This is a genomic window from Neobacillus sp. NRS-1170, assembly GCF_050468025.1.
This window is the reverse complement of record NZ_JBITPF010000027.1, coordinates 1-57671: the sequence shown is the minus strand read 5'-3', so window position 1 is coordinate 57671 and position 57671 is coordinate 1. Positions and strand designations below refer to the sequence as shown.

The window sequence follows — 57671 nt, the reverse complement described above, 5'->3', positions numbered from 1 at the left end:
ACAATCGGAGTGTCTAACTCGAGCTCCTGATAATACATTTCACTGGAACGATACGGTCTGCCTGTAGCGATCATCACAATATGACCATTTGCTCTAGCTTTTTTTAGGGTTTCCTTTGTTTTTTCAGAAATTGTTTTATCATCCTTTAATAATGTCCCATCCAAATCTAATGCGATTAAATGTTTTTCTGCCATATGGACTCCTTTTATTTAGGAAATATATTATTTACATGATACACTACGGCTATGGAAATTTTTATTTCTATAGTTTCTATGTTAACAATTTTATATGTAAAGTGTAAAAAAATTCACATTAAAAGGATTAAAAAAAGCTTATACTTTCTAAGAGAAATGAAAAGCAAAGGTAATGTGGTTTAAAATTAGCTTTTGTTATAATAAAAACAAAAATAAATAGGAGTGAGGAAAAAATGAATGAAGATTTAAAAGAAAATATAATGGGTGCTTTAGAATTAGTTATAGACCCTGAGTTAGGTGTAGATATTGTTAATTTAGGATTAGTTTATAATACTGAAATGGATGAAGAAGGGAATTTAACTGTTACAATGACTCTTACGACTATGGGCTGCCCGCTTGCGGGCACCATTGTTGACCAAGTGAAACGAGCATTAGCGGATATCCCTGAAATTAAAGATGTTGACGTAAATATTGTCTGGAATCCACCATGGAACAAAGAGATGATGTCACGTTATGCAAAAATTGCGCTTGGAATTAGATAAGTTACCTTAAAAAACAGCAGAGATTTCTGCTGTTTTTTTTGTACTTTCACAAAACAGACATATAAAATGGCCAGGTTGTGAGATAGTTCACTTTTTTACCCTATAAACACCTTTATAATACAAAGTAATAAAGGCTATTTGATTTTGAATTAGCTGTTATTAGGAGGCGTTTCATATGGCTTTTAGCCGAGATTTTAATAAAGACCCTTTTATTGTTATTTGGGAGCTTACACGTGCTTGTCAATTAAAATGCCTGCATTGCCGTGCAGAAGCACAATACAGACGTGACCCGCGTGAATTATCGTTCGAAGAAGGCAAAAACCTTATTGATCAAATATATGAAATGAATAATCCAATGCTTGTATTTACAGGCGGGGACCCTTTGATGCGGGAAGATGTCTTTGATATTGCTAAATATGCTGTAGAAAAAGGAGTTCGTGTTTCGATGACTCCAAGTGCTACACCGAATGTGACAAAAGAAGCAATTGAAAAGGCAAAAGAAGTTGGTCTATCGCGCTGGGCCTTCAGTATTGATGGACCGACTGCTGAAGTCCATGACCATTTTCGCGGCACTGCGGGGTCGTTTGATTTAACAATGGAAAGAATTAAATACTTACACGAGCTTGAAATCCCGATTCAGATTAATACGGTAATTTCTAGGTACAATATTAACTACCTTGATGATATGGCCAAAATGGTAGAAGATTTAGGCTGCGTATTGTGGAGTGTCTTTTTCCTAGTTCCGACGGGAAGAGGACAGGAATCCGATATGATTTCTCCTGTAGAACATGAAAAAGTATTTAGATGGCTCTATGAACTAAGCAAACGAGTTACTTTTGATATTAAAACCACTGCTGCACAGCATTACCGCCGCGTTGTTATTCAGCAAAAAATGCGTGACGCAAAGGAACAGACTACTGAAATCAATTATTTAAGTGCTTTAACAGAACAGGGATTAACAGGTTCGATTGATGGGCTCGGCCGAGCTCCAAAAGGAGTAAATGACGGTAACGGTTTTGTGTTCATTTCCCATATTGGAGATGTATATCCTAGTGGTCTCCTTCCGGTAAAAGCAGGAAATGTTCGCGAGCAGCCATTAGCGGAAATTTACCGAGAATCACCTATTTTCAAATCTTTAAGAAATCCCGATGAATTTAAGGGGAAATGTGGAGTCTGCGAATTTCGGCATGTTTGCGGTGGCTCAAGGTCAAGAGCCTATGCTATGACGGGCGATTACCTTGAAAGTGAACCATTCTGTGTTTACATTCCAAAAGCATTACGGTAAAAACAGGCGCACTAAAGTCCAATAAAAAAGGATGGGAAAAATCTCCCATCCTACTCAATATTGCAATAAACAGTTGAACAATTTTCGCAGCCAATTTCATCCTTTAAATATTGTAAATCTAAGATTGTTATTTTTCCTTTTTTTACAGAGATGATATTTTCTTTCTTTAATTCACTAAGAATTCGGTTTGTGCTTTCACGGGAAGTGCCGCAGAAATTAGCAAGTTCTTGATTGGTTAATGGCAAGTCAATTAAAATTTCATTGCCTTTTTCAACTCCATAGCTATTTGTCATTCGAATTAAGGTTGAAAAAAGTGCTCCGCGTTTTCCATTAAGGACGAGGTCGCGAAATTTTGTCTGTGTTTTTCGAAAATGATCACTCATCCATTTCATAAATTCATAGGCGAGCTTACTGTTTAGGAAAATTTCACTTTCGATTACATCTTTTTTAATTGCGACAATTTCGCCTTCTTCAAGAACCTTGGCACTCAATAAATACTTTGGACTATCGGTAAAAAGAGTCAATTCACCACAAATATCATTTTCTCCACAAATTCTTAAGGAAAGCTCACGCCCGTCAGAAGTTATTTTACTGATTTGAATCTTGCCGGAAACAATCACATAAAGTTCTTCCGCTATCATACCCTCCTGAAATATATAACTATCCCGTTCACTCTTGAATCTCCGTTCGCCAAATTTAAGTAATTCCTTTATTTCAATAGAATGTGTTGGTTTCATTTGTGCTAACATAGGATATCACCTTTTATCATATTTTTAGTATAAATGTCAATTTTGGATTCGTTAGTAACATTTTATCTCAAGTTCAGTCAATAAAATGGAGTAAACAATGACAATATAGTGAAAACTTATACGAAATTTTTTACATATACAATTATTTCAACCATGTTTAACATCTGTTAAGATTAAAATAATATTAAAATGTATATTAATAGTGAATAAAGTAACAGTCATTTAAGTAAAACACTGATACACTTATGATAATTCTTGCTTTTTTTAAATAATGGAGTTGATACAAATGGAAAAAACCATTATTAAAGATAAATTGAATCGACCACTACGAGACCTACGTATCTCTGTGATTGACCGCTGTAATTTTCGCTGCCAATACTGTATGCCTGCTGATCAGTTCGGGCCGGATTTTGAATTTCTTCCTAGGTCAGCCTTATTGACTTATGAAGAAATTGAACGTCTAGGAAAAATATTTGTTAATTTAGGTGTCGAAAAAATCCGTTTAACTGGCGGAGAGCCGCTGCTTCGCAAGGATTTACCGATACTTGTAAAAAAGCTTTCTGCTATTGAAGGTTTAAGTGACATCGGCTTAACAACAAATGGAGTCCTGCTGCCAAAATTGGCAGGAGAGTTAAAATCAGCCGGTCTTAAACGAGTAAATGTAAGCCTTGATACTTTAAATGATGAATTGTTCGGACAAATCAATGGACGCGGGGTAGGCACTGGACCAGTTTTAGAGGGGATTGAAGCAGCAAAACAAGCCGGTCTTCGAGTTAAAATCAACATGGTTGTAAAAAAAGGTCTTAATGATGCAGATATTATTCCAATGGCACAGTACTGTAAAAATCATGGACTGGAGCTTCGTTATATCGAGTTTATGGATGTTGGCTCAACAAACGGGTGGAAGATGGACGATGTCGTGACCAAAAAACAGATTTATCTTCTGTTGAAAGAGCATTTTGAGTTAGAGCCAGTAGACCCGGCCTATTTTGGGGAAGTGGCCAAGCTTTATCATTATAAAGACTCTGATGTGAAGGTTGGATTTATTACTTCTGTTTCAGAGTCATTCTGTTCTAGCTGTACACGTTCACGTTTATCTGCAAATGGGCAGATTTTTACTTGTTTGTTTAATGGAAATGGCCATGATATCCGGAATTTCATGAGAAATGGTGCTAGCGATGAGGAAATAGCAAAGCGGATTACAGCGATTTGGAATGGCCGTGACGATCGATATTCTGATGAAAGAACAGCAGAAACAAACAAAAGCCGTAAAAAAATTGAAATGTCTTATATCGGAGGTTAAAAAACAGCCCGCTTATGTTAAGCGGGCTGTTTTTTACTATGCAATATATCGAGGGAATAAAATGTTGTTTTCAAGATGTACATGCATGAAGGTTAGACTTTCCAGCGCTTCCAAACGAGCATATACTAAGCGGTATGTTCCACAAGCATCAAGTGGTAGAGTGAAATCAGATGTTACCGCACGGATTTGTCTTAAAATCTCTCCTGCATGATCATGTTCCTTTTCAAGTTCAGTAATTAAATTAATAGCATCCTCTTTATTTTCAATTGTTCCGTCGGCTAATTCCCTGATTAATGGGAATACAATCGCTTCTTCCTTCTCCATGTGTTCAACCAATTCTTTTTTAAATTCATAAAATAATTCATACACTTTTAATAGCTCTGGATGGTTATCGCCATGTACCCGAGAAACCTTTGTTACATATGGGCTGAGCATTGTTAATTCTTCTTCTGAAGTACGATGGTAATTAGAGATAATATGATCAATAATCGTATTAGAGTCAGAATCTGTCCAAACTTCTACATCTTTTTCTTTTTCCTCGGCTTCATATTTTTCAAAAACGATTTTTAACTCTTCTAACAAATTGTCCATATTAAGTCCGTTTTGTACGACAGCTTCTGAAAGTGGAATGTTGCCGCCACAGCAAAAATCGATTCTGTTCTTTTTGAAAACATCACTTGTTTTAGGTAATTCATTTACAATATCTTTAACTAATGAAGTAGATGTAAATGGAAAAGTCATTTATAGTTCCTCCTTAAAATTAAGGTAATTGGTTTCTGATATAAGCATACAAGAATTAAGAATAAAACTTGGTGATACGAATCACACTCTGCAAATGATTTTTTATATTACTTAAGTTTCTATCAATTTTGTGACATTTGATATGTCTGTAAGTTTTTTGTAGGCTTATAATGATAAGGAATGATTTATATTACATACCGTTTTTTTGAGATAGGAGCCGATTCATTTGTTTGAAAGAAGAACACCGCTTGCGATAGAGGAAGCAGTCAAAAAAATTATGAACTTTCAATTACAGGGGTCAACTGAGTATGTATTGATCGAGGAAAGCTTTGGTCGTTTTTTATCGGAGGATTTAGTTGCAACAAGTGATGTGCCTCATTTTGACAGGGCACCCTATGATGGCTTTGCTGTTAGATCGATAGATACTACTGATGCCTCTCAGTCAAATCCCGTCGAACTGGAAGTAATTGATCATATTGGTGCAGGAATGGTCTCCACTAAGGTTGTCAAACAAAACCAAGCTATACGAATTATGACCGGAGCTATGATGCCAGAAGGCACCGATTGTGTTGTAATGTTTGAGGTTGCAAAATCATTTGAAAAGAATGGAATTCCACATATATCGATTAAACGAAGCTTTAAAAATGGCGACAATGTTTCCTTCAGAGGTGAAGACGCAAAGGAAGGCGAAATTTTAGTTAAAAAGGGAACGCTAATTAATCCTGGAATACAGGCAATGCTGGCAACATTTGGGTACAAGAACGTCCCCGTTGCGAAAAAACCCATTGTTGGTCTATTCGCTACAGGGACAGAGCTTTTAGAAGTCGACGATGAATTAGTTCCTGGTAAGATTCGCAACAGCAATTCTCATATGATCGCCGCTCAAATCGAACGGGCAGGAGGAACGGTTCATTATTTCGGGAAACTGCCAGATGAATTCGATACATGCTTTGACGCAGTAAAAAATGGTCTGGATAAAGTCGATTTGTTAGTTACCACAGGTGGAGTTTCAGTTGGAGACTTTGATTACCTGCCTGAAATTTATGAAAAATTAGGAGCAGAGGTTTTCTTTAATAAAGTAGCGATGCGCCCTGGCAGTGTTACGACAGTCGCACATCTCAATGGAAAGCTCTTATTCGGGCTTTCTGGTAACCCTTCCGCTTGCTATGTTGGTTTTGAATTATTTGCACGACCAATCCTTCGAAAATGTCTATTTTCGGAAAAACCGCATTTACGAAAAGAAAAAGCGATACTAGAGGCTGATTTTCCTAAAGCAAATCCATTTACACGATTTGTCCGCAGTTCCGCATTTATTCAAGAAGGCAGACTTAAAGCGACACCTAGCGGATTAGACAAGTCGAATATTATTATGAGCCTTGCAGGAGCGAATTCCTTAATGATATTACCAGGAGGTACCCGAGGTTTTACTGCAGGAACAGAGATTGAGGTTCTTCTCCTTGAGGATCAGACGGGTAGTGTGTGGCCTTGGTAGAACCGGTCATTTTTCAGGTTGTAGGTTACCAAAATAGTGGTAAAACCACATTTATGGAAAGGCTCATTAAAAGCTTAAACGGTCAAGATCTGAAATCAGCAGTAATTAAACACCACGGACACGGCGGCAAGCCTGATTTAGTGGATAATAAGGATTCTACAAAATACCTCACAGCAGGAGCAGCAGCCTCAATAATTGAAGGTGACGGAAGGCTTCTTCTTCAGGTAGAAAAATGGGAGAACAGCCTTGAGGACCAGATAGAATTAATGAGTTTTTTTCATCCAGATGTGATATTAATTGAAGGATATAAACAAAAAAAATACCCGAAGCTTTTATTACTAAGGGATCTTGAAGACCTTCCATTGTTAAAAAGTGTGACAAATATAATGGCTGTTGTTTATTGGAAGGAATGCATAAGAAATCGCCTTGAAGAACTAATGAACATACCATGTTTTTTTATTAATGATGAAGCATCGATTAGCTGGACTGTAACCTTATTAAAAAACTCGGTCAAATAAGACCGATTTAGGCTGTCGAAAACTTTTGACAGCCTTTTATTTTATTCACATTCTTTAATAAATTAGCGCGTTAATTTGTAATAAAATATTTCCCGTTCAACTGGCCAGATTGCAGTAACAATCAGTTAATTAATCAACTTTGCAAATTTCCGTTGGGCAATCCTCACAATCAATTTCAATCTTTAAGTACTCTAAATCATGAATGGTGATTGTTCCTTTATCAATTGAAATAATTTTTTCTTTTCTAAGGTCGCTTAATAATCGATTAACTACTTCCCTTGATGTACCGCAGAAATTAGCTAATTCTTGGTTTGTTAATGGAACTTCAAGCAATATTCCTTTATTGGTTTTAATTCCATAGCTATTGCTTAATCGAATCAATGTAGAGTATAAAGCTCCTTTTTTTCCATGTAAAACGAGATCACGAAATTTTGTTTGGGTTTTACGATATTGCTGACTCATCCATTTAATGAACTCAAAGGAAACGGAAAGATTTTGCGATAGTTTTTCCTCAAGAACATCCTTCAAAATTACAGCCACCTCGCCACTTTCAACGACCCGTGCACTTAATAAATACCTCGAAGAAGGAGAAAATAAATTTAATTCACCGATAAAATCACCATTAGAGCACATTCTTAAGGTAAGTTCTCTCCCGTCTGGAATAATTTTACTGATTTGCAAAATCCCGCTTTGTACGATATACATTTCATCCGCTGGAGAGCCTTCTTGAAATAAAAATGATCCCTTTTCAATTTTTTTAGTATGGTGCACGTTCTCAAGGAGATGTAACAACGATACTGGCATTTCTTTTGCTGCCTGCATACATAAAACCACCTTTAATGGTACGACATAAATCGATTACTTAACTTTTTATAACTGACAGTCAAGGTTGGTTATTACATGATTTTACTATAATTATATTGTTTACAAAGAATATTTAGCAATAAATGTGGAATAAATTCATACAATCGTCAAAAAGTCAAACATGATTCGATTATTTCTTAGGAAATACTGTCGAACAATGTGAAAAAATGAAAGAACTTCCTTTAATGGACACTCTAGAAAAGGAAATAATAATGATGTAGACGATAAGGAGGGAAAAGAATGGGACAAAATCATCAGTTCAAATCAGGGAAAAAGGCACCAAATAACGGTGTGTATATTGAAATAGGTGAAACTGGAGACAATGTGATCAATCCAAAAAAAATAAAACTAAAAGCTGGAGACCCGTTTCCGGAGACATCCAATGATAAACGTGTTTGGACTTATCAACAAAAACCATAATAGTTAAAAAAGGTAAAGTCATCCAAGCAGGATGACTTTTTTCTTAGTCAAATTTTACTTAAAATCTGTGATTGCTTTATAATAAAAGTAATAGGTCAAAAATGGTCAATGAGGAAGTGAGTAAAGTGGACTTAAACCGAATGACAGAACGGTTACAAAAAGGACTAATGGATGCGCAATCTTTAGCGGTAAAAAATAATCATCAAGAGATTGATGAATCCCATTTATTTTTGGCATTAATGAATCAAAGCGACAGTCTGATTGAATCTATATTTAAGCGATTGACATTGCCATCTGAAACCATAAAGAAAAAACTGAAAGAATCCCTTGAAAAAAAACCTCAGGTTACTGGAACTGGAGCAGAGCACGGAAAACTATATGTTACAGACCGGCTGCAAAGACTTTTAGCAGCTTCCGAAGAATTCGCTATAAAGTTTTCCGATGAATATATCTCGGTGGAGCATATTCTCTTAGCTGCAGTCTATTCAAATCAATCCGAAATGAAAAAAATCATTCAATCTTTTGACCATACACCTGAAGATATTTTAAAAGCAATAAAAGAAATAAGGGGGAATCAAAGAGTGACATCGCAGAATCCTGAAGCAGGATATGATGCTTTAAAAAAATATGGAAGGGATCTGGTTGCTGAAGTAAAGGCGGGAAAGGTAGATCCGGTTATTGGACGTGATACGGAGATTCGCAATGTAATTCGTATCTTGTCAAGGAAGACCAAGAATAATCCTGTATTAATCGGAGAACCAGGTGTAGGGAAAACCGCCATTGTGGAGGGACTGGCCCAACGGATTGTTAGAAAGGACGTTCCAGAAGGACTAAAGGATAAAACCATCTTTTCCTTAGATATGAGTTCGTTAATTGCTGGTGCAAAATTTAGAGGTGAATTTGAAGAACGATTAAAAGCGGTTTTGAATGAAATCAAAAAAAGTGATGGACAAATCTTACTGTTTATTGATGAAATTCATACCATTGTTGGTGCTGGAAAAACAGAAGGAGCGATGGATGCTGGCAATATGTTAAAGCCGATGCTTGCCCGCGGTGAACTTCATTGTATTGGCGCAACTACACTTGATGAGCATAGGAAGTATATTGAAAAGGACCCTGCTTTAGAACGGAGGTTCCAGCAGGTGCTTGTACAAGAACCAAATGTAGAAGATACCATTTCTATTTTACGAGGATTAAAGGAGCGATACGAGGTTCACCATGGGGTAAAAATTCACGATCATGCTTTAGTAGCTGCAGCTACTTTATCTGACCGGTATATTACTGATCGTTTCCTCCCGGACAAAGCAATAGATCTGGTTGATGAAGCGTGTGCTTTAATTCGCACCGAAATTGATTCAATGCCAACAGAACTAGATGAAGTAACACGCAGAGTCATGCAGTTAGAAATTGAAGAGGCTGCTTTAAGAAAAGAAAACGATGAAGCAAGCAAACTACGGTTAGAATCCCTTCTAAAGGAACTGGCAGATTTAAAAGACCAGGCTAATACTATGAAAGCAAAATGGCTAGAAGAGAAAGAAAGCATTCAGACTTTGCAAGAAAAAAGGGAACAACTTGAGAAGCTTCGCCGTGAGCTACAGCAAGCCGAGGACAAATACGATTTAAATCGTGCAGCTGAACTAAGACATGGTCAAATTCCGTTAGCTGAAAAAGAACTTAAAAGTTTAGAAATGGAAACGGAAAAGGAAAATCGGTTACTTCGCGAAGAGGTAACAGGTGAGGAAATTTCCAATATTGTATCTAGGTGGACAGGAATTCCTCTCTCAAAATTAGTTGAGGGGGAGAGAGAAAAGTTATTGAAACTCGAAGCAATTCTTCATGAGAGAGTAATTGGACAAAATGAAGCCGTCAATTTGGTAGCAGACGCAGTACTGCGGGCTAGGGCCGGAATTAAAGATCCTAATCGCCCAATTGGATCCTTTCTTTTTTTAGGGCCAACTGGCGTAGGGAAAACAGAGTTAGCAAAAGCTTTGGCAGAGTCTTTATTTGATAGTGAAGAACATATTATTCGTATCGATATGTCGGAATATATGGAAAAGCATGCGGTATCACGCTTAATTGGTGCTCCACCAGGGTATGTTGGCTATGAAGAAGGTGGGCAGCTGACAGAAGCGGTTAGAAGAAGACCTTATTCGGTTGTTCTGATGGACGAAATTGAAAAGGCTCATCCTGAAGTCTTTAATATTCTCCTTCAAGCCTTAGATGATGGGCGCATCACTGATTCACAAGGAAGGGTAGTAGATTTTAAAAATACTGTTATTATTATGACCTCCAATATCGGATCACAATTTTTACTTGAACGTGCCGAAAATGAAATTGAAATTACAGAAACAGCAAGAGAAATGGTATTGGGCCAATTAAGAGTGCATTTTCGTCCGGAATTTTTAAACCGTATTGATGAAATTATCCTATTTAAGCCATTATCATTAGGAGAAATCAAAAATATTGTCGTCAAAATGTTAAAAGAGCTTCAGAACAGGTTAAAAGAACAGCAAATAAATATCTCAATCAATGAGGATGCCAAGGAATTCATCGCAGTTAACGGGTATGACCCAACCTATGGTGCTAGACCGCTAAAGCGTTATATCCAAAGGAACATTGAAACGAAGTTAGCTCGAGAAATTATTACAGGAAGGGTCCATAATGGTTCAAGTGTTGAAATTACGATTCAAAATGAAGAAGTGACAATTTTAATAAAATAACATGGGATTTGATTGTTCAAGTAAAAAAAGTCTTCCATTGATTTGGAAGACTTTTTTTTGTCGGCACTTAATGTTTTTCAACAGGCTCATTTGGTATCAAAGATGAAACCACATAAACTAAGATGGTTACAGCAACAGCTAAGATGGAACCTACTTTAACATCAAATGCAACACCATTCATTGAACTTACAACATATGTAAGCATTTGCACTAGTAAAAATAACCAGAAAAAAGTCCAAAAGAATCGCACTATTTTTCACCTCTAACCTTATTTACATCATTTCTAATATTACCATATGACTTCTAATTAATAAATGTTTATTTGATAATTCACTCATTTAATTAATTGTTTGCACATAAATGTAAATAAAAATATAGGCAAACTCCCTTTCATCTTTTGTGAACCAACATACAATATCGTGAGGAAAAATGTAAAAGGAGATTTACCTATGGACAGTCGTAATTTTCAGATGGATACCCAATGGAATATCATTTATTACCCAGAAAAGCCTACTGGATTTGGGGTCTTAATAATTGGAGATGAACGGCATTTTGTGGACGATTGTAAAAGCTTTTGGACACAAAATGAAGGGAAGTCGGTTATTATAAACCAACTGAAAGAAAAAGGATACACGATTTTTTCCTCAAATCTTTATGGGCGAAACTGGGGGAGCGAAAGATCTGTTGATTTGGCTCAGCGGCTATATCAACATGTAATCCGAAGTGAAATCCTAAATAATAAAATTCATATTTTAGCAGAAGGAATGGGCGCGCTAGTTGCCGTTAAATTAATGGAAAAATTAAAGGACTGTATTCGATCGGTCATCCTTTTAAACCCAATCATTTCATTAAAGCATCATTTAGAACAGGAAAAGGAACATAAGTTCTTTTATAAAAATTTAATACGAGAATTAGTAACAGCTCACCAACTAGAACAAAATGTACTTGAAAGCACCATTTTTAGTATGGATGATCATGTTAATCTAGAGTTTGGATTTCCTGTCAAAATCATTCATGTTTTGTCTGGAGGAAAATCTTATAACCAATCAAATCTTTATCAGAAAATTATCAAGTCTCCTGAAATCAATCCAACGTATATGCTGCCAGAAAAGAAACCGCAGCTTGGCAATATATGCATAAAGTTTTTTACAAGCCATGAAGAAGTCCTCTAAGCCTTCCCATCCCCGTAATGAAATAATTCCTTATTTAAACGCATAGGATTCATTAAGGATAGTATGGGGAGGAAGATTTTATGGACAAGGCCATTATTTTTGGTGTTTATGATTTTGTCAGTTTTCAAATTTGCAAAACGTTGCTTAATAAAGGAATAGAGGTTTATGGGGTCAATATTGAAGATATGGATAAAGTTCAATTTCTTGATGAAAAAAGATTTGAAGTTGGCAGAAATTCAAATTTTATTGAACATGGTCTACCGAATTGGGAGAAAAACCACGGTCAAGGAAATACGGACACCGTCCTTATTTTTTCATTATTTGATTCCTATATGCAATATAAGGATGATATTTATTTAGAGGAAAAGGTTACCGGGCCAATATTGAACTATATTAAGCGAAATAATTCCTGTACAGAATTTGTCTTTATTCTCCCAATTCAACTGTTGGGAGCTGATGGTGAAAAAGCCCAAAGAGGCTTTTTGAATCAAGTAAAAGGATTGGTGAAAAAGACTCATTTCTTTTATTTACCTTCTATCTATGGTCCCTGGCAGACTGAAACTTTTATATTTCAACAAGTGATTATGTCAGACTTTCAAAGGAAACAAATTTCTAAATCGAATAGGGAATGGACAATCGATACAATTTTTGTGGAGGATGCAATCGATTCTATCTTTGAAATAATGGACATAAATGTGCAGGGAAGCTATGTATTAGAAAGTGGAAAGAAGAATTATTGGGATGTATGCGCGTCCTACTTAAAGATTGAACAGAATCTTATTCATTCAAACCGTATTGAACCATTTGCAATAGAACCATCAGTTGTGAAAATCCCAATTAAAAAAATCACCCCGATTTCCGATTCATTTTTAAAACAAAAAAATCTAGCAGACCAGTTGTACGGAAGCCGTTAGAATATGATATTGTTCAATATATACAGAAAGTGGCAGTGTAGGAAATTTATCTTTTCATTTTATTATTCAAAAGGTAGAATAAAAATTGAAAATTGAGGAATTACAGGTCCATTATTATATCTAGAAAGAAACGAGGTATAGAAATGGCAGCGGTATGAAGGAGATGCATTGAATGCTAAACCGTTTCGGGATCATTCTTTTATGTCTTTTTTTACTTGGGGCCTGCGGGGGAACAAAAAAGCCTTCAGGCAAATTACAAAATGTTGGCTTATTAGTGCCTGAAACGGTAAATGATCAAGTATGGGGAACAAAGGGCTTTAAAGGAATGCTAAAAATACAATCGAAATTCAATGTAGAAGTTTACTATAAAGAGGGTATGAATTCTGAATCGGTAGTTGAAAGGGCTGTAAAAGAGTTTGATCAAAAAGGGGTAAATCTTATTTTTGGTCATGGTTCAGAGTATGCTGAGTATTTTAATAAGATTTCAAAGGATTATCCTAAAATTCACTTTGTCAGTTTTAATGGCGATGCTAAAAACGCTAACACTACTAGCTTGAACTTTAAAGCACACGCGATGGGCTTTTTTGGCGGTATGGTTGCTTCCCATATGTCAAAGGGACAGAAAGTTGGAGTGTTAGCTGCCTATGAATGGCAGCCAGAAATAGAAGGATTCTACCAAGGAGCATTGTCAGAAAATAAAAATGCCCAAGTAAGTATAGAATACGTAGGGAATTGGGATGATGAAAAAAAAGCTATACAATTAGTCGATCGTATGATGGACAAAGGGGTCGATGTAATTTATCCTGCTGGGGATGGCTTCAATGTCCCTGTTATTGAAAGAGTCAAGGAACGAGGACTATATGTTATTGGTTATGTTTCTGACCAATCAGATTTGGGTGAATCGACGGTACTAACCAGCACCATTCAGCAGGTTGATAAATTATATGAGAAAGTTGCAGAACAATTTAATAATGGTAAATTAAAAGCAGGAAACCTTTCCTTCGATTTTCAAGATAACGTCATAACTCTAGGAAAATATAGTCCTTTAGTAAGCAAGGAATTTATTAAGAAAATTAATAAGCAAATCCAAACATATAAGCAAACTGGGAAGTTACCACAATAAAATATTAAAGGGGATACATATGAACAACGAAGATAAGTCATTACAATTTATGATGATTGCCATGAAATATTTACCTGAAGCAAAGGAACAGCTGGAAAAATCAGGAGTAGAATTATCGATGGAATTAATTGAACCGTTTATGAATTTATTTACAAAGGTTATGCAAGAAGCATACGACCTCGGCCGTGAAGAGGCTCTTAAGGAAGTAAATCAATAAATAGAATAAGCTGCCGCTAAAAAAGGCAGCTTATTTCTTTTTCCAAAATTGCTGGATAAACGGATAGAATTTTTGAAATAATGGCTTAAAGCCCTGGATAGATTCCCATAAAGCATCAATATTCATCATGAGTTGTTCATAGTCGATATCTGATTGGTTTTGATGTGAATTTTGAGAATGCCGATTACCAAATAGTTGGTTCCTTTCATGTTGAGGTCTTCTTGGTCCAAACATAAAACTGGTAAACCGATCATGATGCTTTTCATCCTCAGAATTCATTTGCTGCTCTTCTAACGTTGATTCCTCTTTTTCCCAATCTTCCATTACCTCTCACACTCCTAAAAGAAAAATGTCTCTTACCTTTAGAATATGAACAAACTAACAAAAGGAATGTACTCTAGCGGATGGGTAAAAGTAAGTAACAGTTGCTTAAATAAGGTCTCATTTGATAAAATTAGTACCAAGTCATAATAATTGATATTAATCTTAGGTATAGAGAAGCTTATAATATTAAAGGAGATGGAATGATGAAAGCTGGTATTGTTGGAATAGGAAGGTATTTACCTGAAAAAATTCTCACCAATCATGAGTTAGAAAAAATGATGGATACCTCTGATGAATGGATTCGTACTATGACAGGCATCGAAGAGCGAAGGATAGCATCAGACGATGTTGATACATCTGATATGGCACTGTCTGCTGCCCAAAATGCAATTCAAGACGCAGGTATAAATCCAGAAGAAATTGATTTAATCTTGGTAGCAACAGTTACTCCAGATTCACCTTTTCCATCCGTTGCCTGCAGAATTCAGGAAAAATTAGGGGCCTATAAGGCAGCTGCAATGGATGTCAGTGCAGCATGTGCTGGGTTCATGTATGGAATTATCACAGGGAAACAGTTTATAGAAACAGGCGAATATAAACATGTACTTGTCGTAGGGGTTGAAAAACTTTCGAAAATTACGGATTGGAGCGATCGAAATACCGCTGTTCTATTTGGGGACGGTGCCGGAGCAGTCGTACTTGGCCAAGTATCAGAAAATCGAGGAATTCTTTCATTTGAGCTTGGTGCGGATGGGACTGGGTCAAAGCATTTATATCAAGATGAATATATCATTATGAATGGCCGTGAAGTTTTCAAATTTGCCGTTAGACAAATGGGAGAGAGCTGTATAAATGTTCTTGAAAAAGCAGGACTTACCAAGGATGACGTCGATTTCCTAATCCCACATCAAGCCAATATTCGGATCATGGAAGCATCGAGACAGCGTTTAGAGCTCCCAATTGAAAAAATGTCTAAAACAATTCATAAATATGGAAATACTTCTGCAGCATCAATTCCAATTTCAATTGTAGAAGAATTAGAAGCAGGAAAGATTAAAGATGATGACCTCATAGTCATGGTTGGTTTTGGCGGGGGCTTGACTTGGGGAGCGATTGCAATCCGTTGGGGTAAATAAAAAGATTTTTTATATAAAAATAGGAAAGTTAACAGAGTAAAGGAGATGTACAAATGGAAAAGCGCAGGGTCGTAGTAACGGGCGTAGGAGCAGTGACACCACTTGGAAATGATGCTGAAACAACTTGGAAAGGGATACTTGAAGGGCAATCAGGAATTGGTCCGCTGACAAGAGTAAATGCAGATGAGTATCCAGCGAAGGTTGCTGCTGAAGTAAAGGATTTTAATCCAGAAGTTTTTATGGATAAAAAAGATGCAAGAAAAATGGATCGTTTTACGCAATTTGCAGTTGCAGGTGCAATAATGGCTGTAAAAGATGCTAATTTAACTATCAATGAAGAAAATTCCCACCGCGTGGGTGTTTGGATTGGTTCTGGAATTGGTGGTATGGAAACTTTTGAACAGCAATTTGAAATTTTTCAAAAAAGGGGCTATAAACGTGTAAGTCCTTTCTTCGTACCAATGTTGATTCCGGATATGGCGACTGGCCAGGTTTCCATTACACTTGGTGCACGGGGATTTAACTCCTGTACGGTTACAGCCTGTGCAACCGGCACAAATTCAATTGGAGATGCCTTTAAGGTGATTCAGCGCGGTGACGCAGATGTTATGGTATCAGGAGGTGCAGAAGCGCCAATTACAAGAATGTCGGTTGCTGGGTTCTGTGCCAACACTGCCCTTTCCACAAACCCTGATCCAAAGACAGCTAGCAGGCCTTTTGATAAAAATCGCGACGGCTTTGTAATTGGTGAAGGGGCGGGAATCGTCGTCTTGGAAGAGTTAGAGCATGCATTGGCACGCGGAGCGAAAATTTATGCGGAAATAGTTGGATACGGGGCAACAGGTGATGCCTATCATATTACTGCACCAGCACCAGGTGGTGAAGGCGGGGCCCGAGCAATGAAAATGGCGATAAGTGATGGAGGCTTAAAGCCAGAAGATATTGATTATATTAATGCTCACGGAACAAGTACTGAATACAATGATAAATTTGAAACACTTGCCGTTAAAGAAGTATTTGGCGAGCATGCCTATAAGCTTGCGATGAGTTCAACCAAATCCATGACTGGACATTTACTTGGTGCTGCAGGCGGTGTTGAAGCCATCTTTACTGTATTGGCAATCAGAGACAAGATGCTTCCGCCGACAATGAATTATGTAACGCCAGATCCGGAATGTGATTTGGACTATGTTGTAAATGCGGCACGCCCATTGGAAATTAAAGCAGCCATGAGTAATTCATTAGGCTTTGGTGGTCATAACGCGACAATTGTCTTAAAAAAATACGAATAGTATATAAAAACTCGGTCAGGTACTTACTGGCCGATTTTTTTTTGAATGGCTGTGTTAAAGGACAAAGTTGATTTTTAACAAAGTTGATTGGAGCGGAAGGCACGAAGACTCCTGCGGGAGTACGGGGCAGGGGAGACCCCGCAGGCGCTAAAGCGACGAGGAGGCTTCCCGGCACGCCCTAAGATGCGCGAAGTGCCTGGAGCGCAAATCAACAACTAAGTTTAACAGAGCATTTCGAATAATTCCCTATCCTTCTATACGAACCTATCCTTTTAATATTCATAAAATGATCAGAAGATATGGTGTCGAGGTGAGGAAAAAATGGGCATTATTCGAACGGATAAATGGTTAATGGATGATTTTGAACAGCCAGGTAAAATCTGTGAAAGGTTGAAACCGTATTTTAACGGGCAGTCTGCTTCAGCAATATACCGCCAATTAATGAACTTTGGGATGTATAGTCCACAGGGAAGTTCAAAGAGAAATTTAAACCGAATGGTTGAACAGAAAGCGTGGGGGCGTGTTGAACGGCTGTTTCAAAACTATAAGAATAAATGGTCTGGACCGGATGTACCTGTCTTTCTCTTTCCGATAGGCCAATCAGGCGGATTTTTTATGCGGAAGGAGGAAAGACAAAAGGGCGGGGTTTCATTCCCCGATAAAATGTTTCTGTTTCTTTCAGATATTGACGACCTTAAAGAATTAGAGGCACTTCTGGTCCATGAATACCATCATGTATGCCGCCTTCAAGCTCTAAACAAAAAAATGGAACAGTATACGCTGCTTGACTCAATTGTAATAGAGGGTCTGGCAGAATATGCCGTACTAAAGAATTGTGGTAAAGAATATCTTGCGAATTGGTGTAGAATGTATTCTAAAAAGGAATTATCTATATTTTGGGATAAATATATGAAAAAACAGTTAAGCAGTAAAAAAGATGAAAGGATCCATGACCATTTATTATATGGAGGCGGGAGGATACCTAAGCTGCTTGGATATGCTGCAGGGTATAATATTGTTGAGGAATTTTACAAAACACATCAATATTCTACAAAACTATCTTTTTCGGTCCCTTCATCAGATTTCTTAGAGTAAAAAATCATATAGTTAGCAAAAAAAGCCTATAAAACTGGGGCTTTTTTTTATTTTAGATAAGTTAGAATATTAGCAATTTTATAAAAGAGTCTTGCAATTGTAACAATTTTGTAATAGAATTCTAGTTGAACCCATTAATTAACAGAATAATTAAAAAAAGTAAGAAGGTGTACTATGAGCACAAAAAAATCACTACTCAAAGAGGCACCATTGCTCGAAGTGAAAAATTTAGAAACTGCATTTGACATTGACGGAATCAATTATAATGCCGTTGATAATGTTTCCTTTAAAGTAAAGCCTGGTCAAATAGTCGGGGTCGTGGGTGAGTCTGGCTGTGGCAAATCTGTTATGAGTCTCTCAATTATGCAGCTTCTTCCAAAAGGAAGCGGCAAGGTAAAATCCGGAGAAATCCTTTTTGACGGGTTAAATCTTGAAAAAATGACAGAATCCCAAATTAATAAAATCCGTGGAAAAGAAATTTCCATGATCTTTCAAGAACCCATGACTTCCCTTAATCCAGTGTTTACAATTGGATATCAACTTCAAGAAGTATTATTTAATCATACAAAGATTTCAAAACAGGAAGCGCGATTAAAAGCTATCGCCCTATTAAAAAGTGTAGGGATCTCCAGGCCCGAAAAAATTGTGGATGAATATCCCCATCAACTATCTGGCGGGATGAGACAGCGAGTCATGATTGCCATAGCCATCGCATGTCAGCCTAAATTATTAATCGCTGACGAACCAACGACGGCATTGGATGTGACTGTACAGGCTCAAATTCTAGAACTTTTAAAAGATATTCAAGCAGTTAATGATATGTCTGTAATTCTTATTACACATGATTTAGGTGTCGTAGCTGAAATGTGTGATGAAGTCATCGTTATGTATGCCGGAAAAATTGTTGAAAGAACAGATGTAGACACTTTGTTCTATAATCCGAAACATCCATATACTACACTCCTTTTAGGGGCCATTCCTAAAATGGAACAAGAGGAAGAGCGGCTTAGTTCCATACAAGGTATCGTTCCTTCCCTAACAAATATGCCCAAGTCCGGATGTCGTTTCGCTAATCGATGTCCAAAGGCAATGCCTGAATGCCTTACCATAACCCCAGAGCTTGCAGAAGCTGATCAAGGTCATGAAGTGGCCTGTCTCCTTTTTGAAACTAGTAAACCAAGAGAAGGAGTGAGGTAATGAGTACAGTTACCATACATAATAATAATGAAAATCAATCCTCTCAATCTCAAAATCTATTAGAAATTCAAAATTTAAAAACCTATTACCCAGTAAAAGGGGGATTTTTTAAACGGACCATTGGCCATGTGAAAGCGGTTGATAATATATCCTTTGAAATTAAAAGAGGGGAAACGCTTGGATTAGTTGGAGAATCCGGGTGCGGCAAATCAACAGCGGGGCGGACAATACTGCGCCTTTTAAAACCAACGGAAGGCAATATTCTGTTTGAAGGAAAAAATATCACTCGAACTTCTGGTAAGTCCCTTCGCGAAATTAGGCAGGACATGCAGATGGTGTTCCAGGATCCGTATGCATCTCTAAATCCAATGCAGATGGTTGGGGACATTATAGCAGAGCCCATTTATAACTTTTCCAAGAAAAACAAGGCTGAATTAAAAAATGAAGTTATGGATTTATTAGAAAAGGTTGGACTACCGCCAGAAGCCTATTTTAAATATGCTCATGAATTCTCCGGAGGACAGCGGCAGAGAATCGGTATTGCCCGTGCACTTGCCTTAAGGCCAAAGTTGATTATTGCCGATGAACCTGTTTCTGCTCTAGATGTTTCGGTACAATCGCAGGTATTAAATCTATTAAAAGACTTACAGGAAGAATTTGAGTTAACTTTCCTCTTTATTGCGCATGATTTAAGTGTTGTTAAGCATATGAGCGACCGAATTGGGGTTATGTATCTAGGTAACATGGTGGAGATTGCAGATAAAAATAGTCTTTACGCTGAGCCGCTGCACCCATATACTCAGGCTTTAATTTCAGCAATTCCATCTCCGGACCCTAGAGAAAAGAAGGAGCGGATTATTTTAAAAGGTGATGTCCCAAGTCCTATCAATCCTCCTTCCGGATGTCCATTCCATCCTCGGTGTCCAATGGCAATGGAAGAATGCTCTAAACAAAAACCTGTGTTAAAGGAGGTGAAGCCCTCTCATCGAGTAGCTTGCCACCTTTACTAGACCAAAAAAATAAAAAATCTTATAGGGGGGAAACAAATGAAGAAGAGAAGTATGCTTTTGCTTGCTGCCCTAATGCTTGTCATATCAGCATTTTTAGCGGCTTGCAGCGGGGGTGAAAAGGCAGGAACGAAGAAAAATGAAAACGACGGTAAGACGGGAGAAACAGCAGAAAAACCACAGGATGGCGGTACACTCGTTTATGCCTTGGATTCTGCTCCTGAAGGTAAATTCAACTATGCTTTTTACGGAAATCAAACCGATGCGTATGTAATTGATTTCTTTGATGAGAACCTTATTGATTATGATGCGCAATTAAAGGCACAGCCGCATATTGCCTCATGGAAAACAACTGACAATAAAGTCTTTGATTTTGAAATCAAAAAAGGCGTTAAATGGCATAACGGAGACGAATTATCAGTAAAAGACTGGGAATTCGCTTTAAAAGTAATTGCTGACAAGGATTATGAGGGACCACGTTTTGATAACGTAAGAAATATTTTGGGTGCCCAAGATTACCACGATGGAAAAGCAAAAGAAATTTCAGGTATTAAAGTAATTGATGATTACCATATTCAAATTACTTTTGATAAAGCACGTGTTAATAACTTGGATAACCTTTGGACATATCCAATGAATCGTACTGAATTTAAAGGTATGGCTGTAAAAGATATGATGGGATCTGAACAGGTTCGTACAAAACCGGTGGGATTAGGTCCATTTAAAGTAACAAAAGTTGTACCTGGCGAATCAATTGAAATGGAACGTTTTGACGATTATTTCGGTGGAAAGCCTCATATCGAAAAGGTTGTTATTAAGGTAATTGACCCATCACTTTCAGTGGGCGAACTTAAAAACGGAACTCTTGACATGACTGCGTTCCATCCAAGTATCATAGATCAAGTTAAGGCACTTGATAATGTAAATGCAATCACATATCCGGGCGTAAGTTATTATTATGTTGGTTTCAGATTAGGAACATGGGATGGCGAGAAAAACGTCATGAACGAGCCAAAGTATCAAGATAAGAAGCTTCGTGAGGCAATGTACTATGCGATTAACCGTGATGAATGGGTAAAAGCGTTCTTCTTTGGCGTTGGAAAGCCAGTTAACCGCCCAATTCCAACGAACCACTGGATTGCAGCAGATAATAAAGAATTAGAGCAATACAAGTACGATCCTAAGAAAGCAAAAGAATTATTAGATGAAGCAGGCTATAAAGATGTTGACGGAGATGGATTCCGTGAAGATCCGCAAGGTAAAAAGTTTGTTGTTAACTTCAGCCACTATGCAACACAAAACCCAACATTCGAATCACGTGCAAAAGCATTAGCTCAATATTGGGAAGCAGTTGGCTTGAAAACAAAACTTACAATGACGGATGTAAATTTATATTACGATATGCTTGAAAAAGCAGACAAATCAATGGAAGTATTCTTTGGCGGCTGGTCAACAGGTTCCGATCCAGATCCAACTCCACTATGGGGTTCTAAAGCACTTTGGAACTATCCACGCTGGGTAAATGCGGAAAGTGATAAATTGCTTGACCAAGCACTAGATATCAATGTTGTAGGAACAGATTCAAATAAGCGTAAAGATCTATATGTACAATGGCAAAAGCTGTTTATGAAAGATCTGCCTGTATTGCCAATTGCTGAACTTGAAGAAACAATGGCAGTAAGCAAGCGCGTTAATGGTGTGAAATTCGACGTATCAGGTATGAACCGTCCAAATGAATGGTGGATTAAACAATAATTAGAGTGACCAAGAAATATAGTCTCTTTTAAGTGCTTAATTTTTAAAAATCTATCTTAATATTCGAATGGGAGGAGGTCAACTTCTCCCATTCGAACAAGATAGGGTATATAACTGCTAAGGTTCATCAAAGCTTAAAGACAAGGAGAATGCACATGTTAAAATATGCATTTCGCAGAATATTGGGTATGATTCCAATGCTGCTCCTTACCTCCATCATTGTTTTTTCCTTGGCAAAGTTAATGCCGGGGGATTCACTAAGTGGAGAAATCGATCCAAGAAATACAAATCCACAGTATATTGCGGAAATGCGTGAAAAGCTAGGCTATAACGACCCTATGCCACAGCAATATTTTCGTTGGGTTAGTAATTTTATCGAAGGAGATTTTGGAAAATCAACCCGTTTTAAAATTGAAGTAGCTGATGTTATTGGAGAACGATTGCCTAATACGATACTACTAGGATTCACATCTATCTTAATTACCTATTTACTTGCTTTTATGATGGGTTCATATGCCGGAAGAAAACCATATACGATTGGGGATAATCTAATTGGCGGGATAAACTATCTAGGTTTGTCCATACCATCATTTATTGCAGGGGTATTTGCTATTTATTTCTTTTCATTTAAGCTAGGTTGGTTTCCATCAAATGGATCTGTTGATATCGGTGTTACTGAAGGTACATTTGATTGGTGGTTAAGCCGCTTGCACCATGTATTATTACCTGCTTTTGTCCTAGGATTTTTAAATATTGCAAGTTATACACAATTTTTACGAAACGATATTATTGAAAATAGCCGAAAGGACTATGTCCGTACGGCAAGAGCGAAAGGTACACCTGAAAGTAAAATTTATAATGTACACATACTTAGAAATTCCATAATTCCGCTTATAACCTATTTAGGATTCGATATAGTTGCTATTATTAGCGGTGCCATTATCACTGAAACTATTTTTACATATCCTGGCCTTGGACAATTATTTTTACAATCCGTCGGGGTGAGGGATTATCCTGTTTTATTGACGTTGACAATGATGTTCTCCTTCTTAACACTATTCGGCAATTTAATCGCTGATATTTTATATGGTGTTGTAGATCCGAGAATCAGATTAGATTAGGGGGAGAAATGATGGAAATAGTTACACAAAACGAAACAAATGTTACCCATGCCCCCCAGAAAAAAAGTTTATCTCCATTAGCAATTGCCAGGAAAAAATTTATCAAGAACAAATTAGCGATGACCAGCCTCATTTTTTTAGCACTTGTTGCGATTATTTCCTGTCTTGCCCCGTATATTACAACCGCTGACATTACGAAAATAAATATTGGTGAAATGGGATTAGAACCTTCTAGCAAGCATTGGTTAGGAACGGATAAAGCCGGACGGGATGTTTTTACAAGGTTACTTTACGGCGGACGGATCTCCCTGCTAGTTGGAATTAGTTGTACATTTTTTGTCATATTTATTGGTACCTTAATTGGTTCTATTGCCGGTTATTTTGGGGGAAGAGCAGATAGTTTGTTAATGAGATTTACCGATTTAATTTTAAATTTTCCTTTTCTCGTTTTTGTTATCGTTTTAAATGCCATTCTTTTTGGTAAAGTATCTGGACTTTGGGTATTAATTGGAGTAATCAGCCTTCTTTACTGGGGGGGAATTGCCCGGGTTGTCCGCAGTAAAATTCTTGCTGAAAAGGAAAATGAGTATATTATCGCGGCAATATCTATTGGCTGTTCACCAGCAAAAATCATCGTTAAACATCTTCTGCCAAACGTACTATCAACCATTATTGTGCAAGCAACGATTACGTTTGCAACAATGATTGTAGTTGAATCGGCATTAAGTTACTTAGGATTTGGGGTGCCGCAAGAGGTGCCAAGCTGGGGAAATATGCTGAATTCAGCAAATGAACCTGATGTACTTCAATATAAGCTCTGGATTTGGGTACCACCTGCATTGATTATCACTTTAACCATTCTTTCGATTAACTTTATCGGAGAGGGTTTAAAAGATGCCTTTAATCCAAAATCAAGAAGATAAAATCTACCATCCAGTTATGGTAGATTTTTTATTTTGTACTAAACATATTTGCCGTTTCATATATCTTTAGTAAAATTTAGGACATGTTCAATTTCCTCTAAAGGAATAATTTAACTTAGGTCTGCCCATACTGATTGACAAACAGTTTCTTGAAGTGAGGGGTTGTATAATGTTATATCTTCATGATGTTTGGGTAAATTGGTTTGAAGGTGAAGAAAACGGTTATAATGTTTGTCACTTTCATGAATGGCGTAAAGATGACGGAGTGGAACTGCTAGACCAGGTTCCGCTGTTAAAGGTCGAGCCGATTCTATTTAACTATATCGAAAATGACTTGTCAGAGTTACCTCAACAACTTCTAGATGATATTTATCAAAAAGCATACTTAAGGAAAAATCACGAAAGAGTCCAGTTGGATTATTGCTTTGTTATTACCGATGGGACGGGGATATTGGCAGTTGATACAATTGGCTATAATATCCCAATCAGGAAAAGCAGACTTATCCCAAGACAGGAGCAGCTTGTTTATGAAATGATAGGGACACATGATGCCCAAAAATATCATTTTTATCAACAGCCAAAAACAAAGGATTTTCATATTCTCTCTCCTGAACCAGAACTGATGACAGGGTTAACTCGGAAAGAACGACAACTTAAACAGCTGTTGTTTATGGCACTTGATCAGCTGCTCTCTTCTAATAATGAAGCGGAAATTCGCTATTGGTTTACAGAGTGGTGCCCTGAACAGTATTCCACTATTCAAGAGTTAAATTTTGAAGAAGCTTGGGAACAGTTATTTGACGAAGCAAAATACGGATGGTCAAAAAAGCACGAGACATTCTGTGAAAACTTAATTAAAGGACAGCCATTTTTTGAAAAACTATGGGAAATGGAGCATGGTCCAAAAGTAAACTAAAAGCCTGACCCAAAAGGTGTAAATACATACCTTTTGCGGATCAGGCTTTTACTTTTCTTATTTTCTTTTTCTTCCTAACCCCATCGCACGTTCCATTTTCTTTAATGTTTTTGTTGCGACTCGGTTTGCTTTTTCAGCACCGCGGTCTAGAATTTCATCAAGTTCACTTGATTCCAATAAATTGTAGTATTTTTCTTGAATCGGCTTAAAGAAGTTAACGACTACTTCAGCTAATTCGCCTTTAAAATCCCCATATCCTTTGCCATGGTACATTGCTTCAAGCTCTGGAATAGATTTTCCTCCCAGGATTGAGTATATGGATAAAAGATTAGAAATGCCAGGTTTAGCTTCTCTATCGAATTTTACGATTCCTTCTGAATCGGTAACCGCACTTTTAATTTTTTTCTCCATTTGTTTCGGATCATCTAAAAGTGTAATGGATGCTTTTTGATTTGGATCAGATTTACTCATTTTTTTCATTGGTTCTTGAAGTGACATGATTCGAGCTCCAACCTTTGGAATACTGATTTCGGGAATAGTAAGAATGTCATTATACTTTTTATTAAATCTTTCTGCTAAATCCCTTGTTAATTCCAAATGCTGTTTTTGATCTTCCCCAACAGGAACAAGGTCTGTGTTATACAATAAAATATCAGCAGCCATAAGTGGCGGGTAGGTTAACAAACTGGCGGAAACAGCTTCTTTCCCTGCAGATTTATCTTTAAATTGAGTCATTCTTTCTAATTCTCCGATATAGGCAACACATTGCATTAACCAACCTGCCTGTGCATGTGCCGGAACTTCAGATTGAATAAACAAAGTGGCTTTGTCAGGATCAATCCCTACAGCCAGATATAATGCTGCTAAGCTTCGGATATTTTTACGAAGTGTTACCGGATCCTGGGGAACAGTGATAGCATGCTGGTCAACAATGCAAAAAAAGCAATTGTAATCATTTTGCAATTCCACGAATTGCTTCAAAGCCCCAATATAATTTCCAAGTGTAATCGTTCCACTTGGCTGAATGCCTGAAAAAATTGTCTTCATTTTATTTCCTCCTAAAAATATAAATAAAAAACCATTCATCCCCAAAAAACTATAGGGACGAATGGTTCGCGGTACCACCCTAAATTACTCAAAAGAGTCACTCAGTTCCAAAATCAACTTTTAAATTGATTAGGATTCCTTTTAACGCAAAGAAAACGTCTCCTCCTACTATCGAGTCCAATTATGGTAGAGTTCAGAAAGAAGCTCCAAAGTCCATTCAGTACTTTTTCGTGTTTGTTTCCACCAGCCACAAACTCTCTGCATCGAAAGAAAATACCTACTACTCTTTATCATCGCTTTACAGCCGTAATTTTATTAATCACATTATAAATGAAATGCATATTTATTTTCAAGTCAGCAAAAAATAATAGGCGAAGAGGGCAAGTACCATCAAGAGACCATTAACGAGCCCGTAGAAAAGCGGCGGTTTTTGATCGATTGTAACAAGTTCTGATAATCCCTGAATTTCATCAAACTTTCTTTTATTTTGCCCCCTTGTAAAGGCATGACTAAATGATCTCGAGATGACGTCATAAAAACCACTATGAATGGTGTAAAGCAGTAAAGAAGTTAAAAGAAATGATGCTGTAATATAAAAAGATATATTGATATAACTTAATAATGAAATTTCATGATAAAAGATAAATGATAAAGTAAAAATGGAAAGTTGTGTAAACGCTACCGTTATTAATCTTTTTCGAAGCCGTGAATTCACAATTTAACCTCCAAAACATTGATTTATTAAGGAAAACATAGGTATATTATACACAAAAATCAATATAAGTATAAATAATATCACAGGGCTATGTAATCATTGCGTAAAGATTGTTTCTAATCTGTAAATTAATTTTCAAAAAGTAATGTACAATTAGTTGAAAATATGTATAATAGAGAATGTAGTAATTTTTCAGAATAATAGAAAAGGGAGGTCTACTAGTGAAGAAATCAAAACTTTCACTACTATTAGTACTATCACTAGTTTTAAGCATGTTCCTAGCAGCTTGCTCTGGTGGTAAAGACACTGGCAAGGAAACAGGAAAAGAGACTGACAAGGACAAAGGTGCTGCAACAGAACAATTAGCTGACAAGCAAGAACTTAATGTTCTGGAATCTGCTGAAATTCCTTCAATGGATAGCGTTATGTCTCAAGACACATTAAGCTTCACAACATTAAATGCAACAAACGAAGGTTTATATCGTTTAGACCCAGATCAAAAGGTTATTCCTGGTGTTGCTGATGGAGCACCAACATATAACGATGATAAAACTGTTATCACAATTAAATTGAAAAAAGATGTTAAGTGGTCAAATGGTGACCCTGTTACTGCTAAAGACTTTGTATTCGCATGGCAACGTGCAATTGATCCGAAAGTTGCTGCTCCATACGGTGCATATTTCATGGAAGGCAAAATCAAAAATGCCTCTGAAATCGTTGCTGGAAAAGCAAAGCTTGAAGATTTAGGTATCAAAGCTTTAGATGACAATACTTTAGAAATCACGTTAGTAAGAGCACTTCCATATATCGAATCTTACCTAACATTCCCATTGTTCTATCCACAAAACCAAAAGTATGTTGAAGCACAAGGCGCTGACTATGCTAAGGATGCTGCTCACCTGCTTTACAACGGACCATTCAAAATGACTAAGTGGGATGGCCCTACTGGAACTGAATGGGTATTGGAAAAGAACGATACTTACTGGAGTGCAAAAGACGTTACATTAACAAAAATCAACTTTAACGTATCAAAAGACCCACAAGCATCTGCTAACGCATTCACTGCTGGTGAAGCTGATATTACACCAAAGCTTGCACAAGCTGCAATCCTTTCACAATTTGAAGGATCTAAAGATTTACTACGTTACCAAGAGCCATCAATCTGGTGGTTAAAAATGAATGAAAAGATTCCAGCATTGAAAAATGTTAACATCCGTAAAGCAATTGCACTATCTGTTGACAAGAAGGCATTAGTTGAAGATGTTTTAGCTAATGGTTCTATCGCTGCAGACTTCCTAGTTCCAAAAGGATTTTCATTCTTAGATAACAAAGATTTCCGTGATACTGCGGGAACTTACCTAAAGACAAACAAAGAAGAAGCTAAAAAGCTTTGGGAAAAAGGTTTAGCTGAAACTGGATTGAAAGAAGTATCATTAGTATATGTTGGTCAAGACACTGAAACAGCAAAAACTACGGATGCGTTCATTAAAGATCAGTTAGAGAAAAACCTACCGGGTTTAAAACTTACTATTGAAAGCGTACCTTTCAAAATCCGTATCGCTCGTGAAGACAAAGAAGATTACGGTCTATTAATGGGTGGTTGGGGACCTGACTATGCAGACCCAATGACTTATATGGATCTATGGGTTACTGGCGGCGGACAAAACCATATGGAATATGGAAATCCAGAATTTGATAAGTTAATCAAAGCTGCTAACGAAGACCTTGTTGCTAAGCCGCAAGATCGTTGGAAAGCTCTACAAGATGCAGAAAAAATCTTGCTAGAAGATGATGCAGCAATTGCACCACTTTACCAACGTTCAGTTAACATTCTGATGAATCCAAAAGTTAAAGGCTTTGCTCACCATGCATTTGGTCCAGACTATAGTTACCAGTGGATTAAAATCACAAAATAGTAACTATACCTAATCAAATAGGAAGAGAGTATATTGACGAAATATACTCTCTTTTTACCTGTATGCGAATTGTCGGAAAATGTCGAATATTTATTAAATTAGGAGGTGTAGGCATGGCAAAATATTTACTACAACGGATTGGCTATATGATTATTACGCTTTTTGTTGTAACATCACTTACTTTTTTCCTCATGAAGCTAATTCCTGGTAGCCCTTTTAATAATTTCGAAAAGCTAACAGAATTTCAGCGTAACATTTTGCTGAATAAATATGGCTTGAACGATCCTGTGCCTGTTCAATATTATAATTATATGAAGAACTTGGTAATGGGTGATCTCGGAATCTCCTTTCAGTTTGATAATACCCCTGTAACAGAACTTCTCGCAAACCGTATTGGACCTTCCGCTCAATTAGGTTTGCAGGCGATGATTGTTGGTGCGATATTAGGGATATTCCTAGGAGTAATAGCTGCTTTAAAGCAAAATACTTGGATGGATTATGGTAGTACTTTTATTGCGGTTGTAGGTAAATCTGTACCTTCCTTCATTTTTGCAGGAATGCTACAGTATTACATTGCAGTTAAATTGGGCTGGCTTCCGGTTATGCTATGGCGGGGTCCAGAATATACAATCCTTCCGACAATCGCTTTAGCAATGTTCCCAATATCGATTGCGGCACGTTTTATGCGTACTGAAATGATTGAGGTATTAGGGTCTGATTACATTACCTTGGCGAGAGCTAAGGGAGCAAGCCGTTGGCAAATTAGTTTGAAGCATGCACTAAGGAATGCTTTAATTCCAGTTGTTACCGTTTTGGGGCCTTTAGCGGTGAGTTTAATGACTGGATCACTGGTAATTGAGCGGATTTTTGGAGTTCCTGGATTAGGGGAGCAATTCGTAAAATCAATTTCCGTGAATGACTACCCAGTAATCATGGGAACGAACATTTTATTTGCTGTATTATTCGTCGTAATAATCTTAGTTGTTGATATTCTTTATGGAATCATCGACCCACGTATTCGTATATCGGGGGGGAAAACAAAATGATCAACAAAGAAAGTATCATTTCAAAAGATTTGTTTGCACCTGCCCATATTGACCCATCAAAGAGTGAAAAAATTTCCAAGCCAAGCTTAAACTTTTGGCAGGATTCATGGCTAAGGGTCCGGAAAAATAGGGGTGCGGTTGTTAGCTTAGTAATCCTTGCTATCTTAATCATCATGGCATTTGTTGGTCCGATGATTACTCCTTATGCATACGATACGCAAAATACTAAACATAATAACCTGCCACCAAGAATTCAATCTTTAGAAAATGTGCATTGGCTTCCGTTTGATGGTACATTACAACGCAGGGACGGGTCAGTATACAACGCATATGAAGTGCGGAAGGTTGATGCCTATTATTGGTTTGGTACTGATAATTTAGGCCGTGATCTATTTGCGCGTGTATGGAAAGGGACACAAGTTTCCTTATTTATTGCTTTTATGGCAGCTTTAATTGATATGGTTATCGGGGTAACGTATGGAGCAGTATCCGGCTATTTAGGTGGGCGAACTGATAGTTTTATGCAGCGGATTATCGAAATTATCGTGGGCATACCAAACCTGATTATAGTAGTTTTAATGATTCTTGTATTAAAGCCAGGGATTATTCCGATTATTATTGCCTTAACGATTACAGGCTGGACTAGTATGGCACGTGTAGTTCGAGCTCAAGTGTTGAAATTTAAAGGCCAGGAATTTGTTTTGGCTGCAAAAACATTAGGGGCATCAGATAGCTCGATTATTTTTAAACATATGATTCCGAACATGTTTGGCGTCATTATTATAAATACGATGTTTTCTATCCCGAATGCCATTTTCTTTGAAGCATTTTTGAGCTTTATCGGATTAGGACTTCAAGAGCCGAATGCATCACTAGGAACATTAGTTAATGATGGATTTAAATCGATGATTGCTTTTCCTTATCAAATGATTATTCCTTCCATCATGATTGCATTGATCATGGTATGCTTCAACTTAGTGGCTGATGGATTACGGGATGCGCTAGATCCAAAAATGCGTGATTAGAAGGCAGGTGAATTGAAATGGAAAAAATTTTACAAGTAAAAGATTTAAATATCTCGTTCCATACCTTTTCCGGTGAAGTTAAAGCGATTCGTGGAGTAAATTTTGATCTACAAAAAGGTGAAACATTAGCAATCGTTGGAGAATCAGGTTCTGGAAAATCTGTTACAACTAAATCAATTATGCGTTTACTTCCTGAAAACAATTCGGAGATTAAAAGTGGTGAGATTCTTTTCGACGGAAAAGATCTCACTAAACTTAATGATAAAGACATGCAAAAAATCCGCGGGAAAGATATTTCGATGATTTTCCAGGATCCAATGACCTCTTTGAATCCGACAATGAAAATCGGCAATCAAATTATGGAACCGTTAATTAAGCATCAAAACATGAGTAAGCATGCTGCAAAGGAAAGAGCAGTTGAGTTATTAAAACTTGTTGGGATTCCAAAGCCTGAGCTTCGTGTTAATCAATATCCGCACCAATTCTCTGGTGGGATGAGACAAAGGGTTGTTATTGCCATCGCTTTGGCATGTAATCCGAAAGTTCTTATTGCCGATGAACCGACAACAGCATTGGACGTAACGATTCAAGCACAAATTCTTGAATTAATGAAGGATTTGCAGAAAAAAATTGATACATCGATTATTTTTATCACGCATGACCTTGGCGTGGTTGCCAATGTAGCAGATCGGGTAGCTGTTATGTATGGTGGAAAAATCGTTGAAATTGGAACAGCTGATGAGATTTTTTATAATCCACAGCATCCATATACTTGGGGATTAATCAGTTCAATGCCTGACATGGATACGGATGACGAGGAACTGTTCTCTATTCCAGGGACACCACCTGATTTATTAGATCCTCCAAAGGGAGATGCGTTTGCACCACGTAATCCTTATGTAATGAAAATTGACTTAGAGCAGGAGCCGCCATTCTTCAAGGTGTCTGACACTCATTATGCTGCAACATGGCTATTACATCCGGATGCACCGAAGGTTGAACCGCCTGATGCTGTTAAGAGACGTCAAAGTCAATATCCAGTAAAAGCTGGAGTAGGTGCGGGGGCAGGAAGTCCATTCCCTGGAATAAAGGAGGGAAAATAAATGGCTGAAAGAAAAAAATTATTAGAAATTAAGAATTTAAAACAATATTTCAATGAGGGCAAGGTTAATGAGGTAAAAGCAGTAGATAATGTATCTTTTGAAATTTTTAAAGGTGAAGTTGTGGGTCTAGTGGGAGAGTCTGGCTGTGGTAAATCCACAACGGGGCGTACGATTATCCGTTTATATGATGCCACTGGCGGTGAAGTAATATATGACGGGGTTAACGTTCATGGTAAGAAATCTAAAAAACAATTAAAAGAGTTTAACCGGAAAATGCAAATGATTTTCCAAGATCCATATGCTTCTTTAAACCCTAGATTAAAAATTGCCGATGTAATTGCCGAGGGAATTGATATTCATGGGTTGGCAAAATCTAGAGAGGACCGGATGAAGCAAGTTTATGATTTGTTAGAAACAGTTGGTTTAAATAAGGAACATGCTAACCGTTACCCTCATGAATTTTCTGGTGGTCAGCGTCAGCGTATTGGGATTGCTCGTGCCCTTGCCGTTCAACCTGAGTTTATCATTGCGGATGAACCAATCTCCGCCTTGGACGTTTCTATTCAAGCTCAAGTTGTTAATTTAATGAAAAAGCTACAAAAAGAAAAAGAATTAACATACCTTTTCATTGCACATGACCTTTCAATGGTAAAATATATTAGTGATCGTATTGGCGTTATGTATTTTGGGAAAATGGTCGAGCTTGCACCTGCGGACGAATTATATAAAAACCCGCTTCATCCGTATACTCAATCATTATTATCAGCAATTCCAGCTCCGGATCCGATAAGCGAAAGGACTCGCAGACGTAAATCTTATGATCCTGCAAGTCATAATTACCAGGATAATGAACCGGTCGAATTTAGAGAAGTTACCCCTGGGCACTTCGTTCTTTGTTCTGAAAGAGAATTTAAACAATATCAAGCACAGAGTAAACATTAAAAAAAACGATCTCGACTTTGAGATCGTTTTTTCCTTTCTCACACTTACGCTTTTCTATTACCACCGACATTTTTCCATCCAGTTTGGTATTTAGCACCCTGATCGGTAAATTCAGTGCGGCGTTTTCCTCCAAAGACCTTTTCTCCAAAACTGTTTGTTATGACACCCATAAGGGCTGTAATCCCAATAATTAATAAAGCAACAATCGTTAAATCAGTTATGTAAGCACCCATAGAAATACCCTCCAATTTTTGCAATACAAAACTAAAATCCCTCCATTTCTATTTTAAAAGAAGTTGCTACTTTAGGGAAGAGGAAAATAAACACACACTTCTCAAAGATCATCGTTAAAATGTATGCGTTTTCATTTCGGTTTTATAATTGAGAATAAGCTCTTCGCTTTTTATTGTGAATCATAAGGGGGGAGGAATTTTTTTCTAAAATTTCTATTAAGCCCTCATATAAGAGGAGATTAAATAGGAACCTTATTGTTGGAAAAATGATTCTGTAAAAAAATTTCTAACGTAAATAAGTAAATATTTTTGAAACCTTTAGTCTAAATATTCGTCTAATAAGATAGAAACTGGATTTTTCTTAATTTTTAGGCGCTTAACATTTTTTGAAAAAGGGATATCCTTTTTAGAAACAGTGGTGTATAATAAATGATATAAATTCCTTATTTATAATAATTTTAATTATTTATCCCTGTTTTTTCATTTTATACTTTTAATTTATCTAATTTCGTTTTAATAAATATGAATCGTAAATTAAAGAGGAGTGTGAAGAACAAATGGTAACATTATACACTTCACCAAGTTGTACATCATGTCGTAAAGCTAAATCATGGCTAGAAGAGCATGAGATTCCATACAAAGAGAGAAATATCTTTTCGGAACCATTATCAATGGAAGAAATAAAGGAAATTCTTCGGATGACTGAGGATGGAACAGATGAAATCATATCCACAAGGTCAAAGACTTTCCAAAAATTAGACGTAAACCTAGATAACATGCCACTTCAAGATTTATTTCAATTAATTAAAGAAAATCCCGGTCTTCTAAGACGGCCCATTATCATAGACGAAAAACGTTTACAGGTTGGTTACAATGAGGATGAAATTAGACGTTTCTTGCCTAGAAGAGTAAGGACTTATCAATTGCGAGAAGCTCAGCGGATGGTTAATTAAATATTTAGACCTTCATTGACTGGAGGTCTTTTTTGTATCTCTAATATTTGTTATTTTGGTTGATTTTTGTTATAATTTAAGGAATATCCTCTTATGAAAATTCCTTAATTAATTAGGCTTTTAATGGATTTTTTGATTTTGGATTTTTTTATTTCCCTTATTAGTATTTATGTCATAAAATGAAAGCACAAGAGTATTTACATTTTGTAGAAAATAAATTTGAATAAACCTTTTTATTTGAGTAAATGCTATATGGCATTATCTGCTGGGGGTATTTAGTCCCTTCAATATCGACAAAGGAAGGGAGAGATTATGTTGGAGATTGAACGTATTAACGAAAATACAGTCAAATTTTATATTTCCTATGGTGACATAGAAGAAAGAGGATTTGATCGCGAAGAAATCTGGTACAATCGCGAACGAAGCGAAGAACTCTTTTGGGAAATGATGGATGAAGTTCATGATGAAGAGGAATTTGTCGTCGAAGGCCCGCTTTGGATTCAAGTTCAAGCTCTTGATAAGGGATTAGAGGTTCTTGTAACAAAAGCCCAGCTTTCAAAAGATGGCCAAAAGTTTGAGCTCCCTATTCCTACTGATAAATTAAAGGATTTGCAAGTAGACGATAAAATTGAAGATATCTTAGATCAACACTTCAGTCCAAATCAAAGTGACGAAGATGAGTTATTACTCGAAGAAGAAACATTGGAGTTCATCCTTGCCTTTAAAGACTTTGAAGATGTAATAATGTTATCAAAACGCTCAGGTTTAGACAACTTAGTAACCCAGCTATATCATTTTGAAGGGAAATACTATTTATATACTGAATTTCCGGAAGATTTATTTGAAGAAGATGAAATCGATGACCTATTAAGTCTATTGCTTGAGTATGGTTATGAAACACAACTTACGATACATCGGATTCAAGAATACGGCAAAGAAATAATTTCTGAAAATGTTTTTGGAACACTTAGGAAACATTTTAGCTAGACATGTACCGATTTCAGTATTGAAATCGGTATTTTAGTATGAATGAAATTTGTAGCTTCTGGCAGGTGAGGACACTGAAAAACACAGTAAGGGTTGTTTGCTTTCTTTTAGTTTTATCCATACTCTTGTTTTTCTTTAAGGATCGATTGGAAAGTGGGATTCTAGGACTCTTGAGCGTTTTAATATCGCTGTCAGTCATTTTTATTGGATTTGTCATCTTTTTAGAAAACCGTCATCCAACCCAAACCATTACATGGCTCGTCGTTTTAGGAAGCTTTCCGCTTGTCGGGTTTATTTTTTATCTTCTATTTGGACGTAATTATCGCAAAGAGAAGATGTTTCGAAAAAAGTATTTTCTTGATAAACAAGCTTTTTTAACGGTTGAAGGGGAAAATGATCCAAGAAGTGAAGAAAAACTAAATCTTTTGGGAGAACATCAGGGGAAATTATTCACTTTAGCTCAAAAATTAGGTAATAGCCCTATTTCCTTTGATACTTCTACAAAAATATTAACAAATGGTGAAGAAACCTTTCTTCATATAATGGAACAATTAAAAAAGGCTAAGCATCATATTCATTTAGAATACTATATTGTTCGCCACGATCGGATTGGTCAGGAAATTAAAGATATCTTAATTGAAAAAGCGCAGCAGGGGGTAAAAGTTCGATTTCTATTTGATGCAGTTGGTTCCTGGCAGCTTTCTAAGGCATATATAAAAGATTTAAAAAATGCCGGTATCGAAACAGTAACCTTTGGACCTGTTAAACTCCCCTTTTTAAATAATAAATTTAATTTCCGTAATCATAGAAAAATCATTGTTATTGATGGGACTATCGGATTTGTTGGCGGATTGAATATCGGGGATGAGTATTTAGGAAGAGACAAAGATATAGGCTTTTGGCGTGATACACACTTAATGCTGAAAGGAGAAGCCGTTCGAACCCTGCAATTAATCTTTCTTCAGGATTGGTATTACATGACCAATCATAGTTTTTTAACCGCTGAATACTTATCGCCACAAATTGATTTTAAAAGTCACGGTGGTGTTCAGCTGATTGCAGGCGGACCTGATAATGAGTGGAGTGTTATAAAAAATATCTTTTTTTCTATGATTGCTTCTGCCAAAAAATCTGTTTGGATTGCTTCACCTTATTTTATTCCAGATGAGGATATCTTTTCAGCCATAAAAGTAGCAGCGCTTAGTGGAATTGATGTTAGGCTACTCGTGCCCAATCGGCCTGATAAACGAATTGTGTTTCACGCTTCTAGATCCTATTTTCCTGAACTTTTAGAAGCTGGTGTAAAGGTATACGAGTATGAAAGTGGCTTTATGCATAGTAAAATCGTGATTGTGGATGACGAACTGGCATCAATTGGCACATCTAATATGGATATGAGAAGCTTTCATTTAAATTTCGAAGTCAATGCTTTCTTATTTAGGACAAATAGCACCCAAAAGCTTGTGGATGAATATTTAAATGATCTAAAGCAATCTAAGCAGCTTGAATTACAAACCTTTCAACAGCGGCATATTGGTTTTAGATTGCTAGAATCGACTGCCCGTTTGCTTTCGCCGCTCTTATAAGGATAAAAAACTCGTCGAATGGCGAGTTTTATTTTTTTGGAAAAAAAGGATTTTTAGCAAATTTTGCCGAATCTTCATGGTGAAAGGAGAAGAAAATCCATGTTAACTGCAAATACGAAATCAGGTAAACAAGTCTGTCTCGGTTATCATTACAGGAAGGAATCCCTTATTTCCCTTCGTAACAAAGAAGAATTTATTTGCCCAATCTGCGGGGAAGGTGTTTTCCTAAAATTAGGAAACCAACGAATTTATCACTTTGCTCATAAAAGTGGGGGAAGCTGCCGGGAGTTTTTTGAGAATGAAACAATAAACCATTTGGAAGGAAAACGGCAGCTCTTTCAATGGCTTTTACGACAAAACATTCCTGCGGTTTTGGAGTTTTATGATAAGGAAATTGGGCAGCGGCCAGACATTATGTTCCAATATCAGGGGGAGAAATATGCGTTGGAATATCAATGTTCTCCATTGCCAGAAAAGGATTTTATCAAGAGGACGACAAACTATTTAACTAATGAATATATCCCGTTGTGGATTATCGCAAGCAGCCATATCCATAAAAAAAGAAGAAATATCGTGGCATTGTCAAACTTTGATTATTTATTTTTACGGAAGGCTCCAACAGAAAATTACTTTATTCCATCGTATTGCCCCGAAAATAGGCACTTCCATCTCCTAGAATCCATTCAACCCATTTCAATAAAAAATGCTTTGGTTCAACATTCAATATATCAACTCGATAATTTTATTCTGGAAGAATTATTAGGGCCTAGGTTATCAGACAGTATAAATATGAATATCTGGAATACAGAAAAGGAATCATTCATATTAAATTGGATGCTTCATCCCAATCCAAAACAAAACTCTTTCCTCCATGAAATATATCAACGAAATTTAAATATGTTTTTATTACCTCCAGAAATAGGCCTCCAAGTGCCACATTCAATTCTCATTCAAACACCTCCCATCATATGGCAAACATATTTATTTATGGATTTGCTCGCTGACAAACAGCCGCAGGATTCTTTTACATTAAAGGAATTAAATTTCCATTTTAAAAAAAGAATCCATCGAAAGGAAATTATGCTGCGAAACTTGCCTCAGTTGGACTCTCTAAATCCGATTACGGCCGAGATTTCCTATTTGAAACAGTTGGAAAAAATTGGTGTTTTAACCGAACAAGGAGAAAATATTTTTAAACTAGAACGGAAAATATTGATCCCAACCTCAAATCGCGAAAAGGAAGAAGCAAAGCTCCACTTTAATCAAAAATATCTTAATATGTTAGCAAAACAATAAATGAAATAATGGCTATGGGCATAATATAGAGAGGTAAATCGTTTCTTTTCAAACCTTAAAAGAGGAAATTGGAAGGATTAGGAGAATATTATGTATGTGTATGGTTATTTGTAAAACAATAGAATGGAGGATGGACGATGGCAAATGAGGCAGCTGTAAAATCTCTACCAGTAAGAAATGAGATTCCCGTTGAAGATACATGGAAATTAGAAGATATTTTTGCCAATGACCAGGAATGGGAAAAAGAGTTTCAGGATGTAAAAAGTAAAATTGCGGGTATTAAAGAATTTGAGGGAAAATTGGGTGAAAGTTCCGAAACCTTTTATAATGCTCTTCAATATCAGGATAAGCTGCTTGAACGAATTGGAAAGCTATATACATATTCCCATATGAGATATGACCAGGATACAACAAATTCTTTTTATCAAGGATTAGACGATAGAATGAAAGCTCTGTATTCTCAAGCAGCTAGTCAGCTTGCCTTTATTGTTCCAGAAATTCTAGCAATTGATGAAAACAAAGTGACTAGCTTTTTAAATGAAAAGACGGAATTAAAGCTTTATGAGCATGCAATTGCTGAAATTAATTTGCAAAGACCACATGTACTGTCTGCCGAGCAGGAAGCTTTGCTTGCTGAAGCAAGTGAAGTAATGGATGCTTCAAGTAATACGTTTGGAATGCTGAATAATGCTGATTTGGAGTTCCCATCTATTAAAGATGAAAATGGGGAAGAGGTAGAAATCACACATGGACGCTATATTCGCTTTTTGGAAAGCAAGGATCAGCGTGTAAGACGTGATGCCTTTAAGGCAGTGTACAAAACATATGGTAATTTTAAAAATACCTTTTCTAGTACACTAAGCGGCAACGTGAAGAAGGATAATTTCAACGCAAGAATAAGGAAATATGAATCGGCAAGACACGCAGCCCTTGCTGCTAATAATATACCTGAAAGTGTATATGATAACCTTGTTAATACCGTAAATGATAATCTTCATTTATTACATCGATATATAAAGCTTCGTAAAAAAGTGCTGGGCATAGATGAGCTCCATATGTATGATTTGTATACGCCGCTTGTTAAAGATGTGAAAATGGAAGTTAAATACGAAGAAGCAAAAGATTTAATCATAAAGGGATTAGCACCATTAGGTGAGGAATATTCCAAGATATTACAAGAAGGCTTCGAAAACCGCTGGGTCGATGTCCATGAAAATAAAGGTAAGCGCAGTGGCGCGTATTCTTCCGGAGCATATGGAACTCATCCTTATATTTTGATGAACTGGCAGGATAATGTGAACAATTTGTTTACACTTGCCCATGAGTTTGGCCATTCCGTGCATAGTTATTACACTAGAAAATCACAGCCATATCCGTATGGAAACTATTCCATTTTCGTGGCTGAAGTCGCATCAACCTGTAACGAAGCACTATTAAATGATTACTTATTAAAAACGATAGATGATGAACAAAAGCGGATTTACCTTTTAAATCACTATTTGGAAGGCTTTAGAGGAACAGTATTCCGTCAAACGATGTTTGCTGAATTCGAACACTTAATCCATCAAAAAGCACAAAATAATGAGGCGTTAACGGCCGAATCCTTAACGGAAAGCTACTATGCATTAAACAAAAAATATTTTGGCGAAGAGGATATCGTGATAGATAAGGAAATCGGATTAGAATGGGCTAGAATTCCACATTTCTATTACAATTACTATGTTTATCAATACGCAACTGGTTTCAGTGCGGCTACTGCATTAAGCAAGCAAATTTTAGAAGAGGGAGAGCCTGCGGTCAAACGCTATATTGATTTCCTCAGCGCAGGAAGCTCAGATTATCCGATTGAAGTGTTAAAGAAAGCAGGAGTCGATATGGCAAGCGCCGATCCAATAAAAAATGCATGTAAAGTATTCGAAGAAAAATTAAACGAATTAGAGCAGCTATTATCATAAGGAAAATAAAGGGATGGTGACATTTGTCGCCATCCCATTTTAAAAACCTTTAAATCGTTTTCGGTTATTAAGGTAATAAATAAAAATAAGAATGGATACAAATAAAATTGGGGTACTAAGCATTATTGGAAAAATTTTAAGCAAAGCAAGCAAATGGAGAAAAAAGGAAGCTGAAATAAAAAGAATCATTACGATAAATGGAAATTTGCTCAATGTAATTCCACCTTTTTAAAGTATTTAAAAGAATAAATTTCGACTTTGAGAATTGTCCAGCTCCAGCGCCTAGAGGCTCGCAGGTCTGTCTACAGCCAATCCGTCGAAAAGGTTAAAAAGCAACATTTCCGCCTGCTCGTCTTATGCTTGTCGCCCCTGGTCAAGGCGCTTCCGCTTTTCTATTATGTCTATTGTCCATTTCTTGAAATTATGATTTTTTGACAATAATGTGAAATAACACACAAACTAATTGTAAGTCTATTAAACCACATGCTATATTTAATACGTGAAGTTGATCACTACAAACATATACCCCTTTGTTTGACCGTGAAAAATTTCTCCCATCCCCTTTGTTCGTATTAATAGAAAAATGCCTTGCAGTATAAAACTGCAAGGCATTTTCATTTTATCAAAGCAGAATAGTGACAAGCTTAATTTTCCTCAATATATCTCCAAAAGGTTCCATATTTTGCGGGAATTTGTTCCACAATCTGTTTTAAAAGAAGCTTTTTCATTTCTTTTTCAATTTGAGAAATTGACATATTGTACACAACGGCAATTTCCTTTGATGCAACAAATTTAAAAAACTTCAAAAATGTTTCTAACGGAGGTGGGGAAGATTGAATCGGTTTTTCGGATAGCATTTCTTCTAGAATGTGAACATATACCTCATAGGGATACGTTCCAGTAATCTTTATCCCCTCATCCTCAACATTCTCATTAAAAAATACTAGAGTCGGAATTTCATGTACATCCATTTCTGAAGTAATCTTTAAATCACATTGAAAGGCTTTAGCAGCACTCTCTGAATGCATATCATTGGTAAATTCCTCCACGTCAAGGCCGGCACTTTCTGCACATTCCTTAAGCACCTTTAGATCTGAAATATTCCGCTTTTCTAAAAATAATACCTCCTGAACTTTTCGTAAAAAACGGATTCCAGCTCGTCTCCCTTGAAGTTCTGCAGATTTTAAGGCAATGGAAACATTATAAGGAGCATCGACCGGATTTTCAAACCAAAGGCTTCCGTCACATGACATTCCCGATCTGCTTGCAGTTTTCTCCCATAAATCAGCCATACTTTCATAGCTTTTTTTTCTGCTTAAATTTAAATTAGCCAGTCTTCCACTTAGAACGTGTTTAATTGAAAAATAACGACCATATTCAATATGCAATTTTTTTAAAATCGGCTCAAGCGCCCAACATTCAGGACATAATGGATCAATAAACATATAAATTTCAATTGGCTTTTTATCAGGGCAATTCTGCTTAGGGCTTGATGGCCAAGAACTATTCACGAGCATCACCAATATTTTCTTTATTATCAGGGGTATTTATCATATGTTGGGCCGTTAGATATAGACGAGAGTAAAATTCATCCCTAAGTGGTCCCTGAAATCCGATTATATCCATTGCCTGAGTCATACATGAAAGCCATGCTATTGCACGAGTTGGTGTAACCGGAAATGGCAAATGGCGTGCCCGCATCATAGGATGCCCATGTTCATCAGTATAAAGTGCTGGCCCGCCTAAATATTGTGTTAAGAATTGCTTTTGTTTACGAGCAATTTCTGTAAATTCATTTGGGAATATCGGTGCAAGATCAGGATGTTGTGCAACAAGGCCATAAAAAGTATCCACAAGCCGATGTAGAGTTTCTTCCCCAATGGCTTCAAATGGTGTAAGCTTTTTCTCAATCATGTTGACAACTCCTTTTAGTACTTTGGTATGTTTTATTGTAGCAATGCCTTTTTCATATCTCAAATAAATAGCCTTGAAAATGCTAATTTATTGAGGTACACATGTTATTTAATGTATACAAGCAGGATGTTTTTTACTTATTGATTTGCATATTTTTGCCTATAAAAACGCCGAATTTTGTTTTCTGTTTTTCGTTCAGGAACACGGTAATAATGAAGGAGTTCTTGAAAAATCTGCTTTCCATCCGCGTAATTTTCCGCTTCGAATTCTAATTCATAATCTTCATGCTGTAAATAAATGCTGTGATCAAAGACGAGTAATCCGTTTTTATATTCTATTTCTGCCCTATTGGTTACCAGAGATCCAAAGTATTCTATTTCTGAAATAGGAATACCACTTTCTTTTAAAATATCTTTAATTTTTCCAAAAGGTAATTTCCCATAATGAATTGCATGATATGCTTCTTCTTCGGTTAAAGTTTGATTTGTTTCTAGAAGACCAACTTCAGCAGGCTGCTTGAGTGTCATTTCGTAAGTATTCTTTTTTTTTCGGATGCGTAATGCCGAGGCTGCTTCCTTTAAGGAAAAGCTTGGAGTATCAAAATAATGGTTTTCTTGGGTGATAATTTGCTGATTATCTAAGTTAAATTCTTTAAGCAAATTTTCATATTCTGCTTTTGTCAGCATGTTTTTAAATTCGATTTCAATATTTTGCGACACCTTAGGTCAATCCTTCCTGTTTCATATTTAATTCATTATCTCAAATACAACACCAACTGCAATCCTTGGGTGAAATGGGGGAATTATGCTAAAATAGAGGGGAATGGAAGACGGAGGTAAAATATTATGAAAAGAAGTATATCAATTCAAAACACAAACCTAACAGACAACAAACTTTTTTTAGAAGTTGAACAACAAATTGAAGGGTTAATCCCAGAAGGCCAAATTCTAGTGGATTCCGATAATTATTCCTTCATTTATTTAATGGAGGACCAAGAAGATTATACATATATCGTCATGCCGGAACAAATCTGGGTGTTTATAAAAAATTCTTTTGAGAAAAAACTGCCAGTATGGCTAAAAGGGAACGATAAAGAAGTTGAACTGATAAATTTCAATGATGAATTGGAATACGTTATTAACAATATTAAGGGTAATAGTAATTATGGACAAGAAATGGTCACTAAAGTAGAGAGTATTTTCTAACATTGAGGTGGGATTCATGAAGCATTGGGACCAATTTTTAGCACCATATAAACAAGCGGTTAATGAATTAAAAATAAAACTAAAAGGAATTAGGGGACAGTTTGAGCTTGATTCGTCTCATTCACCCATTGAATTTGTAACAGGAAGAGTTAAACCAATCGCTAGTATTTTAGATAAAGCAAATCAAAAAGGAATTCCACTGGATAAATTGCAAGATGAGATGCAGGATATCGCGGGGATGCGTATCATGTGTCAGTTTGTCGAAGATATTCATCGAGTTGTTGATTTATTAAGAAACCGCAATGATTTTGAAATTGTAGAAGAAAGAGATTATATTTCGCATGAAAAAACAAGCGGTTATCGCTCCTATCATGTTGTCATAAGCTACCCTGTTCAAACAATTAATGGGGAAAAGAAAATACTTGCTGAAATTCAAATAAGAACATTGGCGATGAATTTTTGGGCAACGATTGAGCACTCGCTAAATTACAAATATAAGGGCGTTTTTCCAAGCGATATTAAGATGAGGCTGCAAAGGGCGGCAGAAGCGGCTTTCCGTTTGGATGAGGAGATGTCATTAATTCGAGGTGAAATCCAGGATGCCCAAGCATTCTTTACTAGGAAAAAAGAGCAGAAACAAGAAGAAAAAAACTGATAGCCAGGGCATACTGTAGAATCATTCTGAACAAGGAGCTATACTCATATGAAATTTGCGATTACCTCAAAAGGAGATCAAAAATCAAATATTTTGATGCATAAAATGAGGACTTATTTGCTTGATTTTGATCTTAAGTACGATGAAGATCAACCGGACATCGTTATTTCTATCGGCGGTGATGGTACGTTGCTTTATGCCTTTCACCGCTACAGCAGCCGTTTAGATAAAACAGCTTTTGTCGGAATTCATACAGGCCATTTAGGCTTTTACGCTGATTGGATTCCAGATGAAATTGAAAAGCTTGTGATCGCTATTGCTAAAACCCCTTTTCAAGTAGTCGAATACCCGCTCCTTGAGGTTATTATTCGCTATTCACATGCTGGGAAGGAATCAAGATATTTAGCATTAAATGAATCGACTGTAAAAAGTGTTGAAGGGACACTTGTGATGGATGTCGAGATTCGCGGTCAGCATTTTGAACGTTTCCGTGGAGATGGCCTGTGTGTATCTACACCATCCGGCAGTACAGCTTATAATAAAGCGTTAGGCGGGGCCATAATTCATCCATCGATTCCTGCCCTTCAGGTTGCAGAAATGGCTTCAATTAATAATAAAGTTTTTAGAACAGTAGGGTCACCACTCATTCTCCCGGCTCATCATACCTGTATGCTAAAGCCTGTTAATCGGTCTGATTTCCAGATAACGATCGACCATTTGACTTTGCTTCATAAAGATGTAAAGTCGATTCAATTCAGGGTGCCAGATGAAAAAATTAGATTTGCCCGCTTCCGCCCATTTCCTTTTTGGAAAAGAGTGCATGATTCGTTTATTTCTGATTGAGCAGGGGGCCAAAGATGGGATCACAATTTCAATTGGAATGGGGTATTGATTCCAGCAATGCCGGAATGCTGGTCAAAGAATTTTTAAAAATGGAAGAAATATCTAGATCTGCTTTAACAGATATCAAGTTTAACGGTGGGAATATACTTGTAAATGATGAAGAGGTGAATGTTCGTTACAAGCTGTTGGAGGGTGATATTTTAAGAATTATTTTTCCGCCTGAGAGCCCAAGTGAAGGCCTAAAAGGGGAAGAGCTTCCGTTAGAAATATTATTTGAAGATGATTTTCTGCTCGTAGTCAATAAGCCTGCAGGAATGAACACCATTCCATCACGTGAGCATCCTGATGGAAGCTTAGCGAATGGTCTTGTTGGCTACTATGAAGACAAGGGAATTCAAGCGACTTCCCATATTGTTACCCGCCTCGATCGGGATACCTCAGGAATTGTTTTAATCGCAAAGCATCGGCATGTTCATCATTTGTTTAGTCTAATGCAGCGGAGCGGAAAGGTGAAGCGATCTTACGAAGCTTTTGCTGGTGGTTCAATTATGAAAGATAAAGGAACAATCATTGCACCAATTGGTCGCAAAGTAGAGAGTATCATTGAAAGAGAAGTCCGTGACGATGGCCAATATGCCTGTACCCATTTTCAGGTAATCGAAAGGAATTGTTCCTTTACCCATATAGAACTTCAGCTAGAAACGGGTAGGACCCATCAAATTAGAGTTCATTTATCCTATATAGGGCATCCGCTCCTCGGAGACGATTTATACGGTGGAGAGACTTCCGTAATTGAAAGGCAAGCCCTGCATTGTAAAAAAATCAAATTTATTCATCCATTTTCACAAAAAATTATGTATTTTACTGCACCTCTTCCTGACGATATGCAAGATATTTTAAAGGCTGACCCGCATTTATAAGGGACAGCCTTTTTCATTATTCACAACTTATTAAATCAAATTGTTTAAATTTTTCAGGAACATATGGCATAGTAGAAGTAACAGAAACGATTTCCATTTCAGGATATCTTAATGCTGTCAAATGTCCACCAAAAACCGCGCCGGTATCAATATTATACGTATTGTTAAGAATTCTTGGCTGATTCACTGGGGTATGCCCATAAACAATACATGTATTACCGTGATACTCTTTTGCCCAATCCCTTCTAACTGGTGAACCATCAGGGTGTTTTTCACCTGTAATATCACCGTATAGAACAAATTCTTTGACCTTTGAGTCTTTCTTTCCGATTAATTCCTGTTTAATTCCTGCATGTGCTATAACTAGCTTTTGACTATCTAACATTAAATAAAGCGGTGACCTTTCATAAAGCTCGATAAATTTTTTACGAATGGATTCCTGGTCTTTTTTATATAATGATTCATATTCTGCAACCGTTGTTTCAAGTCCGTGTTTAATCTGGACCTTGTTGCCTAAGAAAAAGCGATATAATTTGTTACAGTGATTCCCTGGGGTGTAATAAGCCTTTTTGTATTTAATCACAAGTTCCCAAACAATCTCGGCCACCTTAAGTGAGGCAGGACCTCTATCAGTAAGATCGCCTACAAATCCTAGGACTCTGTTTTCCGGATGAAGCGGGATACCGTGATCCCATTTATAACCTAGGTTACTTGTGAGATTTTGGAATTCCGGTAAACACCCGTGGATATCCCCGATTATATCTATTTTCATTGACAAAAACCCCCTTCAATCCCCTTTATTTTTTGTACTGAAGTCGATTTTTATAAAAAGAATCCTTGGTATATGTGATTTAAAGGGAGGTAAAAAAATGGAACATCATGTTTCAAGCATCAGGGTTCCTATTAACGTCGACACTCTCGCTCGTCATTGCAGCCGCAACAATTGGAGTGCGGATGGAAGTCATAACCAAGCAAATGAGTGGAACATTAATATTAGTTGCCGTGATTACGTCTATTTTTACGCCGATGGTCTTCAAGAAGCTATTTCCAATTGAAACGGCTAAGGGGAAAGAGGTTAGCATTGCTTTCTTAGGAGCCAATCAAGTCACACTGCCTGTTTCACGAGAATTAAAATCCGGTCTATATTTTTTGTGAATCCTGTTAAACCTGTTAAATTATTCACCGTTCTTTGTACTGTACTTTTCATTTTTCTTAAATTAGTGTAGAATTAGTACCAAGTACTAATAACACGTATTTATTGTGGGAGGAATTTTTCAAGATGAATCTTTCATTAGCTGGAAAAACATTTGTAGTAATGGGTGTTGCCAATAAACGCAGTATTGCATGGGGAATTGCACGTTCACTCCATAATTCGGGTGCACGCTTAGTATTTACTTTCGCAGGCGAGAGACTTGAAAGCAGTGTCCGTGAATTGGCTGGCTCTTTAGAAGCAGAAGGAACAATTGTCCTTCCGTGTGACGTAACAAGTGATGAGGCTATTGCCAAGTGCTTTGCAGATATTAAAGAAGCGGTTGGAACCATTCATGGAGTAGCGCACTGTATTGCATTTGCCAATAAAGAAGAGCTGCAAGGGGAGTATATGAATACAACCAGAGAAGGCTTTTTGCTCGCTCATAATATCAGCTCGTACTCTTTAACAGCTGTGGCAAAGGAAGCACGCGGTTTAATGACCGAAGGCGGCAGCATCGTGACACTTACCTACTTGGGTGGTGAGCGTGCTATTTCCAATTATAATGTTATGGGTGTTGCTAAGGCTTCACTTGACGCAAGTGTCCGTTATTTAGCTGCAGACCTTGGTAAGGATAATATCCGTGTTAATTCTATCTCTGCTGGTCCAATCCGAACATTGTCAGCTAAAGGAGTAAGTGACTTTAACTCTATTTTAAAAGAAATTGAAGAAAAAGCTCCATTACGGAGAACAACAACTCCTGAAGAGGTTGGAGACACAGCTGTATTCCTTTTCAGTGAACTATCCCGTGGTATCACAGGAGAAAACATTCACGTTGATTCAGGATTCCATATTTTATAATTTTAACTAAGGGCCTGCTGTTAAAGCAGGCTTTTTTCTTTTTTAAAACAGTGTGACGGGTATAGGCATTTCGCATACATATAAAGTGAAGGAATATGTAATGGAGGTGCTTTGAGCATGTCGAAAAAAAGGAGTCAAGAACCGTTACTTTTTACCAATCAGCCAATCTCCAAGACTCCATCGAACCATAATATGCAGGAAATCTACACAAACAGACATGAAAGGGAGCAGCAAAAGGAAGATAATCATATAGTAGAAACAAAAAAGAGGGTAAAAAAAGAGGCAATACCTGACGACATATCAATGGATGTGACTAAAAAGGAAAGTAAGTCAAATCAAGAGAAAAGTCAGTCAAATCAAGAGAAAAGTCAGTCAAATCAAAAGAAAAGTCGGTCCTCAATGTCTAGAGTAAAGCCATTTAAAGAAATGAATAAAGTGGAGCGAATTGAATATTTACTAAACTTCCCAAAGGTTCTTCCGCCTGCTCCATGCGTTATTTATACTGCAAATAACAGATACCAAGGTTTTCTTACTGAATATGCTGACAATCGAGTAACCATTCAATCTCCAGATCAATCCTCAAATACCATACTTCTCGAAGATATTAAAAATGTGATTATGATTGGGATTAAAAGATAGGTTAGGTAGAAATTTAAAAAGCCAGCCGATTTAACCGACTGGCTCATTTATTTAGCTGCAAATTCCTAGGTCCACGTCCGCAATACATTGTACTGCACAGAAGCATTTTAAATCAACTGTGATACAGTCGTTACTAGCACGGAAGCGTTCAACTTGACAAACTTTTGTAAGGTCAACACAGCATTTGTCTCCGCTAGAAACAAGATTTACCGGTACAAAGTTACCGCCTTCTCTGCGGCCTGGTACTAACACACGAAGTGTTGCACAGCAGTTATCAAATACGTCTTCGACACGGAAGAAGATTGATACACAAGCGTTATTTTCGCCGCTAAAGAATGCGTGGAATGGAGTCCCATCCGCAGTGCTCAGTACAAATACACGAGTATCAACAGGATCTCTTCTAGTTGGCGAAACTAGTGAACCTAGAGGTTCGTTAAAACAACTGGAACATTCCGAGCATTCCGCTTCTTCAACTGCATTATCCTGGATATCTTTTATCGCACGAACTACTTCACACACACAGTTTCTGTGACGATCATGATCATGACTTCCACAACAACCCATTTATTTTTCCTCCTTAATCCCTGTTATATCTTACATTACTAACATATTTTAAAGAACGTTTTTGGGTTACGGACAATTGCCTTATTTAAAAAAATTAGGCGGATTAATAGAAAGGACAAATGTATAATGAAAATAACTTTTTTAAACATATTCCTTTTATCATTATCCTGCTTTAGACTAACAAGGCTGCTTGTTTTTGACAAAATAACGGTATTTATTCGGAAGCCATTCTTTGATGAAATAAAAGAAGAAAATGACGATGGTGAAATAGAGGTCTACTATCTTCCTAAGAAAAAGGGGATAAAAAAGTTTTTTGGCGAGCTATTAAGCTGCTTTTGGTGTACAGGAATATGGGCATCGGCGATTATTGTTACAGCCTATATACTGTTTCCCATCTATTCCGCACCGATTATTCTTATCCTAGCAATAGCAGGTTTAGCTTCTTTTATCGAAACAATTGTTCAATTTTTTATTGAAAAATAATGTTGTTCGTGGAGACAAGTCTAACGTGTTGTTCATATCCTAATTAGTAGTTTAAAGAATCATTTGGAAGGAGAGACTACATGAGCAACACAAATAACACAAACAACACAAACAAAAAGAAAAAGAGTTCAGAAACAAATCAAGGATACCAACCTTCAAAACCTATTAAGTCGCAAGGGTGCGGCTGTGGTAAAAAAACTTCAATGTAAATAGGAAAACTGCTAGTTTTGGCTGGCAGTTTTTATTTTTTTAACAATACTAACGGTTTAAAAATTAAACTTATCTAGTCATAATTTTAGCGAATATCGAAAAAAATAAATGGTATCAGTATGTCATAAAACTTAATCAAGGGAAGGAAATTATATGCATATTACTTTTCGATTGATTGTATTGGCTTGCTTTGTAATACTCTCTTCCTGTAGTCAGCATCAGCAAGTTAAGGATAGTCAACTGGCACTTTTAAAAACGACCAATCCTAAGCCAGTCATAACAGATAAAAATAATAAACGTGACGGAGTTACAGAAATCAAAAAAGATGTAAGTTCTTTGCCGGAATTATATGATGTCGCAGTCGTGAAAGGAAAAAAAGATACACTCGTAGTTTATAAAGTCAAACATTTACATCGCTTTCAAATGAAAAAAATCGAAAAGAATATTAATAAAAAGCTTGAAGAAAAATATCCAAAGGAAAATTTTACAGTCTCAAGTGATTATAAAATTTTTCTTGAAGCCGTTAGACTTGATGAACGGATGAAATCTTCCAAATTTTCTCACCGAGATGCGGAAAAACGATTAAAGGAAATCGTCAAAATGACCGAAGAATTGAAGTAAGAAAGGGTGAAGCAGGATGGCAAACAAGCAAAAAAACATGACTCCTCAACAGCAAAACTATCAACAGCTTCAGCAAAAACATGAGATAAAACGACCTGTCCTAAAGAATTGTATAAAAGCATTTTTTGTTGGAGGCTTGATTTGTGTCGTTGGCCAAGCTGTTAGTTATTTTTACATATATTTCTTTAATTTTACCGAACAAAGTGTAGGGAATCCAACTGTTGCGACGATGGTCTTTTTATCGATGCTGTTAACCGGCTTTGGAATTTATGACCGGATTGGACAATTTGCTGGGGCAGGCAGTGCAGTACCTGTAACAGGTTTTGGCAATGCCGTTATTTCTGCCTGCATCGAGCACCGGACGGAAGGTTTTGTTCTCGGAGTTGGCGGAAATATGTTTAAGCTTGCAGGGTCAGTAATTCTTTTTGGTGTCTTTTCCGCCTTTGTCGTAGCACTTGTTAAAACGTTACTAGTCATTTGGGGGGTTTTGTAATTGTTAAAAGGGCATCAGTCATGGGTGTTTGAAAACCGGCCAATGATTTCAGCGACAGGGGTAACGGGCGGCCCGTTCGAAGCAAATGGAAAATTGGCGAATGATTTTGATCTCTTATATGAAGATTTGTGGATGGGTAAAGAGTCTTACGAGAAAGCGCATAGGCTATTGCTTGAAGAAGCGATTCAAATCACCTTGCAAAAAGCGAACCTTCAAAAAGAACAAATTCAATTTTTATTTGCCGGTGATTTAATCAATCAAATTACCCCCACAAGCTTCGCGGCGAGGACGATGCAAATACCCTATTTCGGGCTTTTTGGAGCTTGCTCAACCTCAATGGAAGGATTAGCCTTAGCATCCTTTGTCGTCAACTCCCAAGGGGCAAAAAAGGTTTTAACAGGTGCATCCAGTCATAATGCCGCTGTGGAAAGGCAGTTCCGCTACCCAACTGAATATGGCGGGCAAAAACCCCCAACTGCACAATGGACGATAACCGGTGCAGGAGTAGCACTCGTTGAGCCTAATGAATCCGGACGCTCGGTCCCGGTTACTACCTCAGCGACAATTGGGAAGGTTATTGATATGGGGTTAACGGATCCATTTAATATGGGCGGGGCCATGGCTCCGGCTGCGGCCGATACGATTATGGCACATTTCCGCGACTTGCAATTAGATCCATCTCATTATGATTTAATCATAACCGGTGATTTAGGCAGGGTTGGACACGACACTGCTTTTGAGTTATTGAATAAAAGTGGTCTTAAAATGGAACGAAAACAATTTCAGGATTGCGGATTATTAATGTATAAGGATGATCAGCCAGTTCAGTCCGGAGGGAGTGGTGCAGGTTGTTCTGCAACGGTTTTATATGGACATTTACTAAACCAATTGAAAAAAGGTACATATAGACGGATCCTAATTGTTGCAACGGGGGCATTGTTATCCCCGCTCAGCTTTCAACAAAACGAATCCATTCCATGTATTGCACATGCTGTTTCTATTGAAATGAATGGATAAAAGGAGTGAGTTTATGCTCGCAATGTTTTTCTGGGCGTTTGTGATTGGCGGACTCATATGTGTCATTGGGCAGCTTCTTTTTGACGTTGCCAAGTTGACTCCAGGGCATACATTAAGCCTCCTTGTTGTGGCGGGGGCTGTATTGGATGGATTCGGATTATATGAACCGCTCGTTGACTTTGCAGGGGCTGGAGCAACCATTCCCATTACCAGTTTTGGGAATGCCTTAGTCCACGGAGCCTTAGAGGATGCCAAGGCACACGGTATCATTGGGGTGTTGACCGGTATGTTTCAGGTAACAAGTTCTGGAGTGTCTGCCGCAATTATCTTTGGATTTATTGGAGCCCTAATCTTTAAACCTAAAGGGTAATGAACACTTTTTTTAAGCCAATTTATGGATTAAGATATGGTGCCTATACATTTTTTAAAGTACTTTCATATGTTATTAATGAAACTACTAAGGTGAGGTGACTATCTATGTTCTATGGATGTGGCGGCTACGGTTATGGTGGATATGGCTACGGTTCAACTTTTGTGTTAATCGTAGTATTATTCATTCTGTTAATCATTGTAGGTGCAAGCTTTTATTAAACACTTTGAAAGCTTGACAGCGGTGGAAGGGGTTGGCCATATTTATGGCCAGCCCTTTCTTTGCCTTTTATTCACAAAATCGCCCTGCCTTCATACAATAAAGTAGTTTATGAAGGAGTGTGAATTTTTACCATGGATAATGGTTTCTTTAAAAACATTGAAAAGAAAACTGGAGTCAATATGAAAGAAATCTTTGAATTAGCGAACTCCTTACAGCATGCCAATTTTAAGGACGCAGATACTGTTCGTAGTGTCATTCAAAAAGTTTCTCGAATTGCCGGTAAATCGGTAAGTAAAGATCTTGAAGATCAAATTGTTCAATCTATTATTAAAGATGGAAAACAGCTTGACTTTAATACCATTACAAAAATGATGAATAAAAAATAAAAAGAAAGACCACATTCCTATGTGATATGCTCAGGAGTGGGTCTTCTTCTTTTTTGTGAGTGGTACGAGAAACCTTGAACGGTTAGCTTTTTTCCCTCGTCGATTTTCGGGAACGGCAATAAAAAGCTGGTCTCGGGCACGTGTCATGGCAACGTAAAATAATCTCCGCTCTTCTTCTAGTGAAGTAAAGTCGCCATTTCGATAAGCATCGAGGGCAAAGTCATGAGGCAGACTGCCATCGACGGCATCAAGAATATAAACAGTTTTATATTCAAGCCCTTTAGCCCGGTGTATGGTACTTAGGGTAATGGCTTCAGTAAAATGCTTACTTAAATTCTTAATTTCCTTATTCATTGCGGACATATGCTCGGCATGTGCCAACAATGCCTCAATCGAGTCGAAGATTTTAGCCGCAACCTTTAAATCTTTAAGGTCATCAGATCCTTTTTCCAGCATGCTCGCTTCATTGCCGCGTTTTTTGAGAAAATCAAGAAAGCCAATATCCTTTTCAATTTTTCCAATTGCTGCCTGAGGGTTCAAATGCTTTAATCCTCTAATGATACTAACAGCCAGCTTTAATTTTTTTGCTTGAAACGCATGGGCTGTTTGAAGGTGCGATATTGCCTCTAGAAAACTACAATCTTGCAATATGCTGATTGCTTTAATATCCTTCATAACCGTCTGTTTTAAAAATAATAGCGGTAAAATATCCGCCAGTGCCTGAGGATCATCCTCATTTAAACTTACCTTAAAGAAAGAAAGGGCGCTCCTGACAATGTATCGATCGTAAAAGGCTTCAGCATCAAGGTCAATTTTAAAAGGAAGATTTGAGCCTGCTAAACGTTCAAATATCGCTCTTGAGCCGGCATTGGTTCGGTAAAGAATAGCAAAATCAGAAGGATTTGCACCATTTGTGATCTTATCTTGAATGTCGGTAACAATCATTGTTGCTTCTTCCTCTTCATCATAAGGAAAAAACAACTTCGGAAGGGTCCCTGCAGAAAACTGCGCCTCCATTTTTTTCGTTCTTCTGATTTTATTAACAGCGATAATTTGATTAGCAGAAGCAACAATTTCATGGGTGGAACGATAGTTTTGATCAAGTGTGACTAGCTTTGCTAAGGGGAAATCCTTTTCAAAGTCCAACAGGTAGCTTGGATCACTGCCTCTAAAGGAATAAATGGCTTGATCATCGTCACCAACAGCACAAACATTTTTATGCTTTCCTGATAATAATTTAATCAGTTCATATTGAACTTTATTAATATCCTGAAACTCATCGATTAGAAAATAATGGAATCGTTCTTGGTACTGTTCAAGAAGGGAAGGGGAAGTTTTTAGGAGCTGATAGCAGCCCAACAGCATGTCGTCAAAATCAAACAGTCCTTCTCTTTGCTTAAATTCTTCATATCTTTTATATAATAATGCTGCACTTTCTTCCCATTCTGATGCGGGCCTTATTTCATTGGGCATCAGCAGCGAGTTTTTCCAAAACCCAATTTGTTGCAGGGCTAAATCATAAGCAAATTCTTTCTCTGATAGACCCAGCTCTTTTCCGGCATCCTTTAAGATTTTTTCCCGCTGCCATTCCTTCTTCAGCAGATTGTTTGATGACCAATTAGCCGCATCATGAAACATGAGGATACGATAAAAAATACTATGAAAGGTTCCAGAGACAAGCTGATTGATTTTTTCCCGCTTCATTTGCGGATAGGATAGCAAACGGTTTTTCATTTCAGAAGCTGCTTTGGATGTAAAGGTAACGAGCATGATGGTCCGTGGATTAATTTGCTTCACTTCAAGCATAAAGGCCGTCCGGGCGGTAAGCACGCGCGTTTTTCCACTTCCAGCACCCGCAAGTACTAATAAAGAGCCATCTGTTTCTAAAACAGCTGCAGTTTGACTTTTATCTAGGACTACCCCATTTTCTGCTAGGAGAAGCAAATAGGGCGAGACAGCTTGGTGTAATCCGTCCAATTTCTTGTTAAAAGGGACTTCATATTCAATCGTTTTAGCTGGTTTGAATAATTCTTGGGAAGTGGAGGCTTCGGTAATGGTTCTGCCTTGAGGTATCATAAATCCGTTTCGCTCGATAAAGTTATCATTTATTTTTGGTTGACTTGGTTCAGTGCATCGTTTCTCAGGTGAAAGTGCATGAAAAAAATGAGGAGACTCTTTAATGCCTAGGAACATCCTCATCTTTTCAGTGCATACTGGGCATCGTAATTCTCCGTTTTTTCCAGCTATAAAAAATTTTTGGTACTCATCACGTTTTAAATAATTAAGATTAATATTTTGTTCTTGATAAATTACAGTTTTCATATTTATTAACCCTCAATTTCGAAAAATAACACATGTTCTATCATATCAAAACCATACCTTATCTAAAAGTATTTCATCGGGATAGGTTGAATTAACCAAAAAAAGCACCTGCTGTTTTTTCAGCAAGTGCATCTAACTTTATATTTCTTTTACCATCGTTTTGTGAGGAATTCCTGCGTCCAAAAATTCCTCTGAGACAACTTCGTAGCCTAGCCCTGCATAGAAGGGAATGGCGTGTGTTTGAGCATTTAGCTTTAATTTGTGAAGCCCCTTTTCACTGGCATGGTCCTCGATTTTCTTCATAATCGCTTTTCCAGCACCCGTTTTTCTGGCTTCTTTCGTTACACAAATCCGTTCAACTTTTCCAAACCCATCCACAATCCGAAACCTGCCCGCCCCAATGGGAGCATCATCCAGGTACATGACAAAATGGGTGGCTTCATCTTCGTATTGGTCAATTTCCTCTTCTAGAGGGACATTTTGCTCCTCCACAAAAACGATTTTTCTGACGGAATAAGCATCTCCTAGTTCTTTTTGATTTTGAACAACCTTAACTGTCACTGCAATTATTCCTTACCGAGTCGAAATGTTTCATAAACGGTCCAAGAACCATTTTCTAATTGATATAGAAGATGGAAACGGTCAACTGTTTCTTCGTGATTTAATTTAGTCATACGGAGTGAACCATATACATCGGAATGCTCATCATTGGATAGCTTTTGACCAATTGTAATATGCGGGACAAAGGCGTATTCTAAGTTTTGCTCGCTAAATTCTTGATTGATTTCGGCATGAAGAGCAGTTAACTCTTCCGTAGGATCTACTTTAAAATAAATTACATTATTAACAGGCTGAAATGAACTGATTTTGGATGTTTTTAATGGAAAAGCATTTGTATTTCTGGCAATTTGTCGTAACTTTTCAGCAAATTCCTTTGCCTCTTCTTCCGGCGCATCAAAAGAATTTTTTAATGTAAGATGTGGAGTAATTAGTGCATAGTGCGGGTCATAGCGTTTTCGATAGGAATTAGCTAAATCCTGAAGCTTTTTGGATGGAAAAATAACAACTCCAAATTTCATAAGTATACCTCCATATTAAGAAATTATTTTTATAGAAAAATAAATGCTTTATTTAGCCTTCCTAACATTATATCAAATTTTCTAAATTTATTAAATAATTAAAAATGAATCGATAAGATTTTGGTTCGTTAGACGTAAGTCTAAAATAACATTTTAAGTGCCCGTCTTAGATCTGGCTGCCAATATGTCCACGTGTGATTTCCGTTAAATTCCTCATAAAAATATGTAAATGGTCTCTCTTTTAGCAACTTGGAAAGCTGTCTATTAGGTGTTAGGAAATCACCTAGTTTGCCGTTCGTCATTTGCACTTTAGTCTCTTGCTTTCCAATGATATGGTAAATGTCTAATAGCTGCGGTTCAGAGAAGTCAGCGACTAATTCCATCACTTGTTGGTCTACATATGGTGACTGCAAAAGCACTTTTCCAAATGTATGCGGATATTGAAGCGCTGTCATTAACGATACAGTCGCACCCAGAGAATCTCCAATCAATGCTCTAGTTGAGCCCATATGATAAGTAGGGAATTCCTGGTCTAAAAAAGGAACTAATTCATGGGCAAGGAAGCGGATGTAGGCCTGAGATTGTACACCCTCGGGGTGGTATTTTTTGCGGCGGTCTTCCACATTTTTATAGGGTACCCCAACAATTATTAAATTTTCAATTTCCCTTTCAAAAAGATACTCGTCTGCTAAGCGTCCGATTCTGCCAAGTTGAAAATAATCCCGGCCATCCTGGGCGATTAGCAGCGAGTATTTATATAGTGGTGAAAAGTTTGCAGGCAGATAAATAAGCAGCTGCATTTCTTCTCCAAGCTCTTTGCTATGAAAGGTAAGTTCTTTAATCGTGCCATTTGGAAACTTCATGTGTCAAAAACCCCCAATAAATCGATAGAATACAACTGCATTTTATCATATCTTTAATGGAAATGCTTTTAGGTGTATGGGGACTAGGACCTGAGGGAATTACTTGCAGTAGTTAGTGAAGGTAGCTTTTTTTAGAGCGGGATTCAGGCATGATGGATAAGATATTTTCACGTTTAAAGGTGCGGATTTGTTTCCTAAGAAGGCAATAGGCACGAATATATTCGTCGGAAATTTCCTTAACGATTAATGAGCGCTGTGACAATTCATGATTTTCAGCGAGATAAATCATCTCTAAAGGAATATTTTCTTCAATTGAACGAATAAAAAGTCCATCCATGTAAATCACTCCTTTCATTCATTAGTAATATTATTATAACCGAACATTAGTTCTTTATTCAATAATTAAAGGAACTTATGTTCTGGTTTGTTTGATTAATGTTTTCCAAAAAAGTTATTGACATTCTATAAATTTTTTATATAATTAAATTTGTACTTAATAATCGATCTGTTAGCTCAGCTGGGAGAGCGCAACCTTGACAGGGTTGAGGTCGGGGGTTCGAACCCCTCACAGGTCATCGATACAGTGCCTTGGTAACCGTTGTGTTATCAAGGTTTTTTCTATATAACAGGAAATTTAGTTCGAAGTAGTACAGATGTATTGATGGCAATTTAGTGGCAAATTTAAAAAGTCTAAATCAGAAATAAAAAACTAGCATCGGGATGGGGGGATCGTGCTTCTGGAATCGCTGCTTGGTAGTCAGATCATTCTATTAGATTGTATAACACTACTTTCTTGTTTAACCGCTGCGGCGGCCTTTTTGCTTGTTGTGCTCCCTCAGTTAGATACGATTATCTCTCAAATACTCACTTATTCGCAGGATTTCAAAGCACTTGTAATAAAATTAGGGACTGATGAAATGAGTTGTTAGGATTATGGCTACATGAAGGCGTACTTAAATAAAGGAGGTAGTTTTCACTCCAATAATTTCCA

62 protein-coding genes, 1 tRNA gene, 1 pseudogene and 1 other annotated feature (1 of these 65 running past the window's edge) are annotated in these 57671 nt (G+C 37.1%); of the genes and pseudogenes, 45 read left to right on the top strand and 19 right to left on the bottom strand.

Going from position 1 to position 57671, the window contains the following annotated elements:
* Positions 1–194: the 5' portion of a Cof-type HAD-IIB family hydrolase gene (locus ACIFOT_RS12760; RefSeq protein ID WP_430064990.1), read on the bottom strand. It extends 622 nt beyond the left edge of the window; 194 of the gene's 816 nt are visible here — the first part of the coding sequence; it begins with the start codon at positions 192–194; its stop codon lies beyond the left edge, outside the window.
* A 233-nt stretch (positions 195–427) separates the two neighbouring features.
* On the opposite strand from ACIFOT_RS12760, the gene ACIFOT_RS12755 reads away from it, so the two are divergent.
* Both ACIFOT_RS12755 and ACIFOT_RS12750 read left to right on the top strand, forming a co-directional pair.
* Positions 428–736: a metal-sulfur cluster assembly factor gene (locus tag ACIFOT_RS12755; RefSeq protein WP_430064988.1), complete on the top strand. Its 309-nt coding sequence runs from the start codon at positions 428–430 to the stop codon at positions 734–736.
* Between the two features lie 175 nt (positions 737–911).
* Complete coding sequence (locus ACIFOT_RS12750) at positions 912–2021, top strand: TIGR04053 family radical SAM/SPASM domain-containing protein (RefSeq protein ID WP_430064986.1); 1110 nt, start codon at positions 912–914, stop codon at positions 2019–2021.
* Between the two features lie 50 nt (positions 2022–2071).
* Here ACIFOT_RS12750 and ACIFOT_RS12745 read toward each other — a convergent pair whose 3' ends face one another.
* Positions 2072–2770 carry a Crp/Fnr family transcriptional regulator gene (locus ACIFOT_RS12745; protein WP_430064984.1) on the bottom strand — a complete coding sequence of 233 codons (699 nt, stop codon included), beginning with the start codon at positions 2768–2770 and terminating at the stop codon, positions 2072–2074.
* 286 nt (positions 2771–3056) lie between these two features.
* Between ACIFOT_RS12745 and moaA the strand changes: the two genes are divergently transcribed.
* On the top strand, positions 3057–4073 hold the full coding sequence (moaA, locus tag ACIFOT_RS12740) for a GTP 3',8-cyclase MoaA (RefSeq protein WP_430064982.1): 1017 nt from the start codon (positions 3057–3059) through the stop codon (positions 4071–4073).
* Between the two features lie 36 nt (positions 4074–4109).
* On the opposite strand, the gene ric is transcribed toward moaA, so the two are convergent.
* Positions 4110–4814 carry an iron-sulfur cluster repair di-iron protein gene (gene ric, locus ACIFOT_RS12735; protein ID WP_430064980.1) on the bottom strand — a complete coding sequence of 235 codons (705 nt, stop codon included), beginning with the start codon at positions 4812–4814 and terminating at the stop codon, positions 4110–4112.
* A gap of 226 nt (positions 4815–5040) precedes the next feature.
* Here ric and ACIFOT_RS12730 point away from each other — a divergent pair, with 226 nt between their 5' ends.
* Both ACIFOT_RS12730 and mobB read left to right on the top strand, forming a co-directional pair.
* On the top strand, positions 5041–6306 hold the full coding sequence (locus tag ACIFOT_RS12730) for a molybdopterin molybdotransferase MoeA (protein ID WP_430064978.1): 1266 nt from the start codon (positions 5041–5043) through the stop codon (positions 6304–6306).
* Positions 6294–6824 (top strand): molybdopterin-guanine dinucleotide biosynthesis protein B, encoded by a 531-nt coding sequence (gene mobB, locus ACIFOT_RS12725; protein ID WP_430064976.1) that lies wholly within the window; start codon positions 6294–6296, stop codon positions 6822–6824. Before ACIFOT_RS12730 ends, mobB begins: the two co-directional genes overlap by 13 nt.
* A gap of 129 nt (positions 6825–6953) precedes the next feature.
* Here the strand turns inward: mobB and ACIFOT_RS12720 are convergent, their stop codons facing one another.
* Positions 6954–7646, bottom strand: a complete 693-nt coding sequence (locus tag ACIFOT_RS12720) for a Crp/Fnr family transcriptional regulator (protein ID WP_430064974.1) — start codon at positions 7644–7646, stop codon at positions 6954–6956.
* Between the two features lie 282 nt (positions 7647–7928).
* On the opposite strand from ACIFOT_RS12720, the gene ACIFOT_RS12715 reads away from it, so the two are divergent.
* Together ACIFOT_RS12715 and clpB are read left to right on the top strand one after the other, a co-directional pair.
* Positions 7929–8108: a YjzC family protein gene (locus ACIFOT_RS12715; RefSeq protein WP_430064972.1), complete on the top strand. Its 180-nt coding sequence runs from the start codon at positions 7929–7931 to the stop codon at positions 8106–8108.
* Between the two features lie 125 nt (positions 8109–8233).
* Positions 8234–10828: an ATP-dependent chaperone ClpB gene (gene clpB, locus ACIFOT_RS12710; RefSeq protein WP_430064970.1), complete on the top strand. Its 2595-nt coding sequence runs from the start codon at positions 8234–8236 to the stop codon at positions 10826–10828.
* A 67-nt stretch (positions 10829–10895) separates the two neighbouring features.
* Here the strand turns inward: clpB and ACIFOT_RS12705 are convergent, their stop codons facing one another.
* Positions 10896–11078 carry a DUF2929 family protein gene (locus tag ACIFOT_RS12705; RefSeq protein WP_430064968.1) on the bottom strand — a complete coding sequence of 61 codons (183 nt, stop codon included), beginning with the start codon at positions 11076–11078 and terminating at the stop codon, positions 10896–10898.
* A 199-nt stretch (positions 11079–11277) separates the two neighbouring features.
* Between ACIFOT_RS12705 and ACIFOT_RS12700 the strand changes: the two genes are divergently transcribed.
* From ACIFOT_RS12700 to ACIFOT_RS12685, 4 genes are all read left to right on the top strand, one after another.
* Complete coding sequence (locus ACIFOT_RS12700) at positions 11278–12000, top strand: hydrolase (RefSeq protein ID WP_430064966.1); 723 nt, start codon at positions 11278–11280, stop codon at positions 11998–12000.
* A gap of 80 nt (positions 12001–12080) precedes the next feature.
* On the top strand, positions 12081–12914 hold the full coding sequence (locus ACIFOT_RS12695) for a hypothetical protein (protein ID WP_430064964.1): 834 nt from the start codon (positions 12081–12083) through the stop codon (positions 12912–12914).
* A gap of 172 nt (positions 12915–13086) precedes the next feature.
* Complete coding sequence (locus ACIFOT_RS12690) at positions 13087–14037, top strand: BMP family ABC transporter substrate-binding protein (RefSeq protein ID WP_430064962.1); 951 nt, start codon at positions 13087–13089, stop codon at positions 14035–14037.
* Between the two features lie 19 nt (positions 14038–14056).
* Positions 14057–14254, top strand: a complete 198-nt coding sequence (locus ACIFOT_RS12685; RefSeq protein ID WP_430064961.1) for a ComZ family protein — start codon at positions 14057–14059, stop codon at positions 14252–14254.
* Positions 14255–14284: 30 nt separating this feature from the next.
* Here the strand turns inward: ACIFOT_RS12685 and ACIFOT_RS12680 are convergent, their stop codons facing one another.
* Positions 14285–14578, bottom strand: coding sequence for a hypothetical protein (locus ACIFOT_RS12680; RefSeq protein ID WP_430064959.1), 294 nt, complete (start codon positions 14576–14578; stop codon positions 14285–14287).
* A 203-nt stretch (positions 14579–14781) separates the two neighbouring features.
* On the opposite strand from ACIFOT_RS12680, the gene ACIFOT_RS12675 reads away from it, so the two are divergent.
* The 9 genes from ACIFOT_RS12675 to ACIFOT_RS12635 all read left to right on the top strand — a co-directional run bounded on the left by ACIFOT_RS12675 (position 14782) and on the right by ACIFOT_RS12635 (position 25020).
* Positions 14782–15714 (top strand): beta-ketoacyl-ACP synthase III, encoded by a 933-nt coding sequence (locus ACIFOT_RS12675; protein ID WP_430065127.1) that lies wholly within the window; start codon positions 14782–14784, stop codon positions 15712–15714.
* A gap of 53 nt (positions 15715–15767) precedes the next feature.
* The gene (gene fabF / locus ACIFOT_RS12670) at positions 15768–17006 is read left to right on the top strand and encodes a beta-ketoacyl-ACP synthase II (protein WP_430064957.1); all 1239 of its coding nucleotides are present in this window, start codon (positions 15768–15770) and stop codon (positions 17004–17006) included.
* Positions 17007–17327: 321 nt separating this feature from the next.
* A complete protein-coding gene (locus ACIFOT_RS12665) occupies positions 17328–18101 on the top strand; it encodes a DUF2268 domain-containing protein (protein WP_430064955.1) in 774 nt (257 codons plus the stop codon).
* Between the two features lie 174 nt (positions 18102–18275).
* Positions 18276–19298, top strand: coding sequence for an ABC transporter ATP-binding protein (locus ACIFOT_RS12660; RefSeq protein ID WP_430064953.1), 1023 nt, complete (start codon positions 18276–18278; stop codon positions 19296–19298).
* Positions 19298–20308, top strand: a complete 1011-nt coding sequence (locus tag ACIFOT_RS12655) for an ABC transporter ATP-binding protein (protein WP_430064951.1) — start codon at positions 19298–19300, stop codon at positions 20306–20308. Before ACIFOT_RS12660 ends, ACIFOT_RS12655 begins: the two co-directional genes overlap by 1 nt.
* Before the next feature lie 36 nt (positions 20309–20344).
* Entirely contained in the window at positions 20345–22060 is a 1716-nt protein-coding gene (gene opp4A / locus ACIFOT_RS12650) for an oligopeptide ABC transporter substrate-binding protein (protein ID WP_430064949.1), read from the top strand.
* Between the two features lie 155 nt (positions 22061–22215).
* A complete protein-coding gene (opp4B, locus tag ACIFOT_RS12645) occupies positions 22216–23181 on the top strand; it encodes an oligopeptide ABC transporter permease (RefSeq protein ID WP_430064947.1) in 966 nt (321 codons plus the stop codon).
* Between the two features lie 11 nt (positions 23182–23192).
* On the top strand, positions 23193–24104 hold the full coding sequence (opp4C, locus tag ACIFOT_RS12640) for an oligopeptide ABC transporter permease (protein WP_430065125.1): 912 nt from the start codon (positions 23193–23195) through the stop codon (positions 24102–24104).
* Between the two features lie 169 nt (positions 24105–24273).
* Positions 24274–25020, top strand: a complete 747-nt coding sequence (locus tag ACIFOT_RS12635; RefSeq protein WP_430064946.1) for a YjbA family protein — start codon at positions 24274–24276, stop codon at positions 25018–25020.
* Positions 25021–25077: 57 nt separating this feature from the next.
* Here the strand turns inward: ACIFOT_RS12635 and trpS are convergent, their stop codons facing one another.
* Entirely contained in the window at positions 25078–26067 is a 990-nt protein-coding gene (trpS, locus tag ACIFOT_RS12630; protein ID WP_430064944.1) for a tryptophan--tRNA ligase, read from the bottom strand.
* 50 nt (positions 26068–26117) lie between these two features.
* Positions 26118–26370 (bottom strand) — a binding site (T-box leader).
* Positions 26371–26416: 46 nt separating this feature from the next.
* Positions 26417–26782 (bottom strand): DUF3899 domain-containing protein, encoded by a 366-nt coding sequence (locus ACIFOT_RS12625; protein ID WP_430064942.1) that lies wholly within the window; start codon positions 26780–26782, stop codon positions 26417–26419.
* 221 nt (positions 26783–27003) lie between these two features.
* Here ACIFOT_RS12625 and ACIFOT_RS12620 point away from each other — a divergent pair, with 221 nt between their 5' ends.
* From ACIFOT_RS12620 to ACIFOT_RS12600, 5 genes are all read left to right on the top strand, one after another.
* On the top strand, positions 27004–28698 hold the full coding sequence (locus tag ACIFOT_RS12620; RefSeq protein ID WP_430064940.1) for a peptide ABC transporter substrate-binding protein: 1695 nt from the start codon (positions 27004–27006) through the stop codon (positions 28696–28698).
* 113 nt (positions 28699–28811) lie between these two features.
* Complete coding sequence (gene opp3b / locus ACIFOT_RS12615) at positions 28812–29744, top strand: oligopeptide ABC transporter permease (protein WP_430064938.1); 933 nt, start codon at positions 28812–28814, stop codon at positions 29742–29744.
* Positions 29741–30769 (top strand): oligopeptide ABC transporter permease, encoded by a 1029-nt coding sequence (gene opp3C, locus ACIFOT_RS12610; RefSeq protein ID WP_430064936.1) that lies wholly within the window; start codon positions 29741–29743, stop codon positions 30767–30769. The genes opp3b and opp3C overlap by 4 nt, the downstream gene beginning before the upstream one ends.
* Positions 30770–30786: 17 nt before the next feature.
* On the top strand, positions 30787–31872 hold the full coding sequence (locus tag ACIFOT_RS12605; protein WP_430064934.1) for an ABC transporter ATP-binding protein: 1086 nt from the start codon (positions 30787–30789) through the stop codon (positions 31870–31872).
* A complete protein-coding gene (locus ACIFOT_RS12600) occupies positions 31873–32814 on the top strand; it encodes an ABC transporter ATP-binding protein (RefSeq protein WP_430064932.1) in 942 nt (313 codons plus the stop codon).
* A 44-nt stretch (positions 32815–32858) separates the two neighbouring features.
* Here ACIFOT_RS12600 and ACIFOT_RS12595 read toward each other — a convergent pair whose 3' ends face one another.
* Entirely contained in the window at positions 32859–33047 is a 189-nt protein-coding gene (locus tag ACIFOT_RS12595) for a hypothetical protein (protein ID WP_335715479.1), read from the bottom strand.
* A gap of 557 nt (positions 33048–33604) precedes the next feature.
* Here ACIFOT_RS12595 and spxA point away from each other — a divergent pair.
* From spxA to pepF, 5 genes are all read left to right on the top strand, one after another.
* Positions 33605–34000 carry a transcriptional regulator SpxA gene (gene spxA / locus ACIFOT_RS12590; RefSeq protein WP_430064930.1) on the top strand — a complete coding sequence of 132 codons (396 nt, stop codon included), beginning with the start codon at positions 33605–33607 and terminating at the stop codon, positions 33998–34000.
* 315 nt (positions 34001–34315) lie between these two features.
* Positions 34316–34987, top strand: a complete 672-nt coding sequence (mecA, locus tag ACIFOT_RS12585) for an adaptor protein MecA (RefSeq protein WP_430065123.1) — start codon at positions 34316–34318, stop codon at positions 34985–34987.
* A gap of 74 nt (positions 34988–35061) precedes the next feature.
* Positions 35062–36573 carry a cardiolipin synthase gene (gene cls, locus ACIFOT_RS12580; RefSeq protein WP_430065121.1) on the top strand — a complete coding sequence of 504 codons (1512 nt, stop codon included), beginning with the start codon at positions 35062–35064 and terminating at the stop codon, positions 36571–36573.
* A 99-nt stretch (positions 36574–36672) separates the two neighbouring features.
* The gene (locus ACIFOT_RS12575) at positions 36673–37869 is read left to right on the top strand and encodes a competence protein CoiA (protein ID WP_430064928.1); all 1197 of its coding nucleotides are present in this window, start codon (positions 36673–36675) and stop codon (positions 37867–37869) included.
* A 137-nt stretch (positions 37870–38006) separates the two neighbouring features.
* Positions 38007–39824 carry an oligoendopeptidase F gene (pepF, locus tag ACIFOT_RS12570; RefSeq protein WP_430064927.1) on the top strand — a complete coding sequence of 606 codons (1818 nt, stop codon included), beginning with the start codon at positions 38007–38009 and terminating at the stop codon, positions 39822–39824.
* A 644-nt stretch (positions 39825–40468) separates the two neighbouring features.
* Here the strand turns inward: pepF and ACIFOT_RS12565 are convergent.
* From ACIFOT_RS12565 to ACIFOT_RS12555, 3 genes are all read right to left on the bottom strand, one after another.
* A complete protein-coding gene (locus tag ACIFOT_RS12565) occupies positions 40469–41341 on the bottom strand; it encodes a ClpXP adapter SpxH family protein (RefSeq protein WP_430064925.1) in 873 nt (290 codons plus the stop codon).
* On the bottom strand, positions 41328–41738 hold the full coding sequence (locus tag ACIFOT_RS12560) for a globin (protein WP_430064923.1): 411 nt from the start codon (positions 41736–41738) through the stop codon (positions 41328–41330). Before ACIFOT_RS12560 ends, ACIFOT_RS12565 begins: the two co-directional genes overlap by 14 nt.
* Positions 41739–41875: 137 nt before the next feature.
* On the bottom strand, positions 41876–42457 hold the full coding sequence (locus ACIFOT_RS12555; RefSeq protein ID WP_430064921.1) for a CYTH domain-containing protein: 582 nt from the start codon (positions 42455–42457) through the stop codon (positions 41876–41878).
* Positions 42458–42583: 126 nt separating this feature from the next.
* On the opposite strand from ACIFOT_RS12555, the gene ACIFOT_RS12550 reads away from it, so the two are divergent.
* Genes ACIFOT_RS12550 through ACIFOT_RS12535 form a run of 4 tightly spaced genes read left to right on the top strand, consistent with a single transcriptional unit; the run spans position 42584 to position 45361 of the window.
* Entirely contained in the window at positions 42584–42943 is a 360-nt protein-coding gene (locus ACIFOT_RS12550; protein ID WP_430064919.1) for a hypothetical protein, read from the top strand.
* Between the two features lie 16 nt (positions 42944–42959).
* Positions 42960–43598, top strand: a complete 639-nt coding sequence (locus ACIFOT_RS12545) for a GTP pyrophosphokinase (RefSeq protein WP_430064917.1) — start codon at positions 42960–42962, stop codon at positions 43596–43598.
* Between the two features lie 48 nt (positions 43599–43646).
* A complete protein-coding gene (locus ACIFOT_RS12540) occupies positions 43647–44441 on the top strand; it encodes an NAD kinase (protein WP_223592805.1) in 795 nt (264 codons plus the stop codon).
* A gap of 14 nt (positions 44442–44455) precedes the next feature.
* A complete protein-coding gene (locus ACIFOT_RS12535; RefSeq protein WP_430064915.1) occupies positions 44456–45361 on the top strand; it encodes an RluA family pseudouridine synthase in 906 nt (301 codons plus the stop codon).
* 16 nt (positions 45362–45377) lie between these two features.
* Here the strand turns inward: ACIFOT_RS12535 and prpE are convergent, their stop codons facing one another.
* Positions 45378–46133 (bottom strand): bis(5'-nucleosyl)-tetraphosphatase PrpE, encoded by a 756-nt coding sequence (prpE, locus tag ACIFOT_RS12530; protein WP_430064913.1) that lies wholly within the window; start codon positions 46131–46133, stop codon positions 45378–45380.
* 89 nt (positions 46134–46222) lie between these two features.
* On the opposite strand from prpE, the pseudogene ACIFOT_RS12525 reads away from it, so the two are divergent.
* The 3 genes and pseudogenes from ACIFOT_RS12525 to ACIFOT_RS12515 form a co-directional block, all read left to right on the top strand.
* Positions 46223–46507, top strand: a pseudogene (locus ACIFOT_RS12525) (sodium:proton antiporter); the annotation flags it as partial.
* A gap of 133 nt (positions 46508–46640) precedes the next feature.
* Positions 46641–47411, top strand: coding sequence for an enoyl-ACP reductase FabI (gene fabI, locus ACIFOT_RS12520; RefSeq protein ID WP_430064911.1), 771 nt, complete (start codon positions 46641–46643; stop codon positions 47409–47411).
* Positions 47412–47528: 117 nt separating this feature from the next.
* Entirely contained in the window at positions 47529–48050 is a 522-nt protein-coding gene (locus ACIFOT_RS12515; RefSeq protein WP_430064909.1) for a CotO family spore coat protein, read from the top strand.
* A gap of 51 nt (positions 48051–48101) precedes the next feature.
* Here the strand turns inward: ACIFOT_RS12515 and ACIFOT_RS12510 are convergent, their stop codons facing one another.
* Positions 48102–48614: a CotY/CotZ family spore coat protein gene (locus ACIFOT_RS12510; protein WP_430064907.1), complete on the bottom strand. Its 513-nt coding sequence runs from the start codon at positions 48612–48614 to the stop codon at positions 48102–48104.
* A gap of 126 nt (positions 48615–48740) precedes the next feature.
* Between ACIFOT_RS12510 and ACIFOT_RS12505 the strand changes: the two genes are divergently transcribed.
* The 7 genes from ACIFOT_RS12505 (at position 48741) to ACIFOT_RS12475 (ending at position 52416) form a co-directional block, all read left to right on the top strand.
* Positions 48741–49097 carry a DUF1360 domain-containing protein gene (locus ACIFOT_RS12505; protein WP_430064905.1) on the top strand — a complete coding sequence of 119 codons (357 nt, stop codon included), beginning with the start codon at positions 48741–48743 and terminating at the stop codon, positions 49095–49097.
* Between the two features lie 363 nt (positions 49098–49460).
* Positions 49461–49928, top strand: a complete 468-nt coding sequence (locus ACIFOT_RS12500) for a YhcN/YlaJ family sporulation lipoprotein (protein WP_430064903.1) — start codon at positions 49461–49463, stop codon at positions 49926–49928.
* A gap of 16 nt (positions 49929–49944) precedes the next feature.
* A complete protein-coding gene (gene spoVAC, locus ACIFOT_RS12495) occupies positions 49945–50421 on the top strand; it encodes a stage V sporulation protein AC (protein WP_430064901.1) in 477 nt (158 codons plus the stop codon).
* Entirely contained in the window at positions 50422–51438 is a 1017-nt protein-coding gene (spoVAD, locus tag ACIFOT_RS12490; protein ID WP_430064899.1) for a stage V sporulation protein AD, read from the top strand. It begins immediately after the preceding gene.
* A 13-nt stretch (positions 51439–51451) separates the two neighbouring features.
* A complete protein-coding gene (gene spoVAE, locus ACIFOT_RS12485; RefSeq protein ID WP_430064897.1) occupies positions 51452–51808 on the top strand; it encodes a stage V sporulation protein AE in 357 nt (118 codons plus the stop codon).
* 107 nt (positions 51809–51915) lie between these two features.
* On the top strand, positions 51916–52029 hold the full coding sequence (locus tag ACIFOT_RS12480; RefSeq protein ID WP_430064895.1) for a YjcZ family sporulation protein: 114 nt from the start codon (positions 51916–51918) through the stop codon (positions 52027–52029).
* Between the two features lie 132 nt (positions 52030–52161).
* On the top strand, positions 52162–52416 hold the full coding sequence (locus tag ACIFOT_RS12475) for a stage VI sporulation protein F (RefSeq protein WP_430064893.1): 255 nt from the start codon (positions 52162–52164) through the stop codon (positions 52414–52416).
* 30 nt (positions 52417–52446) lie between these two features.
* Here the strand turns inward: ACIFOT_RS12475 and ACIFOT_RS12470 are convergent, their stop codons facing one another.
* The 5 genes from ACIFOT_RS12470 to ACIFOT_RS12450 all read right to left on the bottom strand — a co-directional run bounded on the left by ACIFOT_RS12470 (position 52447) and on the right by ACIFOT_RS12450 (position 57017).
* On the bottom strand, positions 52447–54738 hold the full coding sequence (locus tag ACIFOT_RS12470; protein ID WP_430064891.1) for an ATP-dependent helicase: 2292 nt from the start codon (positions 54736–54738) through the stop codon (positions 52447–52449).
* A 138-nt stretch (positions 54739–54876) separates the two neighbouring features.
* Positions 54877–55299: a GNAT family N-acetyltransferase gene (locus ACIFOT_RS12465; protein WP_430064889.1), complete on the bottom strand. Its 423-nt coding sequence runs from the start codon at positions 55297–55299 to the stop codon at positions 54877–54879.
* A 5-nt stretch (positions 55300–55304) separates the two neighbouring features.
* Positions 55305–55817 (bottom strand): YjcG family protein, encoded by a 513-nt coding sequence (locus tag ACIFOT_RS12460; protein WP_430064887.1) that lies wholly within the window; start codon positions 55815–55817, stop codon positions 55305–55307.
* Between the two features lie 140 nt (positions 55818–55957).
* Positions 55958–56680: an alpha/beta hydrolase gene (locus tag ACIFOT_RS12455; RefSeq protein WP_430064885.1), complete on the bottom strand. Its 723-nt coding sequence runs from the start codon at positions 56678–56680 to the stop codon at positions 55958–55960.
* Positions 56681–56792: 112 nt separating this feature from the next.
* On the bottom strand, positions 56793–57017 hold the full coding sequence (locus tag ACIFOT_RS12450) for a hypothetical protein (RefSeq protein WP_430064883.1): 225 nt from the start codon (positions 57015–57017) through the stop codon (positions 56793–56795).
* A gap of 165 nt (positions 57018–57182) precedes the next feature.
* Between ACIFOT_RS12450 and ACIFOT_RS12445 the strand changes: the two genes are divergently transcribed.
* Positions 57183–57255, top strand: a tRNA-Val gene (locus tag ACIFOT_RS12445).
* The last annotated feature ends 416 nt before the right edge of the window (positions 57256–57671 follow it).

Bases quoted from the DNA above. Each gene is read 5' to 3' on its own strand.
- ACIFOT_RS12510 (WP_430064907.1), bottom strand. From the start codon at position 48,614: ATGGGTTGTTGTGGAAGTCATGATCATGATCGTCACAGAAACTGTGTG.
- ACIFOT_RS12500 (WP_430064903.1), top strand. From the start codon at position 49,461: ATGCATATTACTTTTCGATTGATTGTATTGGCTTGCTTTGTAATACTC.
- ACIFOT_RS12460 (WP_430064887.1), bottom strand. From the start codon at position 55,817: ATGAAATTTGGAGTTGTTATTTTTCCATCCAAAAAGCTTCAGGATTTA.
- ACIFOT_RS12560 (WP_430064923.1), bottom strand. From the start codon at position 41,738: ATGATTGAGAAAAAGCTTACACCATTTGAAGCCATTGGGGAAGAAACT.
- opp4B (WP_430064947.1), top strand. From the start codon at position 22,216: ATGTTAAAATATGCATTTCGCAGAATATTGGGTATGATTCCAATGCTG.
- ACIFOT_RS12595 (WP_335715479.1), bottom strand. From the start codon at position 33,047: ATGGGTGCTTACATAACTGATTTAACGATTGTTGCTTTATTAATTATT.
- ACIFOT_RS12685 (WP_430064961.1), top strand. From the start codon at position 14,057: ATGAACAACGAAGATAAGTCATTACAATTTATGATGATTGCCATGAAA.
- spxA (WP_430064930.1), top strand. From the start codon at position 33,605: ATGGTAACATTATACACTTCACCAAGTTGTACATCATGTCGTAAAGCT.
- ACIFOT_RS12745 (WP_430064984.1), bottom strand. From the start codon at position 2,770: ATGTTAGCACAAATGAAACCAACACATTCTATTGAAATAAAGGAATTA.
- ACIFOT_RS12750 (WP_430064986.1), top strand. From the start codon at position 912: ATGGCTTTTAGCCGAGATTTTAATAAAGACCCTTTTATTGTTATTTGG.
- ACIFOT_RS12700 (WP_430064966.1), top strand. From the start codon at position 11,278: ATGGACAGTCGTAATTTTCAGATGGATACCCAATGGAATATCATTTAT.
- ACIFOT_RS12675 (WP_430065127.1), top strand. From the start codon at position 14,782: ATGAAAGCTGGTATTGTTGGAATAGGAAGGTATTTACCTGAAAAAATT.
- ACIFOT_RS12605 (WP_430064934.1), top strand. From the start codon at position 30,787: ATGGAAAAAATTTTACAAGTAAAAGATTTAAATATCTCGTTCCATACC.
- spoVAC (WP_430064901.1), top strand. From the start codon at position 49,945: ATGGCAAACAAGCAAAAAAACATGACTCCTCAACAGCAAAACTATCAA.
- fabF (WP_430064957.1), top strand. From the start codon at position 15,768: ATGGAAAAGCGCAGGGTCGTAGTAACGGGCGTAGGAGCAGTGACACCA.
- ACIFOT_RS12550 (WP_430064919.1), top strand. From the start codon at position 42,584: ATGAAAAGAAGTATATCAATTCAAAACACAAACCTAACAGACAACAAA.
- ACIFOT_RS12720 (WP_430064974.1), bottom strand. From the start codon at position 7,646: ATGCAGGCAGCAAAAGAAATGCCAGTATCGTTGTTACATCTCCTTGAG.
- ACIFOT_RS12565 (WP_430064925.1), bottom strand. From the start codon at position 41,341: ATGCTCGTGAATAGTTCTTGGCCATCAAGCCCTAAGCAGAATTGCCCT.
- ACIFOT_RS12695 (WP_430064964.1), top strand. From the start codon at position 12,081: ATGGACAAGGCCATTATTTTTGGTGTTTATGATTTTGTCAGTTTTCAA.
- spoVAE (WP_430064897.1), top strand. From the start codon at position 51,452: ATGCTCGCAATGTTTTTCTGGGCGTTTGTGATTGGCGGACTCATATGT.
- ACIFOT_RS12545 (WP_430064917.1), top strand. From the start codon at position 42,960: ATGAAGCATTGGGACCAATTTTTAGCACCATATAAACAAGCGGTTAAT.
- ACIFOT_RS12540 (WP_223592805.1), top strand. From the start codon at position 43,647: ATGAAATTTGCGATTACCTCAAAAGGAGATCAAAAATCAAATATTTTG.
- ACIFOT_RS12690 (WP_430064962.1), top strand. From the start codon at position 13,087: ATGCTAAACCGTTTCGGGATCATTCTTTTATGTCTTTTTTTACTTGGG.
- ACIFOT_RS12535 (WP_430064915.1), top strand. From the start codon at position 44,456: ATGGGATCACAATTTCAATTGGAATGGGGTATTGATTCCAGCAATGCC.
- ACIFOT_RS12660 (WP_430064953.1), top strand. From the start codon at position 18,276: ATGAGCACAAAAAAATCACTACTCAAAGAGGCACCATTGCTCGAAGTG.
- ACIFOT_RS12755 (WP_430064988.1), top strand. From the start codon at position 428: ATGAATGAAGATTTAAAAGAAAATATAATGGGTGCTTTAGAATTAGTT.
- opp3b (WP_430064938.1), top strand. From the start codon at position 28,812: ATGGCAAAATATTTACTACAACGGATTGGCTATATGATTATTACGCTT.
- ACIFOT_RS12715 (WP_430064972.1), top strand. From the start codon at position 7,929: ATGGGACAAAATCATCAGTTCAAATCAGGGAAAAAGGCACCAAATAAC.
- fabI (WP_430064911.1), top strand. From the start codon at position 46,641: ATGAATCTTTCATTAGCTGGAAAAACATTTGTAGTAATGGGTGTTGCC.
- ACIFOT_RS12470 (WP_430064891.1), bottom strand. From the start codon at position 54,738: ATGAAAACTGTAATTTATCAAGAACAAAATATTAATCTTAATTATTTA.
- ACIFOT_RS12450 (WP_430064883.1), bottom strand. From the start codon at position 57,017: ATGGATGGACTTTTTATTCGTTCAATTGAAGAAAATATTCCTTTAGAG.
- ACIFOT_RS12665 (WP_430064955.1), top strand. From the start codon at position 17,328: ATGGGCATTATTCGAACGGATAAATGGTTAATGGATGATTTTGAACAG.
- moaA (WP_430064982.1), top strand. From the start codon at position 3,057: ATGGAAAAAACCATTATTAAAGATAAATTGAATCGACCACTACGAGAC.
- prpE (WP_430064913.1), bottom strand. From the start codon at position 46,133: ATGAAAATAGATATAATCGGGGATATCCACGGGTGTTTACCGGAATTC.
- ACIFOT_RS12480 (WP_430064895.1), top strand. From the start codon at position 51,916: ATGTTCTATGGATGTGGCGGCTACGGTTATGGTGGATATGGCTACGGT.
- trpS (WP_430064944.1), bottom strand. From the start codon at position 26,067: ATGAAGACAATTTTTTCAGGCATTCAGCCAAGTGGAACGATTACACTT.
- pepF (WP_430064927.1), top strand. From the start codon at position 38,007: ATGGCAAATGAGGCAGCTGTAAAATCTCTACCAGTAAGAAATGAGATT.
- ric (WP_430064980.1), bottom strand. From the start codon at position 4,814: ATGACTTTTCCATTTACATCTACTTCATTAGTTAAAGATATTGTAAAT.
- opp3C (WP_430064936.1), top strand. From the start codon at position 29,741: ATGATCAACAAAGAAAGTATCATTTCAAAAGATTTGTTTGCACCTGCC.
- ACIFOT_RS12655 (WP_430064951.1), top strand. From the start codon at position 19,298: ATGAGTACAGTTACCATACATAATAATAATGAAAATCAATCCTCTCAA.
- opp4C (WP_430065125.1), top strand. From the start codon at position 23,193: ATGGAAATAGTTACACAAAACGAAACAAATGTTACCCATGCCCCCCAG.
- ACIFOT_RS12505 (WP_430064905.1), top strand. From the start codon at position 48,741: ATGAAAATAACTTTTTTAAACATATTCCTTTTATCATTATCCTGCTTT.
- ACIFOT_RS12475 (WP_430064893.1), top strand. From the start codon at position 52,162: ATGGATAATGGTTTCTTTAAAAACATTGAAAAGAAAACTGGAGTCAAT.
- opp4A (WP_430064949.1), top strand. From the start codon at position 20,345: ATGAAGAAGAGAAGTATGCTTTTGCTTGCTGCCCTAATGCTTGTCATA.
- ACIFOT_RS12600 (WP_430064932.1), top strand. From the start codon at position 31,873: ATGGCTGAAAGAAAAAAATTATTAGAAATTAAGAATTTAAAACAATAT.
- ACIFOT_RS12515 (WP_430064909.1), top strand. From the start codon at position 47,529: ATGTCGAAAAAAAGGAGTCAAGAACCGTTACTTTTTACCAATCAGCCA.
- ACIFOT_RS12680 (WP_430064959.1), bottom strand. From the start codon at position 14,578: ATGGAAGATTGGGAAAAAGAGGAATCAACGTTAGAAGAGCAGCAAATG.
- ACIFOT_RS12635 (WP_430064946.1), top strand. From the start codon at position 24,274: ATGTTATATCTTCATGATGTTTGGGTAAATTGGTTTGAAGGTGAAGAA.
- ACIFOT_RS12575 (WP_430064928.1), top strand. From the start codon at position 36,673: ATGTTAACTGCAAATACGAAATCAGGTAAACAAGTCTGTCTCGGTTAT.
- ACIFOT_RS12455 (WP_430064885.1), bottom strand. From the start codon at position 56,680: ATGAAGTTTCCAAATGGCACGATTAAAGAACTTACCTTTCATAGCAAA.